Source organism: uncultured Rummeliibacillus sp. (assembly GCF_934216135.1).
In the GTDB taxonomy this organism is placed as follows: domain Bacteria; phylum Bacillota; class Bacilli; order Bacillales_A; family Planococcaceae; genus Rummeliibacillus.
Map to the genome: position 1 here is coordinate 1 of NZ_CAKQBI010000006.1, position 57,671 is coordinate 57,671.

Annotated in this window: 53 protein-coding genes, 1 other RNA gene and 2 riboswitches; of the genes, 28 read left to right on the plus strand and 26 right to left on the minus strand. The window is 33.9% G+C overall.

Going from position 1 to position 57,671, the window contains the following annotated elements:
• The first annotated feature begins 305 nt into the window (after positions 1-305).
• A complete protein-coding gene (locus tag Q0977_RS05405) occupies positions 306-947 on the plus strand; it encodes a hemolysin III family protein (protein ID WP_299511200.1) in 642 nt (213 codons plus the stop codon).
• A gap of 145 nt (positions 948-1,092) precedes the next feature.
• Here the strand turns inward: Q0977_RS05405 and ssrS are convergent.
• A non-coding RNA gene (gene ssrS, locus Q0977_RS05410) (6S RNA) lies at positions 1,093-1,286 on the minus strand.
• A 321-nt stretch (positions 1,287-1,607) separates the two neighbouring features.
• On the opposite strand from ssrS, the gene Q0977_RS05415 reads away from it, so the two are divergent.
• A complete protein-coding gene (locus Q0977_RS05415) occupies positions 1,608-2,393 on the plus strand; it encodes a 3-hydroxybutyrate dehydrogenase (protein WP_299511202.1) in 786 nt (261 codons plus the stop codon).
• 91 nt (positions 2,394-2,484) lie between these two features.
• On the plus strand, positions 2,485-2,976 hold the full coding sequence (locus Q0977_RS05420) for a flavin reductase family protein (RefSeq protein WP_299511204.1): 492 nt from the start codon (positions 2,485-2,487) through the stop codon (positions 2,974-2,976).
• 82 nt (positions 2,977-3,058) lie between these two features.
• Here Q0977_RS05420 and Q0977_RS05425 read toward each other — a convergent pair whose 3' ends face one another.
• Positions 3,059-3,694, minus strand: a complete 636-nt coding sequence (locus Q0977_RS05425) for a YfbR-like 5'-deoxynucleotidase (RefSeq protein ID WP_299511459.1) — start codon at positions 3,692-3,694, stop codon at positions 3,059-3,061.
• A 263-nt stretch (positions 3,695-3,957) separates the two neighbouring features.
• Between Q0977_RS05425 and Q0977_RS05430 the strand changes: the two genes are divergently transcribed.
• The gene (locus Q0977_RS05430) at positions 3,958-4,395 is read left to right on the plus strand and encodes a hypothetical protein (protein WP_299511206.1); all 438 of its coding nucleotides are present in this window, start codon (positions 3,958-3,960) and stop codon (positions 4,393-4,395) included.
• A gap of 101 nt (positions 4,396-4,496) precedes the next feature.
• Here Q0977_RS05430 and Q0977_RS05435 read toward each other — a convergent pair whose 3' ends face one another.
• Positions 4,497-6,494 carry a penicillin-binding transpeptidase domain-containing protein gene (locus Q0977_RS05435; RefSeq protein ID WP_299511208.1) on the minus strand — a complete coding sequence of 666 codons (1,998 nt, stop codon included), beginning with the start codon at positions 6,492-6,494 and terminating at the stop codon, positions 4,497-4,499.
• A 120-nt stretch (positions 6,495-6,614) separates the two neighbouring features.
• On the opposite strand from Q0977_RS05435, the gene Q0977_RS05440 reads away from it, so the two are divergent.
• Positions 6,615-7,091, plus strand: coding sequence for a hypothetical protein (locus tag Q0977_RS05440; protein WP_124218200.1), 477 nt, complete (start codon positions 6,615-6,617; stop codon positions 7,089-7,091).
• 57 nt (positions 7,092-7,148) lie between these two features.
• Here the strand turns inward: Q0977_RS05440 and Q0977_RS05445 are convergent, their stop codons facing one another.
• A complete protein-coding gene (locus Q0977_RS05445) occupies positions 7,149-7,652 on the minus strand; it encodes a ferritin (protein WP_119415937.1) in 504 nt (167 codons plus the stop codon).
• A 177-nt stretch (positions 7,653-7,829) separates the two neighbouring features.
• Positions 7,830-8,630, minus strand: coding sequence for an HAD family hydrolase (locus tag Q0977_RS05450; RefSeq protein WP_119415938.1), 801 nt, complete (start codon positions 8,628-8,630; stop codon positions 7,830-7,832).
• A 161-nt stretch (positions 8,631-8,791) separates the two neighbouring features.
• On the opposite strand from Q0977_RS05450, the gene Q0977_RS05455 reads away from it, so the two are divergent.
• The 4 genes from Q0977_RS05455 to mprF all read left to right on the plus strand — a co-directional run bounded on the left by Q0977_RS05455 (position 8,792) and on the right by mprF (position 14,844).
• Complete coding sequence (locus Q0977_RS05455) at positions 8,792-9,910, plus strand: sensor histidine kinase (RefSeq protein WP_299511220.1); 1,119 nt, start codon at positions 8,792-8,794, stop codon at positions 9,908-9,910.
• Between the two features lie 463 nt (positions 9,911-10,373).
• Entirely contained in the window at positions 10,374-10,742 is a 369-nt protein-coding gene (locus Q0977_RS05460) for a helix-turn-helix domain-containing protein (RefSeq protein WP_119415939.1), read from the plus strand.
• 532 nt (positions 10,743-11,274) lie between these two features.
• Positions 11,275-12,069 (plus strand): LysM peptidoglycan-binding and 3D domain-containing protein, encoded by a 795-nt coding sequence (locus tag Q0977_RS05465; protein WP_299511223.1) that lies wholly within the window; start codon positions 11,275-11,277, stop codon positions 12,067-12,069.
• Between the two features lie 195 nt (positions 12,070-12,264).
• Positions 12,265-14,844: a bifunctional lysylphosphatidylglycerol flippase/synthetase MprF gene (gene mprF, locus Q0977_RS05470; protein WP_299511225.1), complete on the plus strand. Its 2,580-nt coding sequence runs from the start codon at positions 12,265-12,267 to the stop codon at positions 14,842-14,844.
• An 87-nt stretch (positions 14,845-14,931) separates the two neighbouring features.
• Here mprF and Q0977_RS05475 read toward each other — a convergent pair whose 3' ends face one another.
• A complete protein-coding gene (locus tag Q0977_RS05475; RefSeq protein ID WP_119415942.1) occupies positions 14,932-15,186 on the minus strand; it encodes a hypothetical protein in 255 nt (84 codons plus the stop codon).
• Positions 15,187-15,324: 138 nt separating this feature from the next.
• Between Q0977_RS05475 and Q0977_RS05480 the strand changes: the two genes are divergently transcribed.
• Positions 15,325-15,459: a hypothetical protein gene (locus Q0977_RS05480; RefSeq protein WP_255416312.1), complete on the plus strand. Its 135-nt coding sequence runs from the start codon at positions 15,325-15,327 to the stop codon at positions 15,457-15,459.
• A gap of 89 nt (positions 15,460-15,548) precedes the next feature.
• A complete protein-coding gene (locus Q0977_RS05485; protein ID WP_119415944.1) occupies positions 15,549-16,661 on the plus strand; it encodes an amidohydrolase in 1,113 nt (370 codons plus the stop codon).
• Between the two features lie 86 nt (positions 16,662-16,747).
• On the opposite strand, the gene Q0977_RS05490 is transcribed toward Q0977_RS05485, so the two are convergent.
• A complete protein-coding gene (locus tag Q0977_RS05490; protein ID WP_299511228.1) occupies positions 16,748-17,992 on the minus strand; it encodes a hypothetical protein in 1,245 nt (414 codons plus the stop codon).
• A 99-nt stretch (positions 17,993-18,091) separates the two neighbouring features.
• On the opposite strand from Q0977_RS05490, the gene Q0977_RS05495 reads away from it, so the two are divergent.
• From Q0977_RS05495 to Q0977_RS05505, 3 genes are read left to right on the plus strand one after another with little or no spacing between them, the layout of a single operon-like run.
• On the plus strand, positions 18,092-19,201 hold the full coding sequence (locus Q0977_RS05495) for a mandelate racemase/muconate lactonizing enzyme family protein (protein WP_119415946.1): 1,110 nt from the start codon (positions 18,092-18,094) through the stop codon (positions 19,199-19,201).
• Positions 19,202-19,216: 15 nt separating this feature from the next.
• Complete coding sequence (locus tag Q0977_RS05500) at positions 19,217-19,894, plus strand: GNAT family N-acetyltransferase (RefSeq protein ID WP_119415947.1); 678 nt, start codon at positions 19,217-19,219, stop codon at positions 19,892-19,894.
• Between the two features lie 24 nt (positions 19,895-19,918).
• Positions 19,919-20,884, plus strand: a complete 966-nt coding sequence (locus Q0977_RS05505) for a nucleoside hydrolase (protein ID WP_299511231.1) — start codon at positions 19,919-19,921, stop codon at positions 20,882-20,884.
• Positions 20,885-20,946: 62 nt separating this feature from the next.
• Here Q0977_RS05505 and Q0977_RS05510 read toward each other — a convergent pair whose 3' ends face one another.
• The 5 genes from Q0977_RS05510 to Q0977_RS05530 all read right to left on the minus strand — a co-directional run bounded on the left by Q0977_RS05510 (position 20,947) and on the right by Q0977_RS05530 (position 25,680).
• Complete coding sequence (locus tag Q0977_RS05510; protein ID WP_119415949.1) at positions 20,947-21,156, minus strand: hypothetical protein; 210 nt, start codon at positions 21,154-21,156, stop codon at positions 20,947-20,949.
• Positions 21,157-21,199: 43 nt separating this feature from the next.
• The gene (locus Q0977_RS05515; protein WP_119415950.1) at positions 21,200-22,486 is read right to left on the minus strand and encodes an Nramp family divalent metal transporter; all 1,287 of its coding nucleotides are present in this window, start codon (positions 22,484-22,486) and stop codon (positions 21,200-21,202) included.
• A 168-nt stretch (positions 22,487-22,654) separates the two neighbouring features.
• Entirely contained in the window at positions 22,655-23,365 is a 711-nt protein-coding gene (locus Q0977_RS05520) for a hypothetical protein (protein ID WP_119415951.1), read from the minus strand.
• Positions 23,366-23,767: 402 nt separating this feature from the next.
• The gene (gene pepT / locus Q0977_RS05525; RefSeq protein WP_119415952.1) at positions 23,768-24,994 is read right to left on the minus strand and encodes a peptidase T; all 1,227 of its coding nucleotides are present in this window, start codon (positions 24,992-24,994) and stop codon (positions 23,768-23,770) included.
• Between the two features lie 32 nt (positions 24,995-25,026).
• Positions 25,027-25,680 carry a lysoplasmalogenase gene (locus Q0977_RS05530; RefSeq protein WP_233548074.1) on the minus strand — a complete coding sequence of 218 codons (654 nt, stop codon included), beginning with the start codon at positions 25,678-25,680 and terminating at the stop codon, positions 25,027-25,029.
• A gap of 130 nt (positions 25,681-25,810) precedes the next feature.
• Here Q0977_RS05530 and Q0977_RS05535 point away from each other — a divergent pair, with 130 nt between their 5' ends.
• Positions 25,811-27,496 (plus strand): hypothetical protein, encoded by a 1,686-nt coding sequence (locus tag Q0977_RS05535; protein WP_119415953.1) that lies wholly within the window; start codon positions 25,811-25,813, stop codon positions 27,494-27,496.
• Positions 27,497-27,575: 79 nt separating this feature from the next.
• Here the strand turns inward: Q0977_RS05535 and Q0977_RS05540 are convergent, their stop codons facing one another.
• Positions 27,576-28,307, minus strand: coding sequence for an NADPH-dependent oxidoreductase (locus Q0977_RS05540; RefSeq protein ID WP_119415954.1), 732 nt, complete (start codon positions 28,305-28,307; stop codon positions 27,576-27,578).
• Positions 28,308-28,427: 120 nt separating this feature from the next.
• Entirely contained in the window at positions 28,428-29,900 is a 1,473-nt protein-coding gene (locus Q0977_RS05545) for a DASS family sodium-coupled anion symporter (protein ID WP_119415964.1), read from the minus strand.
• A 287-nt stretch (positions 29,901-30,187) separates the two neighbouring features.
• Positions 30,188-30,303: riboswitch (SAM riboswitch) on the plus strand.
• A 135-nt stretch (positions 30,304-30,438) separates the two neighbouring features.
• On the opposite strand from Q0977_RS05545, the gene Q0977_RS05550 reads away from it, so the two are divergent.
• The gene (locus Q0977_RS05550) at positions 30,439-31,734 is read left to right on the plus strand and encodes an O-acetylhomoserine aminocarboxypropyltransferase/cysteine synthase family protein (protein WP_119415955.1); all 1,296 of its coding nucleotides are present in this window, start codon (positions 30,439-30,441) and stop codon (positions 31,732-31,734) included.
• Positions 31,735-32,075: 341 nt separating this feature from the next.
• Entirely contained in the window at positions 32,076-33,062 is a 987-nt protein-coding gene (locus Q0977_RS05555; RefSeq protein WP_124218205.1) for a homoserine dehydrogenase, read from the plus strand.
• A gap of 169 nt (positions 33,063-33,231) precedes the next feature.
• Here Q0977_RS05555 and Q0977_RS05560 read toward each other — a convergent pair whose 3' ends face one another.
• Positions 33,232-33,462 (minus strand): DNA-binding protein, encoded by a 231-nt coding sequence (locus Q0977_RS05560; protein ID WP_119415957.1) that lies wholly within the window; start codon positions 33,460-33,462, stop codon positions 33,232-33,234.
• A gap of 327 nt (positions 33,463-33,789) precedes the next feature.
• Here Q0977_RS05560 and Q0977_RS05565 point away from each other — a divergent pair, with 327 nt between their 5' ends.
• From Q0977_RS05565 to Q0977_RS05575, 3 genes are read left to right on the plus strand one after another with little or no spacing between them, the layout of a single operon-like run.
• Positions 33,790-34,488, plus strand: a complete 699-nt coding sequence (locus Q0977_RS05565; RefSeq protein ID WP_119415958.1) for a response regulator transcription factor — start codon at positions 33,790-33,792, stop codon at positions 34,486-34,488.
• Positions 34,463-34,627, plus strand: a complete 165-nt coding sequence (locus Q0977_RS05570; protein WP_158582358.1) for a hypothetical protein — start codon at positions 34,463-34,465, stop codon at positions 34,625-34,627. Before Q0977_RS05565 ends, Q0977_RS05570 begins: the two co-directional genes overlap by 26 nt.
• Position 34,628: 1 nt before the next feature.
• Positions 34,629-36,854 carry a histidine kinase dimerization/phospho-acceptor domain-containing protein gene (locus tag Q0977_RS05575; protein ID WP_299511244.1) on the plus strand — a complete coding sequence of 742 codons (2,226 nt, stop codon included), beginning with the start codon at positions 34,629-34,631 and terminating at the stop codon, positions 36,852-36,854.
• An 81-nt stretch (positions 36,855-36,935) separates the two neighbouring features.
• Here Q0977_RS05575 and Q0977_RS05580 read toward each other — a convergent pair whose 3' ends face one another.
• The 6 genes from Q0977_RS05580 to Q0977_RS05605 form a co-directional block, all read right to left on the minus strand.
• Positions 36,936-38,237, minus strand: a complete 1,302-nt coding sequence (locus Q0977_RS05580; protein ID WP_124218206.1) for a helix-turn-helix domain-containing protein — start codon at positions 38,235-38,237, stop codon at positions 36,936-36,938.
• 223 nt (positions 38,238-38,460) lie between these two features.
• A complete protein-coding gene (locus Q0977_RS05585; protein WP_119413961.1) occupies positions 38,461-39,096 on the minus strand; it encodes a response regulator transcription factor in 636 nt (211 codons plus the stop codon).
• Positions 39,074-40,123 (minus strand): sensor histidine kinase, encoded by a 1,050-nt coding sequence (locus Q0977_RS05590; protein ID WP_119413962.1) that lies wholly within the window; start codon positions 40,121-40,123, stop codon positions 39,074-39,076. Before Q0977_RS05590 ends, Q0977_RS05585 begins: the two co-directional genes overlap by 23 nt.
• Positions 40,120-40,815: a cell wall-active antibiotics response protein LiaF gene (liaF, locus tag Q0977_RS05595; RefSeq protein ID WP_119413963.1), complete on the minus strand. Its 696-nt coding sequence runs from the start codon at positions 40,813-40,815 to the stop codon at positions 40,120-40,122. The genes Q0977_RS05590 and liaF overlap by 4 nt, the downstream gene beginning before the upstream one ends.
• A 138-nt stretch (positions 40,816-40,953) precedes the next feature.
• Entirely contained in the window at positions 40,954-41,610 is a 657-nt protein-coding gene (locus tag Q0977_RS05600) for a PspA/IM30 family protein (RefSeq protein WP_119413964.1), read from the minus strand.
• A 14-nt stretch (positions 41,611-41,624) separates the two neighbouring features.
• Positions 41,625-41,975 (minus strand): ABC transporter permease, encoded by a 351-nt coding sequence (locus Q0977_RS05605; RefSeq protein ID WP_119413965.1) that lies wholly within the window; start codon positions 41,973-41,975, stop codon positions 41,625-41,627.
• Between the two features lie 189 nt (positions 41,976-42,164).
• Here Q0977_RS05605 and Q0977_RS05610 point away from each other — a divergent pair, with 189 nt between their 5' ends.
• The 8 genes from Q0977_RS05610 to Q0977_RS05645 all read left to right on the plus strand — a co-directional run bounded on the left by Q0977_RS05610 (position 42,165) and on the right by Q0977_RS05645 (position 52,465).
• On the plus strand, positions 42,165-43,253 hold the full coding sequence (locus Q0977_RS05610; RefSeq protein ID WP_119413966.1) for a metallophosphoesterase: 1,089 nt from the start codon (positions 42,165-42,167) through the stop codon (positions 43,251-43,253).
• A 112-nt stretch (positions 43,254-43,365) separates the two neighbouring features.
• Positions 43,366-44,193 (plus strand): undecaprenyl-diphosphate phosphatase, encoded by an 828-nt coding sequence (locus Q0977_RS05615; protein ID WP_119413967.1) that lies wholly within the window; start codon positions 43,366-43,368, stop codon positions 44,191-44,193.
• A gap of 279 nt (positions 44,194-44,472) precedes the next feature.
• Positions 44,473-45,192 carry a response regulator transcription factor gene (locus Q0977_RS05620; RefSeq protein ID WP_299511258.1) on the plus strand — a complete coding sequence of 240 codons (720 nt, stop codon included), beginning with the start codon at positions 44,473-44,475 and terminating at the stop codon, positions 45,190-45,192.
• Positions 45,182-46,540: a HAMP domain-containing histidine kinase gene (locus tag Q0977_RS05625; protein WP_119413969.1), complete on the plus strand. Its 1,359-nt coding sequence runs from the start codon at positions 45,182-45,184 to the stop codon at positions 46,538-46,540. The genes Q0977_RS05620 and Q0977_RS05625 overlap by 11 nt, the downstream gene beginning before the upstream one ends.
• Positions 46,527-47,216 carry a PepSY domain-containing protein gene (locus Q0977_RS05630; protein WP_164489565.1) on the plus strand — a complete coding sequence of 230 codons (690 nt, stop codon included), beginning with the start codon at positions 46,527-46,529 and terminating at the stop codon, positions 47,214-47,216. Before Q0977_RS05625 ends, Q0977_RS05630 begins: the two co-directional genes overlap by 14 nt.
• Positions 47,217-47,300: 84 nt before the next feature.
• On the plus strand, positions 47,301-48,614 hold the full coding sequence (locus tag Q0977_RS05635) for a PepSY domain-containing protein (RefSeq protein WP_158582294.1): 1,314 nt from the start codon (positions 47,301-47,303) through the stop codon (positions 48,612-48,614).
• A gap of 221 nt (positions 48,615-48,835) precedes the next feature.
• Positions 48,836-49,015: riboswitch (cobalamin riboswitch) on the plus strand.
• Positions 49,016-49,196: 181 nt separating this feature from the next.
• Complete coding sequence (locus Q0977_RS05640) at positions 49,197-51,410, plus strand: ribonucleoside-diphosphate reductase subunit alpha (protein WP_299511462.1); 2,214 nt, start codon at positions 49,197-49,199, stop codon at positions 51,408-51,410.
• 14 nt (positions 51,411-51,424) lie between these two features.
• Complete coding sequence (locus Q0977_RS05645) at positions 51,425-52,465, plus strand: ribonucleotide-diphosphate reductase subunit beta (protein ID WP_119413972.1); 1,041 nt, start codon at positions 51,425-51,427, stop codon at positions 52,463-52,465.
• 57 nt (positions 52,466-52,522) lie between these two features.
• Here the strand turns inward: Q0977_RS05645 and Q0977_RS05650 are convergent, their stop codons facing one another.
• The 5 genes from Q0977_RS05650 to Q0977_RS05670 form a co-directional block, all read right to left on the minus strand.
• Positions 52,523-53,713: an MFS transporter gene (locus tag Q0977_RS05650; RefSeq protein WP_119413973.1), complete on the minus strand. Its 1,191-nt coding sequence runs from the start codon at positions 53,711-53,713 to the stop codon at positions 52,523-52,525.
• Between the two features lie 327 nt (positions 53,714-54,040).
• A complete protein-coding gene (locus Q0977_RS05655) occupies positions 54,041-55,732 on the minus strand; it encodes a b(o/a)3-type cytochrome-c oxidase subunit 1 (protein ID WP_119413974.1) in 1,692 nt (563 codons plus the stop codon).
• Positions 55,733-56,209, minus strand: coding sequence for a cytochrome c oxidase subunit II (locus Q0977_RS05660; RefSeq protein ID WP_119413975.1), 477 nt, complete (start codon positions 56,207-56,209; stop codon positions 55,733-55,735). It abuts the gene before it with no gap.
• A 33-nt stretch (positions 56,210-56,242) separates the two neighbouring features.
• Entirely contained in the window at positions 56,243-56,365 is a 123-nt protein-coding gene (locus Q0977_RS05665; RefSeq protein ID WP_119413976.1) for a cytochrome c oxidase subunit 2A, read from the minus strand.
• 265 nt (positions 56,366-56,630) lie between these two features.
• Positions 56,631-57,425, minus strand: a complete 795-nt coding sequence (locus tag Q0977_RS05670; RefSeq protein ID WP_119413977.1) for a TIGR00266 family protein — start codon at positions 57,423-57,425, stop codon at positions 56,631-56,633.
• Positions 57,426-57,671 lie beyond the last annotated feature (246 nt).

The window sequence follows — 57,671 nt, forward strand, 5'->3', positions numbered from 1 at the left end:
GATTGAACCGCCGTATACGGAACCGTACGTACGGTGGTGTGAGAGGTCGGGAGTTAATTACTCCCTCCTACTCGATTGTGTGCCCGGCATGGGTGATTATTGGCTTCTATACGGTTATCAATGTGGATATCATGTGGATAGAAATGAATAGTGGTAATCACTTTTTAATGTTGTGGATAAGATTTTAGTAGCTCACATGACGTATGATTTCCATATATGTTATTTGTCATATTATATTTATGACATGCTCTACTATATTACTTATCTTGAATATTGGATAATTGATATAGAAAGAAGTGATTAGGATGGCAAAAGCTGTAATAATAGATAATGCTTACAGCAAAAAGGAAGAGTTTTGGAACGCACTAACTCATGGAGTTTCATTTTTATTAGCAATTCCAGGTTTAATGTTACTTATTCAAAAGGCAAATGAAAACAATTCAAAAATTGAGCTATTTAGCTATATTGTTTTTGGGATATCAATGATGATTTTATTTTTATGTTCTACACTCTATCATAGTGTCCCCGTTTATAAGAGCTTTTTTAAGAAAATGGACCATTGTTCGATTTTCTTTTTAATAGCAGGTACATATACTCCAATTGCACTTGTGGCAGTAGGGGGTAAAACTGGATGGATCATTTTCTGGATTGAGTGGGCTTTAACTGTAATAGGTGTAGTTATGAAGATTTTCTTTGTTTATCGTTTTAAAACCTTATCTCTAATCGTCTATTTAGGAATGGGTTGGCTTATCATTTTTGCATATAAGCCACTAATCACACATATTACAGTAAAAGGTTTTTTAGTATTACTACTTGGCGGTGTTATTTATTCGGCAGGTACTTATTTCTATAAAAATAAGCAAATACCATATAATCATGCAATCTGGCATGTATTCGTCATGGCAGGATGTGCAGCGATGTTTGCTAGCGTATATTATTTTATATAAAAGTTTAAAGGGTGGTTATCAATGGATAGCTGCTCTTTTTAATATATTAGAAAGTTACTATCACACATTTTAAGAAGTCACAAAATAAAAAAGCACCTATCTCACGATAAGCGCTAATATGTTATGAACATAGATATATTAAAATAAGAAAGCCGCCTTTGCCGTAAATTTGAATATCGAAAGTTTTAAACCACCACTCCTCAAAGTGGGTGTTTGCAGAATATTTCATGTTTGTCCGCATTAACAAAGAATGCGGCATGCCAATCCATACTCAATTTAAACTCCCTATTACAGCTCAAAGGTTAAAACTTAATATTATTACGTACAACGCAGCTTGTATTCTTATAATACAGCAGGTGCGATAAATCTGCAAGAAAGAAGTCCATACATAAAATAGAACACAATGATATCTATATTTCTCTCATATTATATTTGATAAGTTTAATAATTTAAATCTCCATTAATCTAAAAATTCCTTATGAAATAACTCAAATCTTAGATGGACTATAAAGCCTTACTAATTCATATTATATGTATCATTGCTGAAAATATAGTATCTTTGCTAACAGTTATAGCATTGACCAATAGCTGTTGGTAACACATGTTTGGGCAATCATATAAGGAAGTTATTATAAGAGTATTGATTAAGGGGGAGGAATAATGAGCGGGTTATTAGAAGGGAAAGTAGCATTTATTACAGGCTCTGCAAGTGGCATTGGACTAGAAATTGCTAAAACTTTTGCAATTGAAGGAGCTAAGGTTATTATTTCAGATATCGATAAGGAAAAAAGTGACCAAGTATCATCTAGTATGAAAGAGCAAGGCTTTGAGGTACTTTCTGCTCCTTGCGATGTTACGGACGAAGTAGCTTATAAAGCCAGTTTAGATATTGCAAATAGAGCATTTGGGAGAATTGATATATTAATTAACAATGCAGGCCTACAATATGTAGCGCCGATTGAAAAATTCCCTACTGAAAAATTCGAATTGTTAGTAAAGATTATGCTAACTGCACCTTTCATTGGGATAAAAAATGTATTCCCTATTATGAAAAAACAAGGTGTTGGAAGAGTCATTAATATAGCTTCGATAAATGGAGTTGTTGGTTTTGCTGGAAAGGCTGCATACAATAGTGCTAAGCATGGTGTAATTGGTTTAACAAAGGTTGCAGCATTAGAAGGGGCCGAGCACGGCATTACAGTAAATGCATTGTGTCCAGGATATGTTGATACGCCTCTCGTACGAAATCAACTAAAAGATGTAGCTAAAACAAGAAATATAAGTATGGATCAAGTCGTTGAGGAAGTATTTTTTCCACTCATTCCTCAAAAGAGATTATTAGACGTTTCAGAGATTGCCGATTATGCTGTATTCTTGGCAAGTGATAAGGCAAGAGGTGTCACAGGACAAGCGGTAATTCTAGATGGAGGTTATACTGCTCAATAATTAATGATATTAATTGAATATAATTTGGTACGGTACTATTTTTGAAAATCCTTGATCCTTCCTAAGTAAATTTAGAAGAGGAGATGTATGAATGACTCAACAAGACGATTTTAAGAAAGCATTAGGAAATTATCCAACAGGTGTTACGGTTGTGACTACATTTGATAAAGAGAACAATCCAGTTGGTTTAACGGTTAATTCATTTGCTTCTGTGTCATTAGATCCATTGTTAATTCTTTGGTCGATTGATAAAAGAGCTAAGTCCTTATCGGATTTTACTTATAGCAAAAAGTTTGCAGTGAATATTTTGGCAAGTGATCAAGATAAACTTTGCTTCCTTTTTTCAAGTAAGGAAATTGATCGCTTTGGACAATGTGAATGGAAACGTTCAGATGATGATTTGCCAATTTTAGAAAATGTGGCATCTGTTTTAGAATGTGAAAAGGTCCAAGAAATAGAAGCGGGGGATCACATTATTTTAATAGGGCAGGTTTATAAAGTTGTAAATACTGATAAGGCACCTTTACTTTATCATAAAAGAAACGTTGGAAGAATTCCTAAAACATTTTATCAAATAATTTAAGAGTGGAAGTGCAAGCAACCAGGGGGATTATTGAGTTGTTTGCATTTTATTTTTGGGTAAAATAAAAAAGCATTGCCTAATTCTAAGGCTTAGCTTCAGTTAAAACTTCTTTTGTTAAAGCAGTAATATCAACTGGTGTCTTTTCAGATATGACGTCTGCTAAAATAGCATTTTTAAAGTAATTCACACTTGAAGGTAGTGGAATAACCAGTAATTTCTTTAATGCCTCTTGATACATACTGACGAACTCTTTGTCGGAATTTCCTCGTTTCAGCTCTGCAAATGCTTCGTAAAATAAATCTAGTTTATCTGCAAATTCTAATAATCGCCCCTCAATCGTTGCATCTTTTCCTTCTTTCATACGATCAAAGAAGACTTCTTGAAATTCTTCAGGAATTTCGTTGAAAATGAATTTCTCCATCATTTTTTCTTCTACGTGAGCAATCATTTGTTTTAGCTCTGGAGATGCATGTTTTACTGGTGTTTTGATATCGCCGATAAATACCTCTGCAAAATCATGATTAATCGTTTTTTCGTATAGTGATTTCCAATCAATAATCGAGCCGTTCATCTCTTCAATCGTTCCAAAAAACATAGCGTATTGTGAGACTTTCCAAGAGTGTGCTGCCACATTATGTTCTTCGAATTTAAAACGGCCTGGGCAACGAATAATACGTTCTAGATCATTTAAACTTGTAAAAAATTTGTGAATACCTATAAAAATCCTCTCCTTTAAATAAAATAATTTTATCTATTGTATGCTACTTTATCAAGAATGTGAGTAGGATGTCCACTCATATCTTCTTGATACGTGTATTATATAATATTATTTGTACTGGAATTGCCTTTTTACATAGAACACAAGATATCTTTACTTTGGGTTTACAAAGTATTATATAAGTTCACTTATTTGTTGATTGCTTGTAGATAGTGTTTCCTATATTGTTGAAGGTAAGAATAAATGTAAAAGGAAGCTTAACTATGCTCTATTCATCAGTATTATTTATACATGTAATCAGTGCGGTGTTGTCTATTGGACCATTTTTTGTCCTCATTCCAATGTTAAAAAGAATGCGAATTTCTAAAAATCATGATGAAATGACCGCCTATGTCACAACTTTTTCTCTTGCTATTCAAGTTGTAAAGCATTCAGGTCATATTTTAATATTATCGGGTATTTACGTTTTATGGCGAAGTGGGTATTCGATGACATCACCGTTCATCGTGTTGACAGTAGCCTTGCTAATTGCATCACTTGTATTTCTAGCAAGAGCGTTTAAACCAACTATGAGAACGTTTAATACACCAGAGTACAACAAAGAATTGTTTGTAAATAAATTAATGAAATCAGTATTTATCTATACAGGGTTATTATTAATCATGCTTTGGTTTATGGTTACGAAGCCACCACTTTGGTGACATAGTAATAATATATATGATTGTATACATGAAGTATGACATAACAAAAAATAAAAGGATACTTAATGGGGTGTGTATACTCATTAAGTATCCTTTTCAATTTATTTCTCTAATTTTTCAATTACGGGTTTTATAAGTTCAGTAGCTGTTTTTCCTACCTTTTTATGATCTTCTACAAGGGACAATACTAAAAATTCATGACCTTTTTTCGTATCGAATGCAACAACAAAGCTATTTTCTGTGCCTTCAGTACCTTGCGTTTGCTTTAGTTCAGCTGTTCCTGTTTTAGCAGCTAACGTAGGGCTGATACCGTTTAAATTATGAGCAGTTCCGTTTGGATTTTGGATAACTTGCATCATCGACTTTTTAACAATTGTAGCAGATTTAGAGCTGATAGCATCTTTTGTTTTTGTTTTGGCATCTTTTAAAAGATGTGCATAAACGACTTTACCATTACTTGCAAAAGCGCTATACGTTACAGCTTGTTGAATAGGGGACATTAAAACTTGCCCTTGTCCATAAGCTGTATCGGCTAATAGAATTTGTGATTGGAATTGATTTTTGTTTGAAATTTGAGCTGGTTCCATTGTAAATGGTAAGTCTAATTTTTCACCAAAGATAAATTGATTGAAGCCTTTACGCAATACATCTTCACCCATATCAAGTCCAGTTTGTGCAAAGAAAATATTATCAGAATAGACAAAAGCCTTTTCTAAATTCACTTGTGGAACATTGGAAACACGTGTTACATAATAATTTCCCCATGCCTTATCTTTTTGCCACTTCAGTCCACTAATCTTACGAGTTTTGTCAGGCGTTAGTGTACCTGCATCTAGTGCAACACTTGCAGTGACCGTTTTTAATGTTGAGCCAGGTGCATAACGTTGCGTAAAGCGATTGGCAAACGGTTTTCGTTCATCGTTCATATAGGACTCATAATCTTTTTGTGAAATACCGCGAATCATTTTGTTTGGGTCATAAGATGGTTTGCTTACTAGTGCTAATAATTCGCCTGTTTTTGGTTGCATAATGACAGAAGCTCCTGTTGCATTTTCAAGTGCATCATATGCTTGTAATTGTGATTTCGCATCAATCGTAAGCTGAATATCTTTACCATCTTCACGATAGCTTTCCAATAAAACTTCTTTTACTTTACCGTCTTTGTCGATTAAAGAAATTTTACCACCATTTTTTCCACGCAATTCTTTATCATAGGCTCTTTCCAAACCACTTTTTCCAATAACAGCATCACTAGAGAGTGTAGAATCTTTTTTCAAATCTTCTGCTGTCACTTTTCCAGTATAGCCAATCATTGTAGAAGCAGCTTCTCCGAGTGGGTAATAACGAATATCTACTGCTTGATATTGAACAGCTGTTATTTTCTTTACTTGTTCGTTATCGATTACTTTTAAAGGAACAAACAAATCTTCCTTTACCCAACTTTGATTAAGTTTTGCTTCAATTTCTTCCACCGTCATATCAAATTGTTTGGCGATAGCTTTTATATTCTTTTCCTTTTTATCACCTTTACCAAGTTCTTTTGGTATAATTCCAGCTTGGCGAAATTCTGCATTCGTTGCTAGTTCGTTCCCACTTTTATCGAGAATTTTCCCACGAATAGCATCTTCTTCAGAGAAAGAAATCTTATCTGTTGCATCCATACTAGGAAATACTAAGTTGGGATTCCAATCAATCGCATAATCCTTACCTTCTTTAATGACCTTTCCTTTATACGAAAGGGTGGGCATTTTTCCAAGAGAAGTTGTTAGGTTAAGCTTGTATGAAAATTGATATTGCCCATTTTTTATTTTAGAAATAGTCATATTGCTAATTTTTATTTTTTCAGCGCCAATACCATTGAAAATATTCGTATATTTGTCGACCAAGGATTGTTTGTTGTAATTGTATTTTTTTAATGAATCATTGGAAACTAGCGATGGCAGTTGGTCATATTTTTGCTCTATGAGTACTTTGGTGAATTTCCCCACCATAATTTCAGCCTTTTGTTCAGCCTTTTGTTGCGCCATATAAAATGCGCCCCCACAAATAATGACTATTAGAGCTATAATAATTCCGATTAGTAATCGTTTACTTTTCAAGATAAACTCCCCCTCCTTACCGTTATTATCAAGCAAGTATGAAGAAAAGTATATTAGAAACAACTATTGATGGTAAAATAAATATTAGAATCTGAGGTTGTAAAAGAAAGAGGATTTAATATGAAAAAAATGAGAATTGGACTCATCCTAATGGCAATAGTCCTTATTGTTTTTGGGTGGGGAGCATATAAAGAAAAAGAACAAAAGCAACAGATTAACACAATCATAAATAAACAAGATGAAGTTAACCAAATTGAAGTAAAAGATCAAAGAATTGATAAAGTTATTTTCTCAACTAAGAACGACTCAGCTCAGTATAAAGAAAAATATCCACTAAGTCATATCGACAAATTAGACAAAGCGGATCGTAAATTGTTTAAGGACAAGGCAGACTACATTATTACTTATAAGATAAATAGCAAAGTATTATATTCTGTTGAGATATTGTGCTTAAAAAACAAGGATGATTCAATTTCTACTAAGCTAAAACCATTTTTGTTCGAATTAAAAGGAAAAACATATATGATTTATTGGACTGAACAAAATAAAATACTTGAGCAATCTGAAAATACGCAGAAATTGTTGGGAAACTTATAGATTAATCAATATAAAAAGCTAGAGAATAGTCCATTCTCTAGCTTTTTTAATAATCAATTATTCTGGAGCAGTAAAGGTGCGAGTAGCTAACTCTGCGTCTAACATGAAAATGGCATTTGAGTCATTTTCTATACGTTTGAATTTGTGAATAATCGTATCTAAAGTAGATTCTTCTTCAACTTGTTCATCGATAAACCATTTTAAGAATGCCATTGTTGCATGTTCACGCTCATCTAATGCGATATCAGATAACTCATAGATACGGCGAGTGACTTCTTTTTCATGTAGAAGTGCAGCTTTAAATGCTTCCAAAACAGAACTGAAATTATTTTCTGGACTTTCAAATCCTTGAATAGTTGCCCGATAACCTAAATCGTTGATAAAGTTATAAAACTTCATCGCATGAAATCGCTCTTCTTCAGCTTGTACTAAAAAGAAATTTGCAAAGCCATCATAATTTTCACTTGTACAATAAGCGGCCATAGCTAAGTAAGTATGAGCTGAATAGAATTCAAAGTTCATTTGATCATTTAATGCATTGTGTAGTGTTTCAGATAACATAAAAATTCCTCCCTAGTATCTATATTAAGTTGACTACCCTAACTTCAATTCTAGTATACAACTGAAAAAACAAAGTATTCATTAATTAAACAATGTGTTACTTATTTTGTCACATTACGCATATGGTGGGATTTTGTCGTAAAACATTTCCCAAGAAATAATCTTGTCGATTAACGTCTAATGGAAAAGTTGATGGAGATGATGGTACAATCCATTCTCATCATTTGTATATTTAGAAATTTCATCTGCATGTAATTGAACTTCTTTACGGGCATTTTTCATAGCAATACTTTTTCCTACTTTTTTAAAGAGGGGAATATCGTTACCACCATCGCCAAAAGCCATAACATGGTCAAATGCAATGTTTAATTTGGATAATAGTAAAGTAGTTCCAGTGGCCTTACTAGCTCCAGCTCCATTCACATCTATTAAATGGGAGGATGATAGAGCTGCTGAAAATTCTAAACTTTTTTGCATTCTCTTTAAGTTTTCAAACCAGTTTGCTACATGAGGAGTATGGTCATCAAAAAATATTATTTTTTCTACATTATTGGTATGGATAGATGATGTCCATTCAATATATTTACGGAAATTATGTAATTTTAACTTCGTTGTTTCCGATTGAAAAGGTGTTTTCATTGCAGTAACGGTTCCATCTTGATGGTAGATTTCATGGTGAATTCCAAATTCAATCGATTGATCTATTAATTGTTGAACTGTATTCGAAGGAATATCCTTTTTTATAATTTGTTTTGACGCATCAAAGATATTCATCCCATTTGATGCGACAATTCCATCTACTTTAAATTCTTTAGGAAGAATCTTTCTAATTTCGAAAATTGTCCGCCCAGTGGCAATAAGAACAAGCAATCCACGTTTTCTAAGTGTCTGTAAATATTCTACTAATAACGGATTGACAGTCTTTTTACTTGTCAAAGTTGTCCCATCTAGGTCTAAAATAATTGCTTTTGAATCCATCTCGCCATCTCCAATGTTAAGTTTTTAACATAAACCATTTTAGTGGAAATTATAATTATGTAAAGGGAATAATAACAATCCATTATGATGAAAGGTCAATATATATAATAATGCATATTCTTTGATATAATGAGAGCAGCTAAAGGCGGTGAAAAGTTTACGTGTCAAAATGGTATAGTGTTTTTCCAAAAAATCCAGTGATGAGTTGGGTAGCGTGGGTCGCCTTATGTCTCATCCCGTTTTATTTAATTTTCCATACAGCATCAAGGCTTACGCTGTCAGTTGCTCTTGCAATTTTAATCATGTATTTAATCTGTTTTCGCTTTGCCTATAGTGCAACAAATGGCCTTGTTTATATGTGGATTGCGTTTGGAATGGTGATCAATGCTGTCATGACAGTATTGTTTGGATATATATTTTTTGCCTTTTTTACAGCATTCTCTATCGGGAAAATTCATCATACAGTAGGATTTTATATAATGTATGGTCTTCATATTGCGATGACAGTAGGATCTGTCATTGGTGGATTCTTTATCGAAACAGATTTGTTCATCCAAGAGCTTCCTTTAATTGTTATCATCTTATTTAGTGCTATTTTAGGTCCTTTCTATCTTTTTAGTGAAAGTAAAAGTAAAAAGCTTGAAGGGGCACTAGAAACAGCAAATGCTCGTATTTCGGAACTAAGTGTATATGAAGAAAGACAAAGAATTGCTAGAGATTTGCATGATACATTAGGACAGAAGCTTTCGATGATTGGGCTAAAAAGTGATTTGGCTGTTCGATTAGTGAAAAAAGATCAAGAAGCTGCAATTAGTGAATTGCATGATATACGGCAAACATCTAGTATTGCTTTAAAAGAAGTACGTGAGATGGTATCTAATATGAAGAAAGTAAAACTTCAAGAGGAAATCAGTCATGTTCAGCAAATATTAATAGCAGCCAATATTCAACTGAAATTTGAAGGGAATCCACAGTACGACCGTATTCCGACAATGCTAAGTAACTCGTTGAGTATGTGTTTAAAAGAGGCTGTCAATAATGTAGTACGACATAGCCAAGCTACTGAGTGTAAAATTTCTATATTACAAAGTGCTGATTTTATAGAAATGATCATAAGTGACAATGGAATAGGGATATCCAAGAGTTCTAAAAGAATGTCGAGCAATGGTTTAAATGGTATGAAGGAACGTGTTGAGTTTGTAAATGGCGAGTTAGAAGTAAGCGAAGATAATGGTACGACGGTAAGAATCATCGTACCAATAGTTATTACTCATGATTAAGATTAAAGAATGGTTTTTCGGTACATTAAGAGTTGTTCAAATAAATTTTGGACACTCTTTTTTGTTTTAAATAAAGTTTTATATATAGAAAGCTTGTCTAATAAATAGAATTTTTCACACTTCATTTTCCTTATAAAGATAAAATTTTCAAAAAAAGAAAAGGATTCAACTAATTAACGTCGAAATGTTAATACAACGAATAATTTTTATCTTTTTAGTAGCCGTTCTTTTAAGTAAAGGATGATATTTGATTCAAATGGGAAAGATACTACACGTTTAAACTAAATAGTTCCTTAAGTATCAATGTTATTGAGGAAAGAAATTAAAAGGGGTAGTTTTACAAAGTTGTGATACTTTCTTTACTTAGAAAATAGAATTTAAAAAGGTTACTATTTTGAGACTAATATTTCAGACAATGTAAGTGCTTGACATCAGTCTGATTAACACAAGGGAGAGATGGCAAATGTTTAATCCACAAGACTTTGGCGAAAAACTAAAAGAATTACGAATTCAAAATGGGTATTCGATGCTGTCATTAGGAAAGGCAATTGGTACATCAGCAAGTCGTATAAAGAGTTGGGAGATGGGTGAAAGCGTTCCTTCTGCCAGCTGGATCGTAAAATTAAGCAAAATTCTACGTGTCTCTGCTGATGAGCTACTATTAAATATGATTGACGAGACACCTTTAAAAGGGGAAAAGGAGTTTCCGAAAAAAAGAAATGTTATTTTAAATGATTTGAATATATTATTACATGAATTGGATAAAAAAGACTTATGGGAACTTTATACGTTAGCTGAGGTAAAGGCGATGCAAAAAGAAGTTTCGTTATAGGGAAAGGTTTAAATCAAGGATTATCCATAATTTAGAACTTATAAAGAGGTTGGGGCTCAAGAGTCCTAACCTCTTTTTCATGTTTTTACGCCATAATCTTTTCAGTATGAAATAAGATAATACTAGTTTCCATTCTTAAAAATTCCCTCAATAAAACAATAATTACATTTTATTCATTTATATTTGTAATATTTCAATGTAGAAAAAGTCGTTTTCCCTCTTATATTCAGCTGATTTTCCTTTTTATAAATAAAAAATAGAGAAATTTAAGTGTAACAATTTCTTTATTTGTATAAAAAAGGTGAAATATTAAAATCTTTTGTAAATTAATTCCAATGTAAGATGAACCTAGTCATATCAATAGCTATTAAAATTCAATCTAAAAAAATATCAATAATGATGTATAAAATATCAGAAAATTGGCAAAGAATGTAACACGATTGTTACAGTGCATACATCGATTAGAAATCATAATGACATGTGACGATGGTAAAGTTAGTCGTGTTAGTACAAAGGAGGTCGTTTTTAAACGATGAAAAAATATTTAATTGCACTAGCGGGTGTTTTCGCACTTGGAACTGCAGCAATATCAACACAAGCAGATGCTGCTAGTTACAAAGTGGAAAAAGGAGATACACTTTGGGGTATTTCTCAAGATGAAAAAGTATCAGTAGAAGATTTAAAAGAAATGAACAATTTAAATTCAGATGTAATTGTTCCATCACAACAACTAGAAACTAGCCAAGAGGCTAAAACATATACAATTCAAAAAGGCGATACATTATTTAAGATTGCTAGTAAAGCAGGTATATCTGTCCATGATTTAAAATCTTATAATAATCTTAATAGTGATCTAATCTATACAGGTCAAAAGCTTGTTTTAACAGGAGATTCAAATAATAATAATGTTGCTTCTGTTTCGACTAAGCAAACACAAACACCAGCTAATACCCAAACTGAAGAGAAACAAAGTACACCTAAACAACAACTGACAAAAACAAATACATCTACAAACCAAGCGGCACCACAATCTGCTGGTAAAACATTGACGGTTACAGCAACAGCATATACACCATATTGTGCAGGGTGCTCAGGTGTAACAGCAACAGGGATTAATGTAAAAGCTAATCCGAACATGAAAGTTATTGCGGTAGATCCTAGAATTATTCCATTAGGCTCAAAAGTATGGGTTGAAGGATACGGTACAGCTATTGCTGGAGATACAGGTGGAGCGATTAAAGGTCATAAAATCGACTTACTAATGCCAAATAACAGTCAAGCAAAAAGCTGGGGAGTACGCACAGTAACAATTAAAGTTTTAAATTAATCGATAATAGTTTACGAATCATACGAAATACGCTATTAATGAAGTTAACATTAATGGCGTATTTTTTATGTTTAAGATTCTATTTAAATTGATCTTAATCATAAAAATTCCTAGTTAGAAGTAATAAGAACTGCATAAATTGTATCTTATATGTATAGTAGAGAGTATGAAGATAAAATTTAGGTGGATGTATGGATGAAAATCAATAAAACAAAGATTTTTCAATGGTTAAAAGTCATTTTACCAATTTTGCTGATGATTTTTGCAATACATGAAATTGGTAAAATTTTAGGGAATGCAAATGGGAAAGAAATTGCAAATAAGTTAGAATCTTTAGATGTCAGAACAGTTGCATTAATTGCTTTACTCTCATTAGTGCTAGTGTTTCCAATGTTTTTTTACGATTATTTTATAATTAAAAAATTAAAGCTAAAAAGATCTTTACGACGCTTGATGAAGGAATCATTAATCATTAATTCTTTTTCAAATTTAATTGGGTTTGGAGGACTTATTGGAGTCTTACTACGAACACACTATTTTAAAAAAGAAGAAGTAGATAGTGCTTCATTTTTTAAAACCATCACATCAGTTACATTATTTTACCTAGCGGGTATTTCTTTATTTACTTGGGTTTTGCCAATATTCTACTGGGATTTTCCGATGTTTGCAGAACATCGGATTTTAGTTGTTGCAGCTGTTGTTATTGGTTTGTATGTCCCGTTTTTAATTGTAAAGGCGTTTATTCAATTGTTTAGAAAAACAACTACTAATCGTCGTTTGTTAAGTGATTTGGGATTATTAGGTGTTTCGATATTAGAATGGCTTGGCGCATTTACATTTATGATGATTTTAGTATATTCGCTCCATATATCAATCAGTATCGAAAATCTAATTCCAATTTTTATCGTTGCTTCTTGTGCAGGAATTGTTAGTATGATTCCTGGAGGTCTTGGTTCTTTTGATTTGGTATTTATATGGGGAGCACAAAGTTTACAAATACCTGAAGAGTCTATTTTGGTACTTTTATTATTTTATAGGGTTGGTTATTATGTGGTCCCTTTTTTAGCAGGGCTCGCTCTTTTCATCCGCGAGTTATGGGCGAAATTTAATGTAGGATTGAATGCTATTCCTCGTTTCTTTTTAGAAAAAACGAGCCATATTTTAGCAACTGCCCTTGTGTTCTTAGCAGGATTAATACTTCTATTATCTTCCGTCGCACCTGGTGCAATTGAACGTATTCAATATGCAAAAGAATTAATGGCATTTCCAATTATCAATATCTCACATCAATTAGCGGTTGCTACGGGATTTGTGTTGCTTGCATTATCAAATGGAATATCTTATAAAGATAAAAATTCATATAGGATGACAGTTTTTGTCTTACTATTTGCTTCAGCACTTTTTATTATTAAAGGTGTTCAGTACAAGCAAGCGTTATTTATGTTATTTGTAGCAGGGCTTTTGTATTTATCTCGCCGCCGATTTTATCGGGAAAGTTACGTCGTGACTTGGGGGAGGAGTATTTTAAATACGGCAATCATCTTCGTCATTTTATTGCTGTATATCTTGATAGGCTTTTTTGTAAATCCATCGATGAAGTATACTATTCCAGAGAAGCTAAGACCATTTTTAACTACGGATTCGAGTGATTTATTTAAAAGTGCATTTATGGGTCTTATTGTCGTTGCATTTGTGGTTGTGTTGGAAGTTTCACTACGTAAGATTACTCAGTTTACAAAGATATCTTCATTAGCATATGAAGAGGAGATTTTCCTTCATCTAAATAAATATGGAGGAAAGGAGTTATCCCATTTAATATTTCTTCACGATAAATATATCTATTGGAATAAGAATAAGACGGTTCTATTCCCATATCAGATTATTGCCGATAAATTAGTAGTCTTAGGTGATCTGGTCGGTGCGAAAGAGGATTTTAATAAAGCAATCGAGGAATTTATGAAGTATGCAGATGATTACGGATATACACCAATTTTCTATGAAATTAGTGACCAGTTTGTTTCATGCTTGCACGGATATGGTTATCGCTTTTTCAAGATGGGTGAAGAAGGATATATCAATCTAAAGAAATTCAGACAGTCGAGAAAAGTAATGGAAGAACACAAGAGAGTAAATTCGAACCTTCTAAAAGAAGGATTCACATGTGAAATCATGCAACCACCATACTCAGCTGAAATTATGAGCCAATTGCAAAGTATTTCGGATGAATGGCTTGACCATCGAAAAGAAAAAGGATTTTCAATCGGTTATTTTGATAAAGATTATTTACAATTTACACCTTTAGCTATTTTGAAAAATAATAATTTCGAAATTATTGCCTTTGCTAATTTGATTCCATTATATGATGAAGAACGTACAGTTAAAATTGACCTAATTCGATGTAAGAAAGATTTTTCATCAGATGATACGATGGATTATTTATTCTTTAATATTATCCAAGCATCTGAAGTTAGAGGGTTTGAACGTTTAAATGTAGGAATAACACCTCTATCACATGTAGGAGTTTCCAAGTTTGCAGGGATTAGTGAAAAGATTGCAACGCAAATAATAGTCGATGGGCAAGAATATTATAATTTTCAAGGGGTTCAAAATTTTAAAGAGAAGTTTGCTAATGAATGGCAACCAAAATATCTTGCTTATCGAAAAAAATCTTCACTTCCATTTACAATTTTACAAATTATGATGTTAATAGGAGATAATAAATATTCATCCATGAGGGAGAAAGTTTCAGAAGCAAAAAATTCAAGGAAATCTTAGTTGGAACAACAAAGAGAGGCATTCATAATAAGTTCTCTCTTTGTCCTTTTCATTTTATTTAAAATGAGTGGAAGCGGGGAGCAGTTCTCACTCTCGGTCAGGTTCAATTTGTTTAAAACCTAAAAGTTCAGCTTTAGTGGGGGAATTATTTTGGACCTGTTTTAACTCTAAACGGAGTTTCTCTGTTTCTAACATATAGTTTTTTTGCTTGATTTCCTCTAATTTAATTTCCTCTTTTAAAATTTTGTGTTCAATTTCTAAGCGTTTATTTTTGTTCTGGACAATTGTCTTAATAACTTCTCCTGTAATAGCAATGGCTACAATCAAAACGACAAATAGCATGATTAATCACCCCTAAAAATTTGATTTTAAATATATATACTCAGTTATAAATAAAAAGTTTCAATTTAGTTGAATTATCTTTAATAATCATATATTATTATTAAATAATCAGAATATTCAATTAAAAGGAGTGCTGCCATGAAACCTTCGAAATTTGAAACGTATTTGTTGGATGAAGAATATGAGTTATCTTCAAGTGAATTTACTGGTGAAGAATTGGAACAACCGTATGAAAGTGAACAATATCCAGAAGGATTTTATACAGAGTTATAAACAAAAATACAGCCCAATAATGGCTGTGTTTTTTTGTATTTGGAAAAAAACATAAATTGAAGTAATATGGTACAAATGAGGTGTAAAAAATGACGATTGATGAACAAATATTAAATTGGTTTAATTATTTTCATGAACATCCAGAGATTAGTTGGAAAGAACATGAAACGACAAAGAAAATTGCGAGTATATTAGATAACTTACATATCTCCTATAGATTATTTGGTGATGTACCAGGTCTGGTTGCTGAAATAGGTGAAGGCAGAGAAACTGTAGCCGTTCGTGCTGATATCGATGCACTGTGGCAAGAAGTAGACGGAAAATGGAGAGCTAATCATTCATGTGGACATGATGGTAATATGTCTATGGTACTTGGGGCATTATTGCGTTTAAAAGATCAACCATTACAGCACAAGGTACGATTTATCTTCCAACCTGCTGAAGAAATGGGAAATGGAGCGGTTGCAGCATTCGAACATGGTGCAGTAGATGGTGTATCTCATCTATTTGGTGTGCATTTACGTCCGATTGAAGAGCTTAAATTAGGACAAGTATCACCCGCCATACATCATGGATCAGCTATTTTCCTCGAGGGAGAGATTCATGGTACAGATGCGCATGGTGCACGTCCTCATCAAGGCCAAAATTCGATTGATGTTGTTGTAGCGATTCAACAAATGATTAAAAGTATCTATGTATCACCATTTGAACCACATTCTGCGAAGCTAACGAAAATTGTAGCAGACGGTGGAAGTATGAATATTATTCCAGGTACAGCAAGCTTTACAATGGACATTCGTGCACAAAAAAATAGTGTTTTAGATGTGATACAAGGAAAAATTGAAGAAGGCTTAAAGGCGATTGAAAAACAATTTAATATTGATATGAATTGGAAATGGGTAGATTATACACCAGGTGCTGAAGTTTCAGAAGAAGCGGCTAAAATGGCGGAAGAAGCGATTATTGAAACTTTAGGAAAAGATCATTTAGCACCACATGTTATTACGCCTGGAAGTGATGATTTCCATTTCTATACGGTTAAAAAGCCAGAACTAAAAGCTACGATGATTGGAATTGGTGCAAATTTAGCTCCAGGATTACACCATCCGAAAATGACATTTAGTCATGAAGCTTTGCTTGATGCTTCTAAAGTATTAGCTGCTGTACTAGCTAAAAATCCTAAATCTCATAGTGATGATTAGCAAAAGTGAATGAGTTTGAGTTTTATATAAGGAAGAATGGGCTGTCCATTAAATGGATTTAGCCCTTTTTTCAATTCTAAAAATATTTAGTGATAAGTAGAAAAATTAAGTTCATATATAGCACGAGGTCTACCTTGTTGGTAAGACATTTCTTCGCCAACTACTTTTGCGTAGCCGTGTTCAACTAGCTTTTTTAATATTCTTTCTGTAGATCTTCGTGTGACTTGTAAGTATTTTGCTAAATCTACTGCTGTAAATTGTAAAGATTGTCTTGAAACGCTAAAAGCCATGATTTTTGAAATATTGAGGGGACTCAATTTTGTTTCTTTTGCCATTTGTAACACATATGGATCCTTTGTTTGTAAGGAAAGAACTATAGGCTGGTTTGGAAATGGTCCTTGTAGTTCTTTGTTTTCACTCATAATGTAGATGGCATTAGGTAATGCAAAATCCAATGCCCTTTTTGCATTTTCTTGTGCCTCTAATATAGATTCTCCATAACCAAATGTTAACTTTATCGGGTACTGTGTTATGTTAAAAATAGATTCTAATAAGTTATGTTGAAAAGCATTTTGAATGTGACCGAAAGTGGTGAATAATTCAAAATGATTAGTGTCCATTTTTTGATAGGATGCATGTGTAGCTGTGACAACTTTTTGTAATATAAGCTGCTCATCTTCATTTGATTCAGAAAACTCTAGAATACCAACAACTGCTTTTGCAGACTCGGATTTAGTCATTTTAGATAATACTTTTGTCTCTTCTAAACGATGGATAATGGAACTATTAGAATCATGCATACGCATTGCAGGGATACCTTCCGCAATCAGTGCATCATAGATACTATGAATACTTGTAATAACAAATCTAATCTTGCCTTCATCCCATAGTTTTCTATGCCGCTGATAGATCATATTAAAGTGTTCTTCAATGTGAATTTCTTGTACAAATGGCTGTGATCCATTGTATTCTATATCATCCAAAACATTTTTAACGTGCTTAGAGTTAATAACATCAATCGATAATTGAGAAAGTTGTATATGATGTTTTGCTAAAACGGATAAAATGGATGTTGATATAGCAAATTCATCTTGTTTTAAGTATGTCCATGGTATCGGCCAGTTCGTTAATAGTGGTTTTGCGTATAAATATGGCAGCGTACCGGAAAATAATAATACATCACAAGGTTTAATCGTTTTCATTAATTTTGGGGTTTCATCTGGGGTGTTATAGATATAAAATTCTAATTGGATATTCTCAACTTCTTGTGAGATACTTATTAAACGATCCTTAAAAGCAAGAGAGCTAATGACTGCAATTTTTGTAGGCATTATGACGACTCCTTAACTATTTTTTAATCGCTATTAGCGACCATTTAACGACAACTATATCAAGAGAATTTCTAAATGTAAAGAAAAGAGTGAAAAAAGATGAAAATATCATCGGTAGAAATCTATGCTATTGAATTACCATTAATCGAACCTTTTATAATTAGCTATGACACATACGATACGATGCCTTCTATTATCGTCAAAATGACAACAGATGAGGGAATCGTTGGTTATGGAGAAGCTGTTCCTGACGAACATGTAACTGGCGAGACATGGGAAAGTACTTATATGGTTCTAAAACATCAACTTGCACCAGTCGTAATTGGACAAGATCCTTGTAGCTTTGAAAAGATTCATGAGTTAATGGATAAAACGGTTTATCAAGTACCTGCTGCAAAAGCAGCAATAGATATTGCTTGTTTTGATATTGCAGGTAAAAAATTAAATGTTCCTGTTTACCAACTCATTGGTGGTCGTTATCACGAAAAATTCCCTATTACACATGTATTAAGTATTGGAACCCCTGAAAAAATGGCTAACGAAGCAGCTGAAAGAGTGGAAATGGGGTACCGTTCATTTAAGATGAAGGTCGGAACAGAAGTGATGAAGGATGTAGAACGTATCCAAGCAGTACGTGAAAAAGTAGGGGATGCTATCGACATTCGTGTAGATGTTAACCAAGGTTGGCATAATGCAGCAACAACATTAAAAGGGTTACGCGCATTACGCGACGTTAATCTAGACTGGTTAGAGCAACCAGTAGATGCAGATGATATCGATGCAATGGTTGAAGTCAAATCAAAAACTGATGTGACATTGATGATTGATGAAGGATTGCATGGTACAAAAGAAATGCGTGAAATTATTGCAAAACGTGCAGCAGATAAAGTGAATATAAAACTCATGAAGTGTGGTGGAATTTATCCTGCTATGAAATTAGCTAATATGGCCGAAATGGCAGGAATTGAATGCCAGGTAGGGTCTATGGTGGAATCTTCTATTGGTTCAGCAGCTGGTTTTCATGTAGCCTTTTCAAAAAAAATTATGAAAAGCGTCGAACTTACTGGACCTCTTAAATTCTCAAAAGATGTTGGAAATCTACACTATGATGTGCCTTTTATCTGCCTAAACGAACGACCAGGCCTAGGAGTAGATGTAGATGAAGATATCATACAAGAACTTTGCCATAAATCATGTATTGTTCGTTAGGAGGAAATTATAGTTATGACTATTGCAAATGGTTTTCTTGGTGAAACACCTTATTACGTTCAAATATTAAGTGAAAAGAATTTATCCGAACTTGCAAAGTTACAAGAGGAGGTAATCGGTGCATTACCTGATAAGAATACATTACAACCATTAAGTGAAGAGGAATTTAAGTTTATATTAAGCGACCATGGTTTAATGATTGGTGTTTATGTAGAAGACGAACTAATTGCATTCCGTGCTTTACTTGAACCAATGATTGACGAAGAGCATTTAGGTAGAGATTGTAGTATACCAGAAGAAGAACTTACAAGAGTACTTTATCAAGAGATTTCAAATGTTTCTCCACGTTATCGTGGTTATGGATTGCAAAAAAGGATGGCTCAAATCATTATGGAACAAGTAGATTTAAGTCGATTCGATTATATTTGTGCAACAGTAAAGCCATTGAATATCCCAAGTTTAAAAGATAAATTTTCCCAAGGTTTAATGATAGCAGGTTTAAAAGTAAAATATGGCGACAAATTGCGTTATATATTTTATAAAAAGTTGAATGGTGAAACTCCAACTTTTTCTGAATCACGGGCTTTATTAATGTCTGATACTACCGGACAACAACAATTATTAAAAGAAGGCTTTTTGGGAACAGATATGTTTCAGATGAAAGATCAATGGTATGTAACATATAAAAAGTAAATCCTTATTAAGGGGTGAAGAATTTTGAACAAAACACCGGTAATTATTGATTGTGACCCTGGCATTGACGATGCAATGATGCTGGCATTAGCATTTTCACGTCCGGAACTTGATATTAAACTTGTCACAACAGAAGCAGGAAACTTATCTACTGATAAGACAACCTATAATGCGTTAAGCTTTTTAACTTATATTAATCAAAATGTTGAGGTAGCACGTGGTTTAGCCCATCCTATTTTCCGCACTTTAGAAGTAGCAGAAGATGTGCATGGCGAAGGCGGTTTAGGTAACGTCAAATGGGCGGAACCAACTTTAAAAGAAAGTAAGCGTCCAGCCATTATGGCTATATATGAGACACTGATGGCTAGTGATGAACTCGTTACGATTATTGCTACAGGGCCTTTAACGAACATAGGTGCATTATTACTTGCTCATCCTGAAGTAAAACCAAAGATTAAAGTGATTTCTTGGATGGGAGGGGCAGCAGTTGGGGGGAATATGTCTACAACTGCAGAGTTTAATGCCTATGTAGACCCACATGCGGCAGAGATAGTATTTCGCTCAGGTGTCCCTATTGTGATGAGTGGTTTGGATGTTACACATAAAGCCTATATTACACGTGAAGAGATGGCTAAACTTCGAACATTAGGTACTCCATTTGCTGAAAAAGCAGCAGACATGATGAAGTTCTATACATTTACGCAATCACAAACACCGTTCTATGCACCAAATTTTGAAGAACAAATTCGTGTACATGATGTATGTGCGGTAGCTGCCATCGTTGCACCTGAGTTATTTAAAGGTGACAACTATTATGTGGAAATTGAATTAGAAGGACGTTATACTACTGGGACTACAATAGTTGACTATACACATAAAACAGGGAAGAAGCCAAATGCTAAAGTGTTACATAGCGTAAATCGTGAAGGTTATATCAAGCTGTTTTTTGATGCATGTACGACGATTGGACAACAGCTTTTAGAGGAATAGTTTAATGTTAAGTACTAAGACAAAAGGGACTCTCCATTTAGCTGGATGAGCCCCTTTTGTTGTTATGATGTCCATTTTCCATTATATTTGTCATCAAAACTTTCTTTTTCTAAATCTTTTCTTTGAGCTTCTAGTGGATACGAATCAACTGTTTGCTCATCTTCGTGTAAATCATAAATACTAATATACTCAGAATCCAACATATCCGGTCTGTCTTCGTAAGGAAGATCGATGAATTTCTTTTTATCATTTGGCAAAGAATCTTTTTTCATGGTATCACTCTCCTTTAAGTTAGTGTGAGCGATACAAAGGATATTATGCGCCAAAAGCTGTTTGATAGAGAAGATAGATGTTTAAGGCTACTACAATCCCCGCTACAATCCATCCTAAAATCGTTGTTAGTTTGTGGTTGACCAATCCGCCCATTATATTTTTATTACTTGTGAACATAATAAGAGGTATCAATGCAAAAGCAATCCCAAATGATAATATGACTTGACTCCATACCAATGCTTTTGTCGGGTTAGCTCCAAAGGCGATGATTAAAATAGGTGGAATCATGGTAATGGCACGTCTCAAATAAATCGGAATATGTTTGTTTATAAAGCCTTGCATGACAACATCACCGGATAATGTACCAACCGATGAACTTGCTAGCCCCGCAATTAGTAATCCTAGCCCGAATGAGACTGCAGCTATCGGACTAATCATATCACTAAGTGCATTGAATGCTACATCAAGATCTTCAACATTCATCCCTTTTGAGTGGAATACAGCAGCTGCGATGATTAACATACTCATATTAATAGCCCCTGCAATTACCATAGCAATTATGATATCGATAAATTCAAATTTGAAAATTTTCCGTTTTTCTTCATCGTTATGCCCTATTATGCGATGTTGAGTTAATGATGAATGTAAATATATAGCGTGTGGCATAACTGTTGCACCTAAAATACCTGTTGCTAAAAGGATCGAATTGACACCCTCAAATTTAGGGATAAATCCTGCAGCAATTGCTCCGGCATCAGGATGAGCAAGGAATGTTTGGAATGCGAAGGCTAACACGACCATCATTACCATTGCCGAAATACCAGCTTCAAATGCACGTACACCTCGTCGTTGAAGTTCTAAGATAGCAAACGATCCAACAGCGGTGATTAACGCTGCAGGAAGCATTGGAATATCAAACAATAAATACATACCAAGTGCAGCGCCTATAAATTCTGCTAAATCTGTTGCCATGATAACTAACTCAGCTTGAATCCATAATAGAATGGACGTTTTCTTAGAAAAGTTTTCACGCGCTACTTCGGGTAAATTTTTCCCCGTTGCTATGCCTAATTTCGCAGAAAGTGATTGGATAAGCACAGCCATTAAGTTTGAAAAAGCAATAACCCATAATAGTAAATAGCCATATTGTGAACCTGCTGTAATATTCGTTGCGAAGTTTCCTGGGTCTATATAAGCAACAGCAGCTATAAATGCTGGACCTAAGAAAGGAAGTATACTTTTAATACCATGTACTTTACCGTTTAAAACATTTTCAGCCGTTATTTGATTATGGTTTTTATTTTTTTCTTTTTGAAAACTATTTAGCATGTTTTTCCCCCATTCCCAAAAGTGTTATACCAGAAATAAAGTTTCCTTCAGGAAAGTTTTTGTGTGTACATTGTACTGCTATTAAGTTTAAAAGTAAAGGGGATTTAGGATTATTTTTAGATTTACTATTAAGTTAATAATATTTTGGGTGATGAGAACATCGGAATTTTATTTTAATGGACAAAAGCCACATTGCATCCAACCGGGAATATCCTTAGAAAAGCAACAAGTTTTTCGTACAGGAATATTGATCAATTTTGAAGGATGTTCTTTCCCAGTATACTCTTTAAAGTAAGAGTACTTAGCAAAAGGGGACCATAGAGAATCATCTTCTAACAATGCAATATCTAATTGAGCTTGTTCATAAGTCCCAGGATTTGAAAGTAGAACATGGTAATGCCATAACATATAACCAAATACATTTTCCCATAGCATTTTAGGGGATACAGAAGTTATTTTACGAAGTTGAACAAAAACTTCATAACATTGTTGTTTTAAAATTTTTTTGAATGCAGATTCTCGGTTTTCCTCTTCAACCCAATGCCAATCTGATGATTTCGTAAATGTACATAATGCCTTATTTCCAAATTCTTCTTTAATGCCGAATTTCAAATCACTTAAAGCACCATCCCAAAATTCGTCATACATTGTTAACATGTAAAATTGCATTGAAATAAACATTCCATAGCGACGAGTAAAATAGGAGAGTGCAATTACATCTGACTCCACTTTACTAATTACTTTAATCAGTGTTATAAAATCACATAAAAAATCATCATTATGAAGCTGCTGTAAGTTAAAAATAGTATGAACTGAATCATCTACATAAATACTATAAGACTTTAATTTTTGTAATTGATCTTTTGATAAAGAACCCATAAAATCACCTCATATTCATACTATACATTAGTTATGGAATTTTCTAAAAATATATTCAAAAGTATTGACAATACAAATGATAATGATTATCATTGTCATATAAAGAAAATAAACCTCCTCTTCAAATGCAAGTAGAGCAGGGTAAGTATAGCTACTTTTCTCCAAAAATTAGCTATTCATCATATTTCTAAACCCCCCTCAAAAGTTTAGAAATTTGTATCAAGACTGTGGCGATAAGATTTCATCCATCTTATCGTTTTTCTTTTGTCAAAATCCCTTCTTGATATCTAATCCTTTTTGAAAATAATTTTTAAAAAGAAAAGAAGAAACAACGATTCGAGTAGTTTTCCGAATGGTCGTTTCTTCTTTTCTTTAAATATCATCAGCTTATGAATTCAGCAATTAAGCTTGTTGTTCAAACAATTGAACAATTTCTATAATGACTTCAGTTGCTTTCACCATTGTTTCAGCTGAAACATATTCGTATTTACCATGCATATTTTCGCCACCAGCGAAGATATTAGGAGTTGGTAGTCCCATATATGAAAGTTGAGATCCATCAGTACCACCACGAATAGGTAAAATTAAAGGTTTGATATCTAGATTTTCCATCGCCTTTTGTGCTATGTCAACAATTTCTTTCACAGGTAGAATTTTTTCGGCCATATTATAGTATTGATCGTGGATATCTACTGTAATGGCATCTTCGCCGTATTCAGCTTTGACTGCTTTTTCGGCTTCTTTCATCAATGCTTTCTTTTCTTCGAAAGCTTCACGGTCATGATCACGAATAATATAAGAAAGAGTTGTATTTTCAACTGTACCATTGAAGTTCATAAGATGTATGAAACCTTCATGATCTTCAGTTGCTTCAGGTATTGTATCTTTTGGCATCATTTCTTGGAATTTGATAGCCATTGTAATAGAATTGACCATTTTCCCTTTTGCTGAACCAGGATGTACATTTGTACCACGTGTAGTTACTTTAGCAGCAGCGGCATTAAAGCTTTCATATTGAAGCTCTCCAAGTGGGCCACCATCCATTGTATATGCATAATCTGCATTATAACGTTCTACATCAAATTTATGAGGACCGCGTCCGATTTCTTCGTCAGGTGTAAATCCTACACGAATGGTACCATGTTTTACTTCAGGATGTTGTATCAAGTATTCCATTGCAGTCATAATTTCTACGATACCTGCTTTATCATCAGCCCCAAGTAAAGTAGTGCCATCTGTAGTGATCAATGTTTGACCAATATAGTTTACTAATTCAGGTGAGTTTTTAGGTGATAATACAACTTCTGAATTTAGTTGAATATCTCCACCATCATAATTGTCATGACGTTGTGGATTAACGTTTGTACCTGTATAGTCGGTCGCTGTATCGACATGAGCTAAGAAACCGATTGTTGGAATTTCTTTATCAGAATTTGAAGGTAATGTTGCAAATAAGTAACCATTTTCATCTACAGAAATTTCCTGCATACCAATTTCTTTTAATTCATTTTCTAACAAATGGAGTAAATCCCATTGTTTTTCAGTAGAAGGTGTCGTTTGGCTATCTTCGTTAGATTGTGTATCAATTTTTGTATAGCGAACTAATCGTTCAATCACTGTTTCTTTCATTAGTTTGAATCCTCCTTATATTTGAAGCATTGTCATAATTCTAACACTTTCTTTCGGACTACGGAATAATTTAGTAAGCTTAAAGTGAATAAAAGTTGGGCTCCATAGTAACTTGTCATAATAAGGACATGGGACATAGGAATATCAGTTATAAACTTATTGATAGCTAATATAGAGTCAGAGAAAATAAAGGAAAGAGCACCAATTATAAGTAATGGTGAGTAAGATTGTATAGCGGACCAGCCCATTGTTAAAATGACTGCAATATAGAAGCAAACTGCTACGCTAAGTATATAATTCCCTGATTTAAATAAATTACCCGCAATCCATGCTACCATCATCAAACCGTAAGCCAATAAAAAAATAGCAATATATACATTTATTGCTTTCTTTTTCACCTTAAAAAATGCGACAATGTAGCAGATATGACCGACTAAAAAGCAGGATAGGCCCAGTAAAAACCAGTGTAATGTGGCATCGCCAAGCATACAAAAGATTAATCCAAAAAGAAGCCACTTTGAAAATGCTGGGTTGTTCGAATTACGCTTCAAAAAGACGAAAAGTATCATCAAGATCATCGGTATGATTTTGAATGTAATTTTCAACAAGAATGGTTCATCAGGTATTAAGAAAATATAAATAAGAGAAAAGAAGATAACAAGTATAATAAGATTTAACCTTGTCATGAATCCACCTCCTTTACGTGATTTTCTATATATTGATACCTCAAATAATTCGAAACAAAATTCCAAAGAAATTTCTAAGAAACTTTCTATGAAGTCATTAGTATTTTAATATGAGAAAGGATGAATAACTATGACTACTACTTTACTTATGTCTGCCATTATTGCTGTAATAGCAGCAGTGCTAATCATGCCAATAACTAGTAGAACTGCTGATGGTGAGTTTAAGACAAAGTTTAAGATGCAATTTGGAATTGCGATTTTTATTTTAGCCTTCATCATCACAGTAATTGTTTTTTATGTTACAAAAATCGATCAAAACTGGACAATTTTATGGCCAGTACTATTTATTATTTCATTGATAGGTGCATTATTATCAAACCAGCTTGAAAGAAAAATAAAAGGGATTATTGCTTTTGCAAGCTTACTATTTGTTGTATACCTAATTTCAGCACCTTTTTTCAATGCAAACCAAAAATATCAATCTGCTGAGATGACAAAAAAGGTAGAGATTGAAGCATTCGATGACACAAAAACACCTGCAAGTGTTCCGCCAAAGTTTGCACGAAACAAAATGAAAAAAGCCTTTAGCCAAGTACCAAATACAAGTTACTATGAACTAGGTAACCTGCAGATTCAAAAAGTAAATGGTGAATATGTTTATATTGCTCCAGTGGAATTCTCTGATTTCTTTAAATGGATGAAAGGAAAAGAATCTCCAGGATATTTAACAATGAGTGCAACAAACTCATCGGATAATCCTAAGTTTGTAAAATCTCCAATGGTTTACACAACTTCTGCTTACTTAAATAACAATGTGGAACGTCATATGCGCTTAGCTAATACTAAAGAAATCTTCTATGGTGACGCACAATTAGAAGTTAATGACGATGGTAAACCATTTTATATCCGTACTTATGGTGAGTTTATATCAGGTCGTAATGGTTTTGATCCTAAAGGAATTGTGATGATTGATGCTAAAACGGGCAAGTCTCAAACCTATGCATTAAAGGATGTCCCTGAATTTATCGACGGTGCGATTTCTCCAGAAGCTGTAAGTAGACAAAATGAGTATTTTGGTAAATATGTGCATGGTTACTGGAATAGCTTATTTGGTAAAAAGGATGTAAAACTCCCATCAGATGAAGGAACTGAAGCTAATGTTAGTCCAGTATTTGATGAAAATGGAACCATGTATTACTTTACAGATTTCACTAGTCCTAAAGAAGGCGTGGACTCAATGCTCGGCTACTCTTTGACAAATGCACGTACAGGTCAAGCAACATACTATTCAGGTAACAAAGATGAAGCCTATATGGATTCGCAAGGGGCAATTCAAATTATTGAGAAAAAATTCATCGAGAAAAAATGGCAAGCTTCTATGCCAATTATCTACAATTTCTATGGTGAAGCAAGTTGGCTAGTTCCAGTACTTGATTCCAATGGATTCTTACAAAATTATTCCATTGTATCAGCAGCAAACCCAGAACTTTCAGTATCAGCAGCTACACCGAACGAAGCGCTGAGACAATATAAAACAGTGATTAATCGCTCGGGAAGTAGTTCTTTAAATAGTAGTTCTTCAAGTGAAGAAAAAATAGCTAAAGGAAAAGTAATCCGAGTTTATAAAGAGAAAAACGGTGATTATACGACAATTTCTTTCTTATTAGATAACAAAGAAAATTATATTGTCAGCTCCGAATTAGCACCTCTTGCAGTATATTTAAAAGAGGGCGACCAAGTGGAAGTAAAATATGTAAATTCAACAGATGTTTTCTTACCAGTTAAAGAAATGACGATTCAAGGTATAGAAGAGTAGATTTACAAGGATACAATTTGTTGTCAAAAAGGGCCAATGGAAGGATACTTACCATTGGCCTTTTTTTCTTAAAAGAATACTATTTCCAAGTAAAACCTTTTTTAGCTAAGAAGTCTTTGATAAAAGGACGGCGTTGTTCGATAAGAAAATCAGCCATTTGTTTTGTCCAATTAGCCATCTTCTTGTTAGAAGAACGACTTGCATAATATGTTTCTAATGTTGCGTCATATTCATCTAATAGTTGATCATACTTTTCTACATCATAATTATTTTCATGCAGTATAGCATTTAAAGGTAAACGTGGTTTTGTTTCGTTACGTTTCGTAGGTTTACCAATTGTCATAGCAAATAACGGGAAGACATAGTCTGGTAAATTAAATAATTCGCTAATTGCTTCTGGTTGATTTCGCGCCCCACCAATATAGCAAATTCCATAACCTTCTGCCTCTGCTGCAATAACGAAGTTTTGCGCAAATAAGGATACATCTGCTACACCGGCAAGGACATTTTCAGCCGAATCCGCTACAATTTCAACACCTTGCTTTTTACCAGCAATTTGTAAACGTTTGAAATCTACGCAAAATAGAAAAGCTGCGCCAGCTGTTTGGAATTGAAACGCATTGTTTGATAGTTCGCCAAGTTTTTGTTGTTTATCTTCATCCGTTACCCAGATAACACTATAAGCTTGGATAAAGTGTGAAGTTGCTGCCATTTGAGCAGTTTCGATTAAATCATACACGACTTCTTTAGGGATTTTTTCACCAGTATATTTTCTTACAGATGTATGACTACGTAATAGATCTTTGACCACTAAATGTCACTCCTTTATAGTAGGTATCATTTTCACTATACGGGATTTTATAGAAAGTTACTACTGAAACAAATGGCGAAGAGGTTTTAATACTCTTCGCCATTTCACTAATTGTAAGTTTTAAAGCAAACCAATCCATTTCCAGTAGGTTGCACTAAATATTAAAATGAGCAAATACCCTGCAATAGTAATTGGGATACCTGATTTTAAGAAATCTTTGACAGTAAAGGCTCCGGTACCGTAAGCAAGCATATTTTGAGGTGCACTTACAGGTAGTAAGAAGCCAAAACTAATAACAAACTGTTGGATGATTACAAATCCTACATTATTAATATTAAAATCAATAGTTGTTGTTAGTGCAATAAAAATTGGAATTAATGCTGAAGATAGACTGGTTGCACTTGCGAAACCAAGGTGAATTAGAATATTAAATAATGACACTAAAGCAATTGTTGCTAAAATTGGCATATGTTCTAAGCCGAGTGAACCGAATACTTTAGTAGAAAGCCATTGAGCACCTTGTGTATCAAGTAATATTGTACCGAGTGAGATACCTACTGCAAATACAATAATAGTACCCCATGGAATAAGACCTTCTACTTGTTTCCAATCAAAGACACCAATTTTGGGGGCTAATAATACTGCGATAGCAATAATTGTAACAGTTGTCGTATCAAATGGGTGTAGCTTTCCTTCAGTAGCCCAGAAGAATAATAAAATTAAAGAAATAATAATTAGACGAATTTCAGCGGATTTGACAGGTCCTAGTTCTTTTAACTGGGATTCAATCAATTCTTTGCCGCCTTCAATTTTTTGAGTTTCAGGTTTAATCAGATTAATCATTACAAAGAATAGCACGATGGACATAATAATTGAGAATGGTGCTGCGTATATAAACCATTGGCTCCAGGAAATATCCGTATTAAATTCTTTATTGATAAAACTCAATGCGACCATATTTTGCGCAGCAGCTGTCTTAATGCCAACATTCCAAATAGATACAGCTTGTACAGAAGTTATGACTAATAATGCAGCTAGTTTACTATCTTTTGGTAGGCCGAATGCAGCGACCATACCTAGTAAGATGGGCACAACTGCTCCTGCCCGAGCTGTGGCACTTGGTACGAAAAATGCTAATATAATCGAAACGATGATTGCTCCAAATACGATATTTTTAGTTTTTGTACCGACCAGGGATAAAATCCATAAGGCAAGTCGCTTATGTAAATTTGTTGCTTGCATGGCAGCAGCTAAGAAAAGAGCAGCAGCCACTAATGCGACGGCAGAATTGCTAAAACCACCTAAAGCCATTTTCAAAGCATTAGCTGTACCATACTCTAGTGAAGGATCTTCAAGAGTGGGTGCTAATCCGATTGATATTCCAGTAATTGCTATAATCATGGCTGCACTTACTGGATAAGAAACAGCTTCTGTAACCCATAAAATAACGGCAAATCCAAGAATTGCTAAACTCCTTTGACCAGCTACGGGTAAATTTCCGCTGTTTGGCCAAAATGTCATGATTATTAATACAGCAAAAGCAAGTCCTATCCATAGAGGTTTTAAATTCTTTTTCTTTTTAACTTCCTCCATAATTATCATTCCTTTCCTTTATCTCCATTATAAGGCTGTGCTTATTGATATAATGTGCATATATATGTCGAAAAAAGGAAAATTTATGAAATACTTTATTTGTAAAGTACACGTTTATCTTATGAAGTAAGATTAAAAAGATAGGAAAATATTGTACTAGTGATTCTTACAAAAAATATAATACAAGAAATAAATCCCTTTCAAAATGATTAATTATTCAGAAAGTTGTTGACTTTTATTCTATTTATCTTCTATACTTACCTCAACAAGATGGAATAAAAAAATAACCTTTATCAAGAGCGGCGGAGGGATAGGCCCTGCGATGCCCAGCAACCAGTAAGTTTATGAATACTTGCTACGGTGCTAATTCCTACAGATTCTAAGCGAGTCTGAAAGATAAGGGGAGGAAATGCTAATCAACCCTCTTCTTACGTGAAGAAGGGTTTTTATTTTTTATAAGCATTGGAATAATGACTTTATAAAAACCCTTTAACACACCTCCGTTTTCCATCTAAAAAATTTTTAGGAGGAATTTAAAATGACAGAATTACGTAAAGAGACTTTAGCAGTTCATGGTGGTCAAACACCAGATCCAACAACAGGAGCTATTGCAGTACCTGTATACCGAACAACTGCATATAAATTCAAAGATTCTGAACATGCACGTAAATTATTTGCATTAGAAGAACCAGGCAATATCTATTCTCGTATTATGAACCCTACTGTAGATGTATTTGAAAAACGAATTGCATTACTTGAGGGAGGTACAGCAGCAGTTGCTTTATCTTCAGGGATGGCAGCTATCGCATTTTCAATATTGAACATCGCACGTGCAGGTGATCATATTGTATCCGCATCTAGTATTTATGGAGGAACTTATAATCTATTTGCGAACACGTTACCTCGTTATGGTATTACAACAACATTTGTCAACGAAAAAAATAATGATGAGTTTGAAGCAGCTATTCAAGATAATACAAAAGCTATCTATGCTGAAACCATTGGAAACCCAAGTCTTTCAATCGTAGATATTGAAGCATTAGCAAAAATTGCACACAAACATGAAATTCCATTAATCATTGATAATACATTTGCTTCACCTGTAGGTTGCAATCCAATTGAATTTGGTGCAGATGTTGTTGTTCACTCTGCAACAAAATGGATAGGCGGTCATGGTACAACTATTGCTGGGGTAGTAGTAGATGCCGGTAAATTTGATTGGACACGTGGTAAATTCCCTGATTATACAGAGCCAGATGAATCTTATCATGGTTTACGTTACGGTGTTGATACAGCAAATGCAGCATTTGCAACTCGTTTACGCGTTCAATTATTACGAGATTTTGGACCAACACTTAGCCCTGACGCTGCGTTTAATTTACTCCAAGGATTAGAAACTTTACATTTAAGAGTTCCATATCATAATGAAAATGCAAGAAAAGTGGCAGAATATCTTCGTCAAAATGACCAAGTAGAATGGGTGCATTACAATGGATTTGATGATAGCGAATTTGCTGCAAATGCTAAAAAATACTTGAAAAATGGTTTTGGATCTGTCCTTACTTTTGGTATTAAAGGTGGACGAAGTGCTGGTCGTCAGCTTATTGATAACATTGAATTATTCTGCCACGTGGCGAATGTTGGGGATGCTCGTTCTCTAATCATTCATCCTGCTTCTACAACACACCAACAATTAAGTCCAGAAGAATTGAAAAAATCTGGTGTTCCGGAAGAATTAGTTCGTCTGTCAATTGGTTTAGAAGCTGCGGAAGATATAATAGAAGCACTAGAGGCCGCATTTGCGAAAGTCGGTAAACCTGAAGAGGCAAAATAAAACTGGATTCGGGAAGCAAAAGTTTAAAGAGTGATGCGTTAAACACGTTCACTCTTTTTCTCTTATATAAATTGGCTTTTTAAAAATAATCTAAAAATTCGATAAAATCAATGATGTAAGCGGTTTTCATGACCTCTCAGAAAAAACAATTGTCCTTCTCAGAAAGATTTTTCTTGTAATCTGTCCGTATGTGAGCTAAAATCAACTTTAAGTTCAGTATTTAAAGATTTCTTTACATGTATAGGTCACATGTTAATGATAGATAAATCACAAATTGAATGCGTATGAAGTGAACATATGTATTTCACAATATAAAGAAGAGAAATTTGGAGGCGAATGATATGACAACAGTGAAGGTAGCGATTCTTGGTTTCGGTACAGTTGGTCAAGGTATTTTTCGTATAGTAAATGAAAAACGAAAGCAATTCAAAGATACTTTAGGAGTAGATATTGAGATTGTTAAAATTCTTGTAAGTAATGTGAATAAGCCGCGTTCACATGCTCCAAAAGAATTATTAACAGATAAATTTGAGGATATCTTAGCAATTCCAGATTTAGAAGTGGTTTTTGAGGCAATTGTTGGAGAAGAGCCAGCTTATAGATATTTATCAAAGGCGATTGAAAAAGGATGCAATATTATTACTGCGAACAAAGTAATGTTTTCTAAATACGGTTTAGCTTTACAAGAGAAAGCGAAAAAATACGGCGTTCAAGTTGGTTATGAAGCGACTGTAGCTGGTGGAGTACCAGTTATTAAGACAATGCAAAATATCCTTCGGGTGAACGAAGTAAGTCATATTCAAGGGATTTTAAACGGCACTTCAAACTATATCCTTACTCAAATGCGCAGTGAAGGATTACCATTCGATGAAGCGTTACAAGATGCACAACGTTTAGGCTATGCAGAAGCTGACCCATATAATGATATCTCGGGTCAAGATCCATTCCGCAAACTTATGATTTTAAGTGCATTAGCATTTGGTGAACAACCTAATTGGGATGATGTAGATATTGTAGGTATTACGGAAATAACAGCTGAACAAGTTGAGGAAGCAAAAGAAAAAGGTTTGCGTTACAGACATGTTGGAGATGTTCGTCGTGATGAGACAACTGGTGAAATTATTGCAACAGTAGGACTTCAATTAGTAGGACCAGAACATCCGTTATATAATATTGAAGGTGTTAATAATGCAGTTGCGTTTGATACAAACTATATTGGTACACTTACACTTGTAGGTCCAGGTGCAGGTATGTTCCCTACAGCGAGTGTAATGGTGGAAGATTATGCAGACATGTTAGTGAAATCACCAGCAACAGTTACAATTTAAGTTATTAACTCGTTTTATCATTATTCATAAATCTAATCTACATATATTGTGGGGAATAGCGAATAACGGCTACGAGGTTAAGTAATAACAAAGCCACGGAAATTTTACAATCAGTAAAATTTTCGTGGCTTTTCATTTTAAAGGTCATTTAAACCAATCCTATATTAAATTAGTCTTCGTCTTTAATATCAATATCTTCAGGAATCGGCGTATTTTTCCATATCTCAATTTCTTCCTTAATCTGTTGAAGCTGCTCGAAGTAACGATCAAATTGATCACTACTGATTAAAAACTGTTCACCATCATGAACAGAACGAATGCGGCCTTCCAACACATAACGCATTACTTGATATTCAGGCATAGAGATATCCTTTGCTGTTTCTGCAACCGTTTTGTACATAATGTTAGGCCCCCTTGGCCTTATTATAATAAAAGAAAATAGTAACCTCAACTTTCTGAATATATGATAAATTGGAGAAGGTAGAATAATTATGGAAAAAATTTAAAATTTAATTTTAGGAAAAGGGACTACAAGTGTACAGTTTCAGTTTGTACTATACATATTTGTCTAATCAGCTGTAATCCTTTCTGAAAGTAGGTACTATGCAAACATTTTTAACAGAAGATAAAGTCTTAAGAATTTCTTCATTTTTATGATGACTACTTTTTAAGATTTAGTTTGTAAAATAAATTCTATAAAGAAAAACAGCGGAATGAGGTGTTAAAATTGAAGCCTTATACAATTTTAGTAACAGATGATGACCAAGATATACGGGATGGTATTGAAATCTATTTGAAAAATGACGGATACAACGTATTAAAGGCAGCGAATGGTTTAGAAGCACTTGAATTATTAATGGAGCATGAAGTACATTTAATCATTTTAGATATTATGATGCCGAAACTTGATGGAATTCAAACAACATTTAAGATACGAGAAGAACGTAATATTCCAATCATTATGCTTAGTGCCAAGGTTGAAGATACAGACAAAATCCATGGACTATCAGTTGGAGCAGATGACTATGTAACAAAGCCTTTCCATCCATTAGAACTTTTAGCGCGTGTAAAGTCGCAATTGCGACGTTATGTTAAATTGGGAACCTACAACAATGATCAGCAAGGAAAAGTCATTGTAGGAGGCTTGGCGTTAGATACTAATGCAAAAGAAGTCTTATTAGATGGTGAACCGATCAAGTTAACGAAGATAGAATATAACATTACAGAATTATTGTTAACAAATGCCGGACGGGTTTTCTCTATTCCAGATATTTATGAACGCGTATGGAATGAGCCAGCTTACAATGCTGAAAATATAGTTGCGGTACATATCCGTAAAATTAGAGAGAAAATCGAGGTAGATCCTAAAAATCCGAGATATTTAAAGGTGGTATGGGGAATTGGTTACAAAATTGAAAAAGCATAGTACGCTCATTTGGTCACTTATTGCATTAGTCATTGCAATTTGTAGCCTATTATATTGTTTAACGTTTATTTTCCATTTCATCGATTTTAACTTTAGTAGAACATTTGGGCAGCTTACACGTGTGATTGGAGGAGTATAATATGAAGAAATTTCAAAATACCGTCTTACTTTCTCTAATCTGTATGATATTAATCAGTGTATATACGCTATTAGAGTACGGTCATCAATATTTGATGAAAAACTTTTTTGAATCTGAATTTTTTCAATCTGAATATCAAAATTTTACAGACCAATTAGGCCCTCTCGTATTAAATCCTTTAGATGCTGATGAGGAAAAAAGTAATATTAAGGTATCAGATAAAGAGATAGAGGAATATCGCAATTATAATGGCACTTTAAGTGAACAAATTACAAATATTAACGAGCAATATCAAGATAAAATTGATGAAGCGAAAGATTCAAAGGTTACCTCAGTAAAAAATGCATTAATCAAAGATAGGGATAAGAAGATTCAAGATATTACAAAAAACTTTGAAGATGATGATTATGTCCGAGATAAAATTATTAAAATAAAAGAAAAGAAAATTGATAGGTATGTGAGTGATTTAGAAAATCGGAAACAAGATTTTTTAAAACAATATGATTATTTCACCTATAAACTAAAAGAGGTGTCAACAGGGGACACCTTTAGTGTTGGGAACTTGAACAATACAGCTATATATATACAAAAATACGATGGACAAAAGAAAATATTAAAAACAGAAACAATTAGTACTGAAGATTCTATTGATGATGAAAATTGGAATGCAGCAGAAAGTGATTCTCCGGATATATCGTATGATATTACAAATACTGCACAAAGAAATTTTCATCAATATTTAGGTGAAATTCATGTTGATAAAAATGCGTTTTTAAATTCAAGCTCTTATCAGGAATATAAGAATTTTAAATTTCGTCAAATAGTATTAGGAATAATATGGGTTTTAGGGTTACTATCGATTATCGTATTGTTTTGGATCAAACCATTTCATGTTGAAAAAAACGACAACCATTTTTTACTACGTACGATAAGAAGATGGCCGATTGATGTTCGTGCGCTATGCTTATTTATCACAGGAAACGTAATCATTATTGAAATATCCGGGTTGTTGAGTCGTTTTATTAATATACCCCTTTTTGGGGGAAGTCTTTCCAACTTAATCGAATTCGTATTGGGTACAATCATTTTTTATTTATTAGTATGGTTTGTAGTTATGCAATTGCTGCTAATAATTGAAGATATGAATACAGAAGAAAAACGATTAAAAGCATATCGAAGTTCTTTTACACTACATGTCATAGATGATTTGAAAAATTTATTTTTATCGATGAGCATAGGCTTACAAGCGATTGCGCTACTAGTTATTGTCTTTTTAGCGGGAATCGGATTAGCTGGAGCAATAACTGCATATGAATTAGTGCCGATTTACTTCATATTATTCTTCACGATTGCCTTACCAGCTATGATTGTCTTTTTAAGAAGAGTAAGTTATTTAAACAAAATTATGAAGCAAACAGAGGAAATGGTTGAAGGTCGTCTAAATAGTGAGATTAAAGTTAGAGGTAAATCCGCTTTTGGTAAACATGCAAGCCATTTAAATCGTTTACGTGAAGGGGTTCGAACTTCTATAACAGAGCAAGCGAAAAGTGAACGTTTAAAAACAGAACTGATTACAAATGTTAGTCATGATTTAAGAACACCTCTTACCTCAATCATTACCTATACAGATTTGTTGAAAAATCCTGATTTGACGGAGGATGAGCGTAATAGTTATATTGCCATTTTAGATAAGAAATCGCAGCGCTTAAAAACGTTGATAGAAGATTTGTTTGAAGTATCGAAAATGGCATCTGGTAATCTTGAATTACAAAAGGAAAAAGTAAACTTAAATCAATTATTGCAACAAGCACTTGGTGAATTAGAAGAGGATATGGAAAAAGCTGATATGACATTTCGCGTTCATATAACTGATGAGCCATTGATGGCTTATGTAGATGGTCAAAAATGGTGGAGAGTTTTGGATAATCTCATTATTAATGCTTTGAAATATACTATGGAAGGAACAAGAGTATATATTTCATTAGATAGAGTTGAGCAAAATGCTCAATTTGTCATCAAGAACATTACAAAATATGAACTCGGCAATCAAAATGTAGAGGAATTATACGAGCGCTTTAAACGTGCTGATACATCACGTCATACTGAAGGTTCAGGCTTAGGTTTAGCTATCACACAATCAATCGTAGATTTGCATCATGGTAGTATGGAGATTACAGTAGACGGAGATTTGTTTAAAGTTGTTGTAAATGTACCATTAGTTAGTTAGAAGAGGGCTATCAGTAGCTAAGTTTTCTATTATAAATTACCGAATGTAGGGGCTATTCAATTATGGATAAGCCCCTTCATTTTACGATAAATCTTCCCATGCTTTTATATTTTTCATCGCATACATAGCTTCAGTAGCTTTTTGATAATATTCAGTAGCCTTTTTATATTCTTCTCGTTTGCTTAATAATGAGCCAGCTAAAATGGCGTATTTATGAACATTTTTATAATTTTGAGTATTATTAAAGAAATCAATTGCTTCTGCAAAAAGGGCTTCATCAAAATCACTTAATTGATGGAGCATTTTATAAATGTGAAAATGGTAAACGTATTCTTGTGCTTCTTTCTCAATCTTGTGATCCTTGATAAGATTGAGGCCTTTATGACACCACGTTTCTACACTTGTGGTGCTGTTAAGTTTTGAATATTCCTTTACCATGGAATGGATGGTAATAAGTATTCGAAGAGGACATTTTTTGACGGCTAAGCTTTTTCTATAATAAGAAATCGCACCCCTTGAATCGCCTTCTAATGCATAAATATATCCTAGATTTTGATAGATAACACCATAGTTCTTTTTTAGATTATTTTCAGCACATATATTGTAGCAGTTATCGAAAATGTCTAATGCGTAATGATAATGTCCATTTTGAATATGTGATAGACCTATTCGTATATAACAATTCACCATTTGTTGGGGATATTTTAGTTCTGTAAATAATTTCAGAGCTTGTTCTGCATATTCAATCGCATTTAATGTTCGATGAAGTTTATGGTAAACAGTACTAAGAAAGTAATAATAATCTGCTTTTTCTCCCACGGAAAGTTGGATTTTTGAAATTAATAATCCGGCCTTTTCAAGGTATGATAATGCAGATTGATATTGTTTTGTATTAATGCAGTATAGAGAATAGTTTTCATAATAGAAAAATTTCTGCCGATCGTTTAGACTTTCTTCCATTGTTTTAAAGGCATTGAGTAACGAAACGGCATTTTCCATTTCCATAGGTTCATCAATCATTAAATACAGTCGCAGTAATCTCAAATTAAATGTATAGAAGTTTTCAATATTACTAAATTCTAGATTCATGGATTTAAAATAATCTAGTAGCTTTTTTATTTGTATTTGGTCATTGTTCATAATTGCATTTTTTATTAATGGATAATTTTCCTTTAAAAACTGTTCCTCATCGATATCGATGTAATGTTCTAAGTTGATTTGCAAACGGTTGATGAGTGCATGTTTCACTTCATCTTGAGGAATTTGCTTACCGCTTTCTATTTTACTTAGGTAAGAGGTGGAACAAATATCTTTGGCTAATTCCTTTTGTGTGATCTTTTGCTTAATGCGTTCCTTTTTTATTATATTTCCAATGTTTTTCATAAGTAGATTTAACCCTCTTAACGTCTGTCCTTTTTTAGAATTATTTCATGATTCTAAACTAATTGTAATCGGCTGAAAGGTTTATTTTACTTAGTAAATTTACATTTTTGTGAATTATCTATTATTTAATGGAAATAGTATGGAAAGTGACGGCTGATTAGGGTGTAATTTACCTATTTGCTTCCGCAGTAGCGGGGAAAAGGAAGTCCCTATTAGGTATAATTCACTTAATAGGGACAAGTTGGTGGTTAAATGCATAAACGACAGCCTGAGTACGATCTTGTACTTCTAATTTTGAAAGGATATTACTTACATGAGTTTTTACAGTTTTTAAAGCGATATATAGTTCATCTGCAATATCCTGATTGGTCTTTCCTTGAGCCATCAATAAAAGCACTTCTTGTTCTCGGTCAGTTAAATCTTCATGAAGTGGTTTTTCTTTATGGCGCATTCGTTGCATCATTTTATTTGTTACTTCTGGTTCTAAAATCGGTTGTCCATTATAAGTACTTCGGATAGCATCGGCAATTTGTTTTGCATTTGTTGTTTTTAATAGGTAACTGATTGCACCAGCTTCTAGAGCAGGGTAGACTTTATCATCATCCAAGAAACTAGTGACAATCATTATTTTAGCTTCTGGCCATTCTTTTATAATAGCCTCTGTTGCTTCGGAGCCAGACATGATAGGCATAACCATATCCATTAAAATGACATCCGGACGGTGTTGCAGAGATAAATCGACGGCTTCTTGACCATTTGTAGCTTCAGCAACAACAGTCATATCAGACTGAGCTTGTAAGTATGCTGAAACACCAATGCGTACCATCTCGTGATCATCAGCTAATAGAATTCGAATCATTTTTTAATAACTCCTTTTCTACTGGAATTTGTATTTCAATGACAGTACCTTGTGATGGAACAGAAACAATTTTACAGGTACCACCAATTTCAACAGCACGTTCTTCTATATTATGCAAACCGTAGGAGCCTGCTTTCTCATCAATCGTTTCAAAGCCAATACCATTATCACGTACTCGGAAGATGACACGTTCATTGCGCTCCACAAGCAATAATTCTAGTTCTGTTGCTTTTGCATGTCTTAATGTATTAGACAAAGTTTCTTGAGCAATTCGGAATAAATGATCCTCGGCACCTTTTGAGAGATGTACATCTTCAAGACGGTATTTAATCGTAAAGGTTACTTTTTGCTGTAACTCAATAAGCAAGTCTTCTAAACCTTTTGAAATCGATTTGTCTTTTAATGCTGCAGGACGAAGGTGTAGTAATAATGCTCTCATTTCAAGTTGTGCTTGTTGTACGATTTGTTCAGTTTGAAGTAGAGTTCTTTTTGTGTCATCTGACAAATCTGCTGAAACTGTTTCATTCACTGTTGAAAGTAACATAGATGCAGCAAAAAGTTGTTGGGAAACAGAATCATGTAGTTCTCTCGCCAATCGTTGTCGTTCTTGAACAATGCGTTCTTGAATAATGAGATCTTGATTGACAGCTTTATCATTGGTCATTTTTTGTAAACTTTTCCGTTGCGTACTGATTAATTCTTTTGTAGAAGTTAATGATTTTTGTAAGCTAGCATTAATCTCGAATGTTTCAAGCGACTGATTATCATTTTTCACTGCATTTTGTAAGGCTAATTCGAATTGTTGTTCTTTTTGATGTGTTAGAAGGAGACTCCAAGTAGCAATACAAACGCTAAATAGTAAACATAAAGAAATGAATAAAACAACAATTGGTAGATTCCAGTAGCGTGATACCCAAAGACCTTCCCATTTAGATAACGTATTTCCATATAAAAGAAAGAAAATAGCTGTTAATAAGATTAGTTCAAAAAACAAGGTTGTAAGTGTACGAGTTAGAAATTTTGTCATTGACGAATCACCTCAACATCTCCAAATAATGTTGATACGGTGATGATTAGTTCGGTAGATGCCTCTTCTATTAAATCATACCCATCTCGAAGTGTAATTGTGTCATTCCAAATTCTAGGATAAGCATTGCCGAAACATTTAGCATCTCCAACAAATGTATTATAGTGGAGTCGAACAGGGATTTCGTATGGAACAATAATCCTGACTTTCCCAAATCCTTGTCGAATAGAAATTAGGGAAGTACCTTTTGGCAAAACAGTTTGAGTTGTATCAATATACAAATCACCTACAAAACTTTGAATATGCACATCTTGCCATTCGTAAGATTGAAGTGGTGTATTTTGAAATGAAAAAAGTTTATTTTTAATAGGTTTCGTAACAGATTGTTGTGTAACTGGCTTAGAAAATGATATATGGACAGGGTCGCCTTTTTTCATCTTCCATAACACATACAATAATGTGGCTACAACAATGATACGTAGACTCCACATAGATGTGAGTGCAATCGCTATACATATGACGCCAGACCAAAAAAGCCATTTTCGTCTTTTGCGCATACTTATATAAATGAAAAATGCACCAAGAACAACAAACATAATGCTGCCGTTTTCAAAAAAGGTTGATTCCGTAAAAATAAGCAGGAATGCAATAAGAGTTAGCATTGTGAGTTTGTTCGTTGAAAACTGCGTCATAGATGTCCCTCCTTTAAACATTTCGCATAATCTGATGTAAGACTGACCTAACTGATGGGAGTTTCATTACATATAAGGGAAAAAAGAGAAGGTTTCCCTTCTCTTTTTAAGTATAACGGTAGTCCTCTAGAAGTCTAGTTATTGTGGTGATTCAAGAGTTTCTTTTTTTGTCATTTTTTTCTCAAGTTGAGCTAAACGTTCTTCCATAGAAGTAATTTCATGTTGCTGATCAATTTTTTGACCAAGACGATCAATGTAATTTTCCATTTCTTCAAATGTATCAAGTCTATCGTTAATAGAGCCTGTTGTTTCTGGATGAAGGATATGGTCCATTTGGTTATGTGCTCGAACGACATTCTCCTTTCCCATTAGTTGTAGTTGACGGAGTTTCATATCTTTAATCTTATGTTTCATTTCTTCATATTTGCGTTCTAGCCCAAATAACTCTTCGGTTGTTTTATCTATACTTGTTTTTATAATGATACTGCGTTGTTCATAGGCAGCCATTTCTTGTTCTGCAAAACCGATTAAGTCTTGTTCACCACTTAGCTTTGCTAATTCTAATTGAGCTTTACGTTTGTTATGCATTTCATTTGCAACTTCAAGTTCTTTTTCAAGCTTTTGTTTTAAAGCTCCTTGTCTTTCTAGCCATTTCCCAGTTTCTTCTGTTTGTTTTTCTGCTTCGCGAATGTATTGGTTTAACATCGCAATTGGATTTTTTTCTTCTTTTTTGTCAAATAGACGATTCAAATCCGCCTCGATTGTATATTTCAAACGTTGTAGTAAGTTCACCATGTTGGTCCCTCCAATTATTTAGATAATTCGTTCCATTGATTTTCAAAGTTTGTAAATGGATCCTCTGATTTTGGTGCAACAAATGATTCGCTAGAAGAACTGCCCCATTTGTGTACGATGTACCACAAGATAGCAATTGCTGCTAAGCCGATAAATCCTGGAATATTTGCAGTTGCTGTCAATAAACCAGCAATAGCAACGAGTGCCCACACAACTTTTGCGAATGTGGAGTTACTTTTCAAATAGAAGTGCACTCCTGCATAAAGAATAGCTGCTGAAATGGCTAGTCCTGATAAAGCTCCTAAAGAGCTTAGAATTGTGATGGCTGCTATAATACCGATGATCAATAAACCAAATTTTTTCATTGGTTATTTCCTCTCCCTTCGTTTGTATTTCTATCATAAGAGGAAATTGAATTTCTCTAAACGGTCTGGAAATTGATTTTTATCTAAGTCTAGAGGCTGAGCCAATCTAAGACTAGTTATTGTTTGTATTTTTCTATCCATTAAATGTAAAATACTTACATATGATATTAAAGGAGAATATATTCAATAATGAAGAAAATAATGGCAGTTTCTATATTTTTCATTTTATATAATGTAGTTGTCTTTTATCTTGGTTGGAATGTTTACCATTGGTTGCACGGTGCTTTTCATGTAAGTAATCCACTGGTATTTTCAGCTATCTGGCTTTATATGGCTTATAGTATTATTCTTAGCAATATCAATGAGCAGTTTCGAATTACAAAAGTAGTAAGTTGCTATTGGCTGATTGTAATGGAATATGGATTATTATTATTTCCAATCGCTAATTTATTGTTATGGTTTTTCCCCTCATTTCATATGATTTGGGTAGGGTATGTAATATTTAGCATTTTTGCTTTAATCATTATATTTGGATCATACATGGCATACTCACCGATAATACGTACAAAGACAATTCAGATTAGAAAGTATAGCAATGAAAGAAAAAAATATCGTATAGTGATTGCTTCTGATTTTCATCTTGGAATCTTATCGAATAAGAGACTATTACAAAAGTTTGTTTCACGTTCAAATGCTGCAAAGCCGGATATTGTATTTCTTGTAGGAGATATCGTAGACGATCATCCATATTGGTATAAGGCATATCAGATGGATGAAGTCATGAAGACATTAAAAGCTACATATGGTATTTATGGTGTACTAGGAAACCATGAATATTATGGCAAACAGATTCCGCTATTTATAGATGAGATGGAAAAATCAGGCGTAAAAATTCTACAAGATGAAACAATTTGTGTAGCAAATACGTTTTATGTAACTGGAAGAGAAGATAAAACAAATAAGGATCGTAAATCTTTAGAGCAATTATCTAAAGCTGTGGATGACCAATTTCCTTGGATAGTGATGGATCACACACCTTCGGATTTAGAAACACCTGTAAATCTTGGAGTAGACGTGCATCTCTCTGGACATACCCATTTGGGACAAATGTGGCCGAATCAATGGATTACTCGTAAACTATTCGAACTAGATTATGGCTATCTTTTGAAAAAATCTACTCATATTATTGTTTCATCAGGTTTTGGCTTTTGGGGTCCACCTATTCGTACGAATAGTAGAAGTGAAATGTGGGTTGTAGATGTTGAGTTAGTGGACTAATCATTAATGAAACTTTAAGTTTGCTTTTTCTTTTCATATGTTATGATAGTTTTGTTTGTAATGAAAGGTAATCATTCAACAAAGTAAAATAAAAAATAATTAAGGAGATACTATGGACTTTTTAGAGCTATTAAAATCCATTATTTTAGGATTTGTAGAAGGAATGACAGAATTTGCTCCAGTATCATCTACAGGTCATATGATTATTGTGGATGACATGTGGTTAAAAACAAAAGAGTTTTTAGGAGAATCTTCTGCCAATACTTTTAAAATTGTTATTCAGTTAGGGTCCATCCTAGCTGTTGTAGTTGTCATGTGGAAACGAATGTTAAGTTTGATAGGTTTATATCATCTTGAAGGACAGAAACCACATCACAGATTTAATTTATTGCATGTTATTATGGGGATTATTCCTGCTGGTGTATTAGGGGTATTATTAGAAGATTATATCGATAGTTATTTATTTGGGATTAAAACAGTAATCATTGGATTATTTGTAGGTGCGATTTTGATGATTGTAGCAGATAAATTTGGACCAAAAAGACCTAAAGTAACTTCACTTGATGATCTCTCTTATGTCCAAGCTTTTAAAGTAGGACTTGTACAATGTCTATCATTATGGCCAGGATTTTCACGCTCAGGTGCTACAATTTCTGGCGGTGTATTATTAGGATTAGATCACCGAACAGCATCAGATTTTACATTTATCATGGCTGTTCCAATTATGGCGGGTGCTAGTGGTATTTCACTTTTAAAACACTGGGATGAGATTAACTTTGGGGACATGGGTTTCTATGTTGTAGGATTTATAAGTGCATTTATCTTTGCATTAATCTCTATTAAATTCTTCTTGAAACTTATTTCAAAAGTAAAATTAGTGCCATTTGCAATCTATCGTATTGTATTAGCCATTGTACTATCATTCTTCGTATTTATGTAAAAGGGATGCGGATAGTGGAGTTTAGATTTGACTACCGCAGGAGTAATACATTATAACGGATATTTTTTATTGAAAGAAGGGTCTGCCCTGTAAGTTTTCTACTTATAGGACAGTCCTTTTATTTTTGTTTATTATAAAGAATAAGATTATCATCTTTATCAATTGCCGGTTTATTCTCATTATATTTTCATAAAAACATGCTACGATAAAAGTAAAACTTTTAAATATGGAAATCTAAATTATTTAAAAGTTCATCACAGTAAATGGTAGGTGAAGAATTTGGCAGAACGAATTTTAATTATAGAAGATGAAGAGAAAATAGCGCGTGTCCTACAATTAGAATTAGAGTTTGAAGGGTATGAAACGGGTATTGCTTATACAGGTTCAGATGGACTTATATTATACAGAGAACAACAATGGGATCTAATCTTGTTAGACATCATGTTACCCGTTATAAGTGGGATTGATGTCTTAAAAAGAATAAGAGCTACAGAATACTCAACACCAATCATTATGTTAACTGCAAAGGATGAACTCGAAGATAAAGTGACAGGATTAGATCTCGGGGCAAATGATTATATTACAAAACCTTTTGAAATTGAAGAATTATTGGCAAGAATTCGAGTAGCACTAAGATTTCAAAGAGAAAAACAAAAAAACGATGTTAAGGACATAAAAAAAGATATCTATTTTCATGAATATGGTGGACTTTCAATGCATGAAAAAACAAGAGAAGTAAATAAAGACGGACTATCAATCGATTTAACTCCGCGAGAATTTGAATTGTTATTGTATTTACTCAAACATCCAAAACAAGTTTTAACGCGTGAGCAAATACTAGATAGGGTGTGGGGATATGACTACTATGGAGATACAAATGTAGTAGATGTATACATTCGATATGTACGCCAGAAAATAGACAAAGGGACTAACAATCCGCTCATACACACAGTACGTGGTGTGGGTTATGTTCTAAAGGAAAAGACACATGAAACTTAAATCGAAAATTCATATATTCTCGACAATTTTAATGCTTATTATTCTAGTAATTATGACTGTCGGCATCTACTTTATGTATGAGAAAATGGCTTATGATACAGAGTATAGACAACTGTTAGAGGAATCGCAGGAACTTGTGACTTCTATTAGTCAAACTAGCGGCATTAATGATCCGGCGACAATTTTACGAGCTTATATACCTACTAATGGAGCTATTCGAATTATTGACCAAAAAGGAAAGCAACTAGTAGCTGTTCAATCTATGGAAGGTATCGAATCCTATAAACCGCAACTGAACACAAAGAGCTATCAAGTTGAAGAATACAAAGGTATAGCCATTCTCTCTCTTAATGTACCAGTTGTTTGGAAAGACGGTTCTGTTGTATATGTTCAAATTATGCAATCAATGAAAAATGTAGCGAGAACACTTTCGCTATTAAGACTGGTACTGAGTGGAATGACTATTATAGCCACGATTTTCGTCATGCTTTCAAGTATGACGCTTGCTAAAATAGTACTCCTACCAATTCAAAGATTAACAGCTACTATGAAAAGAAGTAGTCAATCAGGAACATTTGAGAAAATTGTTATACGTAAGCAAGGAAAAGATGAATTAGGGGAAATGAGTTCAACGTTTAACAATATGATGTCACAGCTTGAACAAAATTACCGTAAGCAAGAGCAATTTGTTTCCAATGCTTCGCATGAATTAAAAACACCACTTACAGTGATTGAAAGTTATGCAAGACTTCTTAAACGTCGGGGATTTGATAATAAAAAGGTAGCGGAAGAATCAGTAGAGGCTATATTAAGTGAATCTATTCGTATGACAGAAATGATTCAACAAATGCTTGAACTTGCAAAAAATAAAGAAAATGCACCTTTAAAAAAGGAACAGATTGATATATATCAATTATTACAACAGACATTACAACAAATGCGTCAAACTTATAAAAGAGAATTTTATCTTTATGGAAAAGGACCTATGTTGGTAAATACAGATCATCAGAAGATGAAGCAACTCTTATTTATTTTCCTTGAAAATGCAAGACGTTATAGTAATGACGAAATACATGTACATTTATCTGAAGAACCTTACATTATTAAAATTCAGGATTATGGGGATGGGATTGCCGAAGAGCATATTCCACATCTTTTTGAAAGATTCTATCGAATAAGTGAAGATCGAAATCGCAAAACAGGTGGGACTGGCTTAGGCCTTGCTATTGCCAAAGAAATTGCTGACCAGTTAAATATCAGCATATCAGTAGAAAGTACAGTAGGGGTAGGTACCACCATGATATTGACTTTTAATGAACAAAAGGAGGTACCAAATGAGAAAAGTTAAACATTTGTCACTCCTAACAATTATTATATTAGCTATTGCGGCGATTTTCAGTGTTTGTTTAATGTGGAATCATGAGTCTACTGAAAATAGAAAATCTACTGAGGAAGTTTATAAAAGTATTGAAACGATGTATGGTGGAGAAATTGTCTCCTTTAAAAACAATGGTGATGAGTATGCAATGGAATTATCAAAAAATGGGGCGAACTATCATATTGAAGTGAGAGCGAAAGACGGCAAAGTACTTCAGATGAAAAGAACAGATCTAGATGGTTTAAAAAAGGAAGATATTTTGTCTAAACAGGAAGTTAATCGAGTTATAAAAAATCATTATAATGGAAGAATTGAGAGTGAGCTTTTAAATACATGGCAAAATGAAATGGTGTATCAAATTCAAGTCACTGCTCAATCCAAAAAACTGAATATTATTGTAGACGCGATTACAGGTGAAATTTTATCTGAGACTCGTGTTAATTTGAATGCTAAAAATACTGCTATAAGTAAAAAAGAAGCACAGCAGATTGCTATAAAGAAATTGAATGGTACGATTCAAAATACCACTTACTATGAGACAAGCAGTGGTGGATATTATTTAGTCAAAATAGAGAAAAAAGGTATAAACAAAACTTTTCAAATACACGGTGTATCAGGGAAAGTAATGTCAATTACGAATGATTAATTTTCTCACCAAAATCTAATGTTACTCTATCAGTATTTTCATTTTAGTTGTATATAGTAAATGTAACAAAAGGAGGCGGAAATGATGAAAAAGACAATCATTGCATTAGCAATTACAGGTTCTTTAGTAATATCAGGAGTAGTTGGAGTAGCAGCAAAATATTCGGCAAAACAAGACATTTTATCGTCTCAAGAAATTTCTAAGAAGGCTCTAAGTTATGTAAAAGGAAAAGTATATAAGGTGGAGCTAGACCATGAAAATATGGGACCTGTTTATGAAGTAGAAGTTAAAGGACCCAAAGCAAAATATGAGCTGAAATTAGACGCCAAAACAGGTGAACTTTTAAAAAAATCAACCGAATATTATACGACAACACTTGGTAATAAATTTATAGGTCTAGAAAAAGCAAAACAAATAGCCCTTAAATCTGTTAAGGGAACGATTCAAAAGGCAAAATTTGATAAAGAAGATAGTGTATATGAAATAGAAATTATTAAAGGAAAATACGAATATGAATTTGATATCGACGCATATACAGGGAAGATTTTAAAAAAAGAAAAAACAAAATTTTCTTCTAAAAGTGATCGAGCGATTAGTTTGAGTAAAGCAAAACAAATTGCTTTAAGTTCTGTTGATGGTGTTGTTCAAACAGCTCAATATCATCCAAGTAAAGGAATATATATAGTTCATGTTAAAAAGAATGCCAAAACATATGAACTTCATATTGATGCGGAAACAGGAAGAATTATCGATCAACAATCGAATAATTCAACATTATCAAATGCTGGCTTAAGTATTGGAAATGCTGAAGAAGTTGCCCTTAATGCAGTTGGTGGTGGCTCAATCATAACGTCTAACTTAGATAGTGAAGATGGTGTTTATGAAGTCAAAGTAAGAAACGGAAAATATGAATATGAACTTGAAATTGATGCTACATCAGGTGAAATTCTTAAACAGCAAAAAGAAGCCGTAGAATACAATTCGTTAAGTGATTCCACAGCACTGATTGGTGTGGAAAAGGCAAAACAAATCGCACTATCGAAAGTTTCTGGAACTATCTCATCTGCAACCTATGACCAAGAAGATGGTGTATATGAAGTATCAGTAATCTCGAATGGGTATGGATATGATTTTGATATAAATGCTCAGACAGGTGAGATTATTAAGCAAGAACAAGAAAAAGTTGATAACGTTACTACTAATAATAATTCATCTTATATTACGTCACAACAAGCTTCTCAAATTGCGTTATCAAAAGTAAAAGGAACTGTTACTAAAATTGATTTAGAAGATGGAGTTTATGAAGTAGAGATTAAAGATGGTACTTATGAATATGAACTTGAAATTGATGCTCAAACAGGTGAAGTTTTAAGTTTAGAGAAAGATTATGAAGATTGATAAAATAGTAAAATAACTATCCAATTCGTTTTAAGTACATGAATTGGGTAGCTTTTTTATTTTTTTTAAATGTCCTTATTCTATGCATTAAAATAGGTTGGTGTATTTTGTTTGACAAAATATAGAATAAGTTTGTCGTGCTTTTTCTTTAATTTTGCAAATAGACTTGTATTAAGTAAACACAATATGTTAGATTGTATTTATATCAAAAGCACAATATATAGTATGAAACGAAGATTGGTACCAGTAATGGTTTAAAAGGGAATTCGGTTCAACGCCGAAGCTGTCCCCGCAACTGTAAGTGTGGACAATTGTCAAATAACCACTGAGCAATGCTTGGGAAGGATGACAAATTGGATGAAACACAAGCCAGTAGACCTACCAGTATTTTCGTTACAACACTTTCTTCGGGGGTTGAGAAGTGGAAGTACATATTTCACAGCATATTTCGTATGTTTTTTGCTGTGGTTTATTTGTTTCCATTTCAATTAGAGCGATCGTTAGTCGAAGAAGACTGATGATCGTTTTTTATTTTGACTAATAAAATCATTTGTATAAAAGGAGACGACAATATTGGTAACAATGATTGATGAAAAAGAAATAGTATTGCAGCGTTTGGAAGATGAATTTGGTAAAGAAGAAATCAGTCCATTACGACGCAAACATGAACGTTTTGAAAAAAAACATCCCAATGCCGCAGAAAATGAATGGACAAAGGCACTAGCTTTAGACGCATTAAGCTTTTTAGACGAAGAAGAACCGTATTGGACATTTGTTGCAGCACGTCTTTTACTAATGGAAATTTATAAAGAAGCTGCTGACAACCGACAAGTTTCAATAGAGAATGTGTATAAAGTGTTCACTGAACATATTCATAAGTTCGTTGCGAAAGGTCTCTACAACCCAATTTTAGTGAATGCTTATTCAAAAGATGAATTACAACAATTAGCGAAAGAATTAGAACCAAAGAGAGATCAATTATTTACTTATATAGGGTTAAAGACGTTGATGGATCGCTACGTCACACGTGATTTTGATAAGAAACCTATTGAATTACCGCAAGAGCGTTGGATGGTTATTGCCATGACCCTAATGCAACAAGAAAAAGAGAACAGAATTGAAAAAGTAAAAGAAGCTTATTGGGCAATGAGTAATCTTTATATGACGACAGCAACGCCAACATTAGCAAATGCAGGGAAAACACATGGCCAACTATCAAGTTGCTTTATCGACACTGTAGATGATAGTTTACAAGGTATTTATGACTCTAACACAGACGTAGCAACACTTTCAAAATTTGGAGGCGGTATAGGTGTGTACATGGGCAAGGTTCGTAGCCGTGGATCATCTATTCAGGGATTCAAAGGGGCATCAAGCGGCGTTATTCCATGGATCAAACAACTAAATAATACAGCTGTATCAGTAGATCAACTCGGACAACGCCAAGGTGCCATTGCTATTTACTTAGATGTATGGCATAAGGATATTTTTTCATTCCTAGATTTGAAATTAAATAACGGCGATGAACGAATGCGTGCACATGATATTTTCACTGGTGTCTGTTTACCTGATATTTTCATGGAAGCTGTAGAGAATCGTGAAGACTGGTATTTGTTTGATCCACATGAAGTCCGTACAGTAATGGGATTTGACCTAGAGGATTCATACGATGAAAAACGTGGAGAAGGGTCATTCCGTAACAATTATTTAGCATGTGTTAATAATCCACTATTATCTCGAGATGTTGTACCTGCGATTGATATTATGAAAAGGATTATGCGTAGTCAGTTAGAAACAGGAGTGCCATTTATGTTCTATCGTGATGAAGTCAATCGTAAAAATCCGAACAAACATAAAGGAATGATCTACTCGTCTAACTTATGTACTGAAATTGCACAAAACATGTCTCCTACAGAATTTGAATCGGTAGAGCTTGAAAATGATATCATTGTTACTCGTCGTAAAGCTGGAGATTTTGTGGTATGTAATTTATCATCTATTAATTTAGGAAGAGCTGTTCCAGCAAATGTATTAGAACGACTAATTCCCATTCAAGTTCGCATGCTCGATAATGTTATTGATTTGAATAATATTCCTGTAAAACAAGCTGCACTAACAAACGAACGCTATAGAGGTATTGGTCTTGGTACATTCGGTTGGCATCATCTATTAGCAGTCTCAGGTATTGCTTGGGAATCGGAAGAGGCAGTCCAATTTGCGGATAAATTATACGAGAAAATCGCCTATTTAACAATTCAATCCTCTATGAAACTTGCAGAAGAAAAAAGTGCATATCCATTATTTGAAGGGTCTGATTGGCATACAGGTAGTTACTTTGAAAGTCGTGGCTATCTTGATGAAAAATGGACAGACCTCAAACAAAAGGTAGCACAAAAAGGAATGCGCAATGGCTATGTAATGGCTGTTGCACCAAATTCTACAACATCTATAATTGCTGGAAGTACAGCAAGTATCGATCCTATTTTCCAAAAAAGTTATTCTGAAGAGAAAAAGGATTATAAAATCCCAGTAACTGTTCCAGATTTAAATGAAAAAACAACTTGGTACTATAAATCGGCCTATTTCATCGATCAAAATTGGACGATTAAACAAAATGCAGCACGTGCTCGACATGTTGACCAAGGAATTTCATTAAATTTATATGTTCAAAACACAGTAAAGGCGAAAGACTTACTAGCACTTCATCTAAATGCATGGAATAGCGGCGTCAAAACAACTTACTATGTTCGCTCTACATCCGTTGAATTATTAGAATGTGAATCTTGTGCTAGTTAATGGGGGAGATAAAAATGACTGAAGTAAAAAAACGTGTGTTAATGGATAAAGAAGCACCGAACCGCTCAACTAAAATTGTCAATGGCCGTTCTTCTAATATACTAAACTGGGATGATGTTCAATTTAGTTGGGCATATCCAAAATATAAAAAAATGCTAGGTAACTTCTGGACACCATTTGAGATTAATATGAGTAACGATATCAAACAATTTCCACAGTTAACAACTGATGAACAGCAAGCGTTTAAGAAGATTATTGGTTTACTAGCATTGCTAGATAGTATCCAAACCGATTATGCAGGCCGTATTGCTGATTATTTAACAGATTCAAGTCTCAACGCATTGATGATTATTTTGGCGCAACAAGAAGTCATTCATAATCATTCTTATTCTTACATTTTGTCTAGCCTTGTTTCAAAAGATGAGCAAGATGAAGTGTTCGATTTCTGGCGTACTGAACCTGTTCTTGAAAAGCGTAATGACTTTGTGATCAAAGGATATAAACAATTCGCAGAAGAACCAACTGTAGAGCATATGCTAGATTCGATTGTGTATGATGTTATTCTAGAAGGTCTATTCTTCTATTCGGGCTTTTCATTCTTTTATCACTTGGCACGCAATCAAAAAATGGTCGCAACAAGTACAATGATCAACTACATTAACCGTGATGAACAATTGCATGTAGATCTGTTTGTGAAAATATATAAACAATTGTTAGAGGAATACCCAGAGTTTAATACAGCTGAACGAGCAGAAAAAGTAGAAGCAATCTTCCGTGAAGCGGCTGAGCTTGAAATTGAATGGGGTCGAGAAGTGATAGGGGATAAAATTGATGGTCTAGATATTGAAGATGTAGAAGATTATATATACTTTTACGCAAATGTTCGTTGCAACCAACTTGGTTACGAACGTCCATTTGAAGGATATCGCAAAAATCCGATGAAATGGATCAAAGCTTACGAAGATGTGGACCTTGGCAAAACGGATTTCTTCGAGCAACGTTCACGTCAATATGTGAAAGTCAATGTTCAAGACAATGGTTTTGACGAACTATAACTCTTGATAACGAGAAAGTGCTGCACCAATTCAAGGATTGGACAGCACTTTCTTGTGTTAGTTTTCCTTTTTAATCATCACGAAAAGACAAAGAATAATAGGTAAAATGAGTAAAGCTGAAGATGCAATTCCGTAAGAGATAGAAGTGTATAATGCTATTACACCAATAATGGGGCCACCAACAATTTGTCCAATGGCATCCAATTGGCCGAACATCGACAAAGCTGTAGCTCTACCTTTTGATGCTAGTCTTTCATTGGTCATTGTACTGGATATAGGGTAATAAACTTTTCGTAAAGTGCTAGCCATCAAATATGTTATGATTGCGAGCGTAAAATATGAGCTAAAAGCAAAAATAAGTACCATAATGGTTAACAAACTATTTGTAATTAGAAGAATTACAGAATAGTTTTTATGAATGTGACGTTCTATATATTTCAAAATAATCATATTCAGCAAAAAGGTAAAGGCATAAAAAGCACCAAACCAATAGACAGATGTTTCTTCAGATAAATGGAAGTCCTCGATAAAACGTGCTCCCCATAGCCGATCGTAACCTTCACTTGCTAATCCCCATAGTACGGTTATAACTGCCAAACTTATGAGTATCGTATTGCCTCGAATTTGATTAGCACCATCTCGAATCGTAATGAATAAATGACGGATTGTCGTAATATCTTTTGAATGAGTTACTTTGATAAACTTTGTTTCTGGCATGATTAAAAACGCGCCCAAAGACAATAGGATGAGCATTATACCCGCAATAATAATCGAAATCTTGACCGAGAATAGTGTAGCTAGGCAAACGCTAATTAAAATACCTAGAAATTGCCCCAATGATTCAAACTGTGCACCTTTCAAAAATACAGAATTTAAGTCTTTTCCATTTAGTTCATCTGCGATCCAAGCTTCTTCCGCACCACTTATAAATGTCCAACCAATACCCCATAGTCCAGAAGCAATGGCAATTGACCAAAATGAAGGAAAAGTCCCTTCAAACACATGTGCAATACCAATGATTAAAGTTCCGATGAATAATGATCGCTTACGACCAAAATGATCTGCTATTAACCCTGTAGGTATTTCAAATAAAAAAATAGTGGCTTCTAGAATTGTGCCTATAAGAACAAGTTGGAGAGCATTAAGATTGGCATCTACAACATAATAGAGTGCATTAACCGTAAATACAATTTGTATGAACAATGAGCGTAAACTCGTAACAGTATAATAGATATTTTGTATCTTCAATTTTTTTCCTCCGATTAAATAGGATATCGGAGGTCAAACTCTCAAAAATTAAGACAGTATGTCCTCCGATTTAATGTTGAAAGTTTGTATGAATCTTTTCATATTCGTCACTCCTTCGATAAATTTAGAATTATTATAACATTTAAAATAACAATAATGGAAAATTTTTAATATAACTAATAACATGAATCTTAAATAAGGGAAATTTGAATAAGATGTAGTAGTTCAATATAAAAATACGCTTCTCCATTTTAATGAAGAAGCGTATTTTTATTTTAGAACACATCTAGACCATGAAATTTAAATGACATTAACTTAAGCTGATGTTTACCAAAGTTTAAAACCTTTTGAACCAATAGGGGAATTCTCAATGATATTGTAAATCGGAAATGTATAGGCAATCAGGATTAAAGCAGCTAATATAACAATCCATACTTTAAAATTTTCCAATATGGGAGGCGTCTTTTCAGCTTGAGGAGCCAATTCAGCGATTGGAAATTCTTGCTCACCTTTAGGTGTAAACCACCACAGGCTTACACAAATATAAAGAAAAATAATTATTCCTATAAATAAGAATGTACCTCCAATTGCTTGAGCAATTTGATACGATGCCCAAGTCTCTGCGATTTCAGCACCGCCATAGTTAGAAAAAGCGGACCTTCTTGGTGCGCCCAGCAACCCCTCAAAATGCATGCCAATCGCCAGAAATAACATACCAACAGCCCAACAAATTGTTTGAATGATTCCTAATCTATTCAATGAGGGAGTGAAGATTCTTCCTGTTAAATGTGGTATTAACCAATAGGATGCGCCGAAAAATGTCAAAACGGCAGTTGTGGCGAGAGTTAAATGGAAATGACCAGTTACCCAAATCGTATTATGAACAACTTGGTTCATCTGGAATGAGGCATTGATAATACCACCAGCCCCACCAGGGACAAAAGCAACCATACCTACAAATGGTGCAAGAAAACGAGCATCGCCCCAAGGCAACTTTTTTAGCCAACCAAACAAACCGGTTGCACCAAGCTCACGACCACGCATCTCAAATGTCGCGAACATAGAAAAAGCTGTAATCATAGACGGGATAACAACCATCATCGTTAAAACAACTTGTATATATTTTGATGGACTATCAATTCCGGGGTCTGTTAGTTGATGGTGAATTCCCACTGGAATAGAAAATAATATGAACATGATAAATGACAATCGAGCTAATCCATCTGAAAATATTTTTCCTCCAATAATTTTAGGAATAACACAATACCATACCATGTATGCTGGTAATAACCAAAAGTAGACAAGAGCATGTCCAAAATACCAAAACAGAGTTCGGGTCAATAATACATCTACACGTTCTACTAAGCCGAAGGACCAAGGTAATAGTAAGAATACGACTTCAATTGCTACCCCTAAAGTTGCGACTACCCAGAGTAAGCTATTACAAACAGCCATAAAAGATATTAAGGGAGTAGTTTTGCGCGGATTCTCTTTACGCCATTGTTCCCAACGTAGACAATGTCCCATAAGATCAACCCACGATCCAATAATAAGTAGTGCTAACCCAAGATAGAAGATCCAATGTGCTTTTAAAGGAGCGTAAAAAGTATAAAGAACAGATGCCTCATTTAGTAAAATCATAATGGTTGCCATAATTGTCCCAATCGTCATTAGCCAAAAACCAATCCATCCGAGTATTCTTTGTGTATCTGAAAGTGCACCAGAAGTTCTACTTACAGCAGCAGTTTGAAAGCCTAGGATAAAAAAGGTAGTGAAGACAAGGGCTAATAATACACCGTGAATCGTTAGAATTTGATAATAACCTAATGGTGCAGGTAGTTCAAAATACCCCGAGCGAACAAGTACTTGCAGAAGCCCTGCAGTAGCTCCCAAAAGTAGAGCTATAAATGCAACATACATGTGAGCTAATACGAGATGAGCATCTTTGTTGTCTACTTTTAATACACCAGCAGTTTTAGCAGAAAAACTTTCTGTTGGTTTTTGCTTTTGTTTCTTCATTTAATCCACCACCTTTAACATTGAATGCATTTGAGCATGTCCCACACCACAATATTCGTTACAAACAATTAAATAGTCACCAGCTTTATCAACAGTTGTCGTATATTCAGAGATATATCCGGGCTCTGCCATCATATTGACATTCGTACCAGCAACTTCAAATCCATGAATGACATCTTTAGAAGTAATGATGAATTTAACTTTTGATCCCTTAGGAACATGCAATTCAGCTGGATTATAATAAAAAGCGGAGGCTACTAATACCACCTCATAATCCCAATCCTTCCCTGATACTCTGTGGACGCCAGGATTATTGAAAGGAGCGATTTCATCAACTTTTTCATAGTTGATCGTTTTTATAGAACTTGGTGGATGGCTCCCATAATGGAATGCCATTATACCCGTTATTAAGAGAAATACAATAAGAGAGGCACCACCAAAAATAAGCCAATATTTCTCATATTTGTGTAGATGCATTAACTAACCTTCTTTCCAATTCCTAAATAAAATTTAAAACCGATCAAGATATATTTTTAGAATAGATGACCAAGTCATAATGATAAAAATGCCTAGTGCTATTACAAAGAAAAAGGTTCCTTTTAGATTAGCATCTGGTTGTTTTTTGTCTCCCATAATGGACCTCCAATAATGAATTTTTCTAGTGATAGTTCGACAAGATATGCTAACATACTACCCATTTTTATAAATGGACATTCAAGAAAGAGATTATTGATGTAAGTCTATAGGATGATTCATAACAGATACTTTTAGAAAAAATAAAATGCTCCACACTATCTTCTTTTCAAGAAAATAATGTGAAGCACAAATATGTTATACACTTTTTGGTTTTGTAGTGTGGTACTACATCTCTACGGAACAATTAGTTTCCCGTTGAAGACTAGTTATCACTAAACATGTTAAAGAAACCACCAAGCCCTTTTTCATCAGAAGAAGGACCTCCTGGAGTTTGGGGAGCTGCTGCGAATACTCGACTTGCTAAACGGCTAAATGGTAATGATTGAATCCATACTGTACCAGGACCACTAAGAGTTGCAAAGAATAGCCCTTCACCACCGAATAATGCAGTTTTTACGCCGCCAACTGCTTCAATATTATAGTCGACAGAGCCTGTCATTGCGACAAGACATCCTGTATCGACTCGAAGCTTTTCGCCCGGTTGAAGATCTTTTCGGATAATTGTACCTCCAGCATGGACAAAAGCCATACCGTCGCCTTCTAATTTTTGCATAATAAATCCTTCGCCACCGAAGAATCCAGTACCTAACTTTCTTTGAAATTCGACTCCGATTGAAACACCTTTAGCCGCTGCAAGAAATGCATCCTTTTGACAAATAATTTTGCCATTAAATACGCTTAAATCCATTGGAATGATTTTCCCTGGATAAGGTGCTGCAAACGAAACATGTTTTTTACCCATTCCTTCGTTAGTGAAGGTTGTTACAAATAAACTTTCACCAGTGATTAAACGTTTGCCAGCCCCCATAAGTTTACTCATAAAGCCACCAGCACCACTATTGGAGCTATCTCCAAATAGTGTTTCCATTCGAATGCCATCTTCCATCATCATTAATGCACCAGCTTCAGCAATAACTGTTTCGTTTGGATCTAATTCAACCTCTACAAATTGCATATCATCGCCATGTAGTTTGTAATCAATTTCATGATTATTCATTTCTATACCTCCAGTTTAATTTAACTCTTCAATTTAAGTATAAATACGAAGTGATATGAAGAAAAGTTTCAACAACAATTCTAAATTTAATTGTTATAAAAAGAGGGAATAACCTTTTTGTAGAGAAAATATAAAAATAGAAATATATTGCTTAAAGTAGATAATAATGATTTCAACTAGTATAAAACGTTATTTATTTACTTGTGAGATAACACATGTAGGTCCGGCGTTATGCATAAAGATATA

Bases quoted from the DNA above. Each gene is read 5' to 3' on its own strand.
- Q0977_RS05405 (WP_299511200.1), top strand. From the start codon at position 306: ATGGCAAAAGCTGTAATAATAGATAATGCTTACAGCAAAAAGGAAGAG.
- Q0977_RS05415 (WP_299511202.1), top strand. From the start codon at position 1,608: ATGAGCGGGTTATTAGAAGGGAAAGTAGCATTTATTACAGGCTCTGCA.
- Q0977_RS05420 (WP_299511204.1), top strand. From the start codon at position 2,485: ATGACTCAACAAGACGATTTTAAGAAAGCATTAGGAAATTATCCAACA.
- Q0977_RS05430 (WP_299511206.1), top strand. From the start codon at position 3,958: ATGCTCTATTCATCAGTATTATTTATACATGTAATCAGTGCGGTGTTG.
- Q0977_RS05440 (WP_124218200.1), top strand. From the start codon at position 6,615: ATGAAAAAAATGAGAATTGGACTCATCCTAATGGCAATAGTCCTTATT.
- Q0977_RS05445 (WP_119415937.1), bottom strand. From the start codon at position 7,652: ATGTTATCTGAAACACTACACAATGCATTAAATGATCAAATGAACTTT.
- Q0977_RS05450 (WP_119415938.1), bottom strand. From the start codon at position 8,630: ATGGATTCAAAAGCAATTATTTTAGACCTAGATGGGACAACTTTGACA.
- Q0977_RS05460 (WP_119415939.1), top strand. From the start codon at position 10,374: ATGTTTAATCCACAAGACTTTGGCGAAAAACTAAAAGAATTACGAATT.
- Q0977_RS05465 (WP_299511223.1), top strand. From the start codon at position 11,275: ATGAAAAAATATTTAATTGCACTAGCGGGTGTTTTCGCACTTGGAACT.
- mprF (WP_299511225.1), top strand. From the start codon at position 12,265: ATGAAAATCAATAAAACAAAGATTTTTCAATGGTTAAAAGTCATTTTA.
- Q0977_RS05475 (WP_119415942.1), bottom strand. From the start codon at position 15,186: ATGCTATTTGTCGTTTTGATTGTAGCCATTGCTATTACAGGAGAAGTT.
- Q0977_RS05480 (WP_255416312.1), top strand. From the start codon at position 15,325: ATGAAACCTTCGAAATTTGAAACGTATTTGTTGGATGAAGAATATGAG.
- Q0977_RS05485 (WP_119415944.1), top strand. From the start codon at position 15,549: ATGACGATTGATGAACAAATATTAAATTGGTTTAATTATTTTCATGAA.
- Q0977_RS05490 (WP_299511228.1), bottom strand. From the start codon at position 17,992: ATGCCTACAAAAATTGCAGTCATTAGCTCTCTTGCTTTTAAGGATCGT.
- Q0977_RS05495 (WP_119415946.1), top strand. From the start codon at position 18,092: ATGAAAATATCATCGGTAGAAATCTATGCTATTGAATTACCATTAATC.
- Q0977_RS05500 (WP_119415947.1), top strand. From the start codon at position 19,217: ATGACTATTGCAAATGGTTTTCTTGGTGAAACACCTTATTACGTTCAA.
- Q0977_RS05510 (WP_119415949.1), bottom strand. From the start codon at position 21,156: ATGAAAAAAGATTCTTTGCCAAATGATAAAAAGAAATTCATCGATCTT.
- Q0977_RS05515 (WP_119415950.1), bottom strand. From the start codon at position 22,486: ATGCTAAATAGTTTTCAAAAAGAAAAAAATAAAAACCATAATCAAATA.
- Q0977_RS05520 (WP_119415951.1), bottom strand. From the start codon at position 23,365: ATGGGTTCTTTATCAAAAGATCAATTACAAAAATTAAAGTCTTATAGT.
- pepT (WP_119415952.1), bottom strand. From the start codon at position 24,994: ATGAAAGAAACAGTGATTGAACGATTAGTTCGCTATACAAAAATTGAT.
- Q0977_RS05530 (WP_233548074.1), bottom strand. From the start codon at position 25,680: ATGACAAGGTTAAATCTTATTATACTTGTTATCTTCTTTTCTCTTATT.
- Q0977_RS05535 (WP_119415953.1), top strand. From the start codon at position 25,811: ATGACTACTACTTTACTTATGTCTGCCATTATTGCTGTAATAGCAGCA.
- Q0977_RS05545 (WP_119415964.1), bottom strand. From the start codon at position 29,900: ATGGAGGAAGTTAAAAAGAAAAAGAATTTAAAACCTCTATGGATAGGA.
- Q0977_RS05550 (WP_119415955.1), top strand. From the start codon at position 30,439: ATGACAGAATTACGTAAAGAGACTTTAGCAGTTCATGGTGGTCAAACA.
- Q0977_RS05555 (WP_124218205.1), top strand. From the start codon at position 32,076: ATGACAACAGTGAAGGTAGCGATTCTTGGTTTCGGTACAGTTGGTCAA.
- Q0977_RS05560 (WP_119415957.1), bottom strand. From the start codon at position 33,462: ATGTACAAAACGGTTGCAGAAACAGCAAAGGATATCTCTATGCCTGAA.
- Q0977_RS05575 (WP_299511244.1), top strand. From the start codon at position 34,629: ATGAAGAAATTTCAAAATACCGTCTTACTTTCTCTAATCTGTATGATA.
- Q0977_RS05580 (WP_124218206.1), bottom strand. From the start codon at position 38,237: ATGAAAAACATTGGAAATATAATAAAAAAGGAACGCATTAAGCAAAAG.
- Q0977_RS05585 (WP_119413961.1), bottom strand. From the start codon at position 39,096: ATGATTCGAATTCTATTAGCTGATGATCACGAGATGGTACGCATTGGT.
- Q0977_RS05590 (WP_119413962.1), bottom strand. From the start codon at position 40,123: ATGACAAAATTTCTAACTCGTACACTTACAACCTTGTTTTTTGAACTA.
- liaF (WP_119413963.1), bottom strand. From the start codon at position 40,815: ATGACGCAGTTTTCAACGAACAAACTCACAATGCTAACTCTTATTGCA.
- Q0977_RS05600 (WP_119413964.1), bottom strand. From the start codon at position 41,610: ATGGTGAACTTACTACAACGTTTGAAATATACAATCGAGGCGGATTTG.
- Q0977_RS05605 (WP_119413965.1), bottom strand. From the start codon at position 41,975: ATGAAAAAATTTGGTTTATTGATCATCGGTATTATAGCAGCCATCACA.
- Q0977_RS05610 (WP_119413966.1), top strand. From the start codon at position 42,165: ATGAAGAAAATAATGGCAGTTTCTATATTTTTCATTTTATATAATGTA.
- Q0977_RS05615 (WP_119413967.1), top strand. From the start codon at position 43,366: ATGGACTTTTTAGAGCTATTAAAATCCATTATTTTAGGATTTGTAGAA.
- Q0977_RS05625 (WP_119413969.1), top strand. From the start codon at position 45,182: ATGAAACTTAAATCGAAAATTCATATATTCTCGACAATTTTAATGCTT.
- Q0977_RS05630 (WP_164489565.1), top strand. From the start codon at position 46,527: ATGAGAAAAGTTAAACATTTGTCACTCCTAACAATTATTATATTAGCT.
- Q0977_RS05635 (WP_158582294.1), top strand. From the start codon at position 47,301: ATGAAAAAGACAATCATTGCATTAGCAATTACAGGTTCTTTAGTAATA.
- Q0977_RS05640 (WP_299511462.1), top strand. From the start codon at position 49,197: ATGATTGATGAAAAAGAAATAGTATTGCAGCGTTTGGAAGATGAATTT.
- Q0977_RS05645 (WP_119413972.1), top strand. From the start codon at position 51,425: ATGACTGAAGTAAAAAAACGTGTGTTAATGGATAAAGAAGCACCGAAC.
- Q0977_RS05655 (WP_119413974.1), bottom strand. From the start codon at position 55,732: ATGAAGAAACAAAAGCAAAAACCAACAGAAAGTTTTTCTGCTAAAACT.
- Q0977_RS05660 (WP_119413975.1), bottom strand. From the start codon at position 56,209: ATGCATCTACACAAATATGAGAAATATTGGCTTATTTTTGGTGGTGCC.
- Q0977_RS05665 (WP_119413976.1), bottom strand. From the start codon at position 56,365: ATGGGAGACAAAAAACAACCAGATGCTAATCTAAAAGGAACCTTTTTC.
- Q0977_RS05670 (WP_119413977.1), bottom strand. From the start codon at position 57,425: ATGAATAATCATGAAATTGATTACAAACTACATGGCGATGATATGCAA.